This is a genomic window from Konateibacter massiliensis (assembly GCF_900184995.1).
In the GTDB taxonomy this organism is placed as follows: Bacteria; Bacillota; Clostridia; order Lachnospirales; family Lachnospiraceae; genus Lachnotalea; species Lachnotalea massiliensis.
In genome coordinates, this window is sequence record NZ_LT860099.1 from 1093543 (window position 1) to 1151213 (window position 57671).

The window sequence follows — 57671 nt, forward strand, 5'->3', positions numbered from 1 at the left end:
ACTTCTGTTGTCGGCGTAAAAAACCTGACTTCTACATCATGGTCGTCTGAATTTGGAGAAAATATAAATGCTGTTTCTGAATTATTAAGTTCCCTTGCTATTCTTTGCATTTGATCTTCAGTCAAACCATCTGCATTGGATACAACACCAGCGGGATTCCCATGAAATCTTTGACGAGTAAAAGAATCTACCTGATAAACCCTATATTTTTTCATTCTCATTTTCCTTCCAATCATAACATTCTTCGTTCTTTTCATAAAGAATAACACTTTTGGTTTGTAGCGTCTAGATAAATCGTGCTGTCTCCTATGCCTTTGTACGACAAATAGTATGTTACGGCACTGTTGTTTATGATATAATAGAATAAAGTTCAAACAACCTCGGAGGTGTAAATTTATGCAGTATACATATAAATATCAATCGCCATTAGGCGTCATTACATTGGGCAGCGACGGAGATGCTTTAATTGGAATTTGGTTTGAGGGCGCAAAATATTTTGGCGCTATGCTCTCGGAGGAAAGTGAAGAAAAGAATTTGCCTATCTTTGAACAGACAAAGGATTGGCTTGATTTGTATTTTCGGAGGGAAGTTCCTGATTTTACCCCGTCACTGTCTCTGCAAGGCTCTCCGTTTCGACTTGCGGTATGGGAAGTATTGAAAGACATTCCACATGGAAAAACGATAACTTACGGCGAGATTGCCGCTATCATTGCCAAACAAAAAGGCTTAGAAAAAATGTCCGCACAGGCGATTGGCGGTGCAGTCGGACACAACCCTATTTCCATCATCATACCATGCCATCGGGTAGTCGGCGGCAACGGAAGCTTGACCGGTTATGCGGGCGGTATTGATAGAAAAATTGAATTGCTCACTCTGGAAAAAGTGAATATTGAGCATTTATTTACTCCGAAAAAAGGAACAGCATTATAGTTAAAAATTGAATTTCCATGATATAAAAAAGGTGCAAATCTCAAAGAAGAGTTTGCACCTTTTAGCTTCTATTTCTATATTAATTCCTAAATAATTCTACTTCAATTCCTGCAAATTACGCGTAACCGCAATCGCCAGCGAGCCTGCTCCGATGTGACACGAAACGCTCAAGGACAAATCATCCACAAAAACAGGCATTCCAGGATATTCCTGCTCAAGCTCCTCTTTCAGCTTACTTGCCGCCTCCTCATTGCTTGAGTGGACAACAAAAAGAGTTACGTCCATTGCCTCTACACCCCCAAAACGGTTTTCAATATCGTCATGGATGGCATTCATCATAATAGACTTTGCCTGCTTTACGGTCTTTGCCTTGGCAAAGGCTTCCAGCTTCTCACCTTGTATCTGTAATACAGGCTTTAATCTCAATACCGTCCCGAGTGCTGCCGCTGCCGGTGTGATTCTTCCGCCCTTTTTCAAATATTTAAGCGTATCCACCATAATGTAAATACTGGATTCAAACTTATTCTTCTCCAATATCTCCTTAATCTCTACTGCAGATTTACCTCTCTTTGTCAGCTCCAGCGCGTCCAAGACAGACTGCCTCTGTGTAACGGATATTCTTTGATTATTTACAACCTCGACCTTATTCTCATAATCCTGTGCCAGCACGGTCGCCGTGCTGCAGGAACCGCTTAATCCGCTTGACATTGGAATATGCACGATCTCGTCGTACTCCTCTAACAGCTTGTCCCATAAGTCAGTTATGGATTCTATGGAAGGCTGGGAAGTTGATATATCAGCGTCTGCTTCCAGCTTTTCATAAAACTCTCCCACTGTTAAATTAATATCCTCAAAATACTCTGCACCATCAATCGTAAATGGCATTGGGAGTACAAATATCCCTAATTCCTTTGCTTCAGCCTGCGTGATACCACTATTGCTGTCTGTTATAACTGCTACTCTATTCAAAATAATTAATCCTCCGTCTTGCTACATTCATATGCTATAGTAAGTATTTTATCATTTATTTAATTTAAAAACAAGACTAGGCATGAATTATTAGCCTTTAGGCTATTTATCCAAAGTTACACTATTTATCTTCAAGAGTCTCGCCGCTTTCTCGAAAAGTGCTGCATTTTGCCCTACACTCATTGCAAAATGATGCGTAGGTGCCTCGGCAAACCACTCATCCATATAAGAATCCGGATCTTTCTTGAATCGTACCGGGGTCTGGGTATTTCCGATTGTCATCGTCTGCCCGTTTACTGCCTCTGCCTCTGTGATAATAAACTTAAGCTTTCCGTCTATCATCTGAGTACAGCCAAGGTTTGTGATGTTTCCTGCTTTCACCTTTGCCTCGACTGAAACACCGCTGCCTTGCTTACCGTGGTAGAGACCCATTCCCCTAAGAATCGGTTTTCCTTCTGCAATTTCCAGATGGAACGGTCCGTCATGCCCAAGAAGGATTGTGCCCTCCTCATAATCTGTCACCACAATTTCACAGAAGCTTCCGCCCTTCTCGGCTATATCACACACCTTCATCGCCAGACAGGTTTTTAAATCACCCTCACCCGCACACGGAATTCCCTTTGCCGTCAAAAGAGAATTACCTACGATAAAGCCTGACTGTATTTTCTCATATTCGCCTCCCGGTGCCCCGTGATAATAGTAAGTAAATGCATCTAAATCATATTCTAAGATAAGCTTTTCAAGTGCTGCTGCAACCTTTGCAGACCAATCCAGCTCCTCCTCGGTCGGTTTCTTTGCCAATGGATCGGCAGCGTCGTCCTCGCTTATTCGGAAAAACTCCTGTATCTCTTCTCGTTTTTTCCTTATCTCCTCGTTTGTCACCTGTTGAAGCATTCGGTTTACATCACACATTTCCAGTACTTCAATATGAATGCCTGTCTGTCCTTGCAGCATTGTAAAATCACTGTACATATCAAGCATACCTCCATACGTATTTCCGAGAAAACCAAACCTTGCATTTTTTAGCCCGCTCTTGATGGCCGCTGCGCGAACCCACTCTTCAATCTGCTTCCATGCCCGCTGTGCTTCCTTTCTGTTTGCCGTATTTTCCTCCGCCATCGAAAGCTTGGGTGTGTAATCCAACCCTAACAGTCCGTTTACAATACTATGCTCAATTCCGGCACGATTGAAAGCATTTGCAAGCTCCGGAACAGGGCATGCACCGCAGTTGGCTAACCATTCTCCGGTTGTGGTTCTTGTATAGTCAATCTGGGCTGTCGGCTGTAAGTTGAGAATAACCGTGGATGCTTTACAGATTTGATGCACCGGCAAAACAGAGGCGCTTGTCACATAAGTTCCCGCATGTGCAAAAATCAAATCTACATGATTTGCCTCAAAGTACTCTCCTGCTTTTACCCCCTCCTGCTCAGAATCTACCAATCCGTAAAAGTATACCTCTGCATTCATTTCTCTTACCTTTTTGGTGATAAACTCCCCATATTCCAACATTCTCTCCCGAAGTCCTTCAAACTGTCCCCAGTAGTGCTTTAAACCCATTGTATAAATTCCGATACGTGCCTTTTTTACTTCCTTTAATTTCATATTGCTACCTCCTTTTATGTTATCTTGCCTTCTCTTTCTATTTACAATTTCATTTTATACCTTTAAAATAGTAATTACATTACCGCTTATTGTGGAAAAATAACAGTATCTTGCAGGAGGTCCTATGAAAAATAAAAACCAATATTTAGAGCGTGCTTCCTATAGCTGGTCGGAGGATTCCGTACGCTTGATGGCAACTCCGAGCAGCACTGCCAGAGCTATCTTTTTTTATATTCAAGAGGCAGGATATTTTAAAACAAAATCACCTTATTTTACGGAGAGGGCAAATCTTGATTCCTTTTTAATTGTCTACACCATTTCAGGAAAAGGACTTCTTCGCTATGAAAATCAGGAATATGTGCTGCATGCCGGGCAGTGCTTTTTTATCAATTGTATAAACCATCATTACTATGAGGCATATTCAAACAGTACATGGGAGTTTTTATGGATTCATTTTAATGGGGGCAATGCTCTTGGATATTATGAGGAATTTGTCAAAAACGGGTTTCGCATTGTAACCCTTTCAGAACCAGACTGCATGGAAGGCAATTTGAGAAAAATTATATCCATCCATTCAAAGTTTACTATCACGACGGAAATCAGCACCTCAAACCACATCTCTGCCATTTTAAGCGAGCTGTTAATCCAGACTGCCACCAAGGAAGCCTCCCTGCTGTTTGTCCCAGATTCGGTGAAGCTTGTCAAGAAATATATCGATCGGAATTTTCACACGAAAATTGTGTTAGAAGATTTGGAAAAAGAATTAGGTATGAGCAAATTTCATATTTCAAAGGAATTTAAAAAATATACGGGAACAACCGTCGGTGAATACATCCTGTCAAACCGGCTTTCCAGTGCCAAGGAGCTTTTGAAATATTCGGATTTACCGATATCCGAGATTTCTTTTCGCATCGGCATCAACAACGTCAGCCACTTTATCAACCTGTTTAAGAGCCGTGAAAAGGTTACTCCGCTTGCCTTTCGAAAGGAATGGCGAACCTTATAGTATAACTTTTTTCGGTTTTCCCTCATCCTCCTTTAGTTTTACAAGGATAATGTCCGGTCCTACCTGACAAATATTTTCCCAAGGGATAATAAACTCTGTATCCCTCCCGAATATTCCACATAGTCTTGCAGGACCGGGAACAATAATATCCGTTATTTTACCGGTGCATTCATTAAAAATAATATCTGACACACAGCCAAGCACCCGGCAATCGCATAAATTTATGACCTGTTTGTTTTTAAACTCACATAATCTCATATGGTCACCAATAATTTCTTTACTACTATTATATTAATTTTATTTTGTTTTGCCATTCTTTCCGGTGCCATGCAAAAATATTTTATCTGTATATCCAGAGCATCGTTTCAACAGATGCCATCGTCATAGAAAAAAAGCATATCAATATCATTAGAATAATTGCCCCCTTATCATACACAAATTTTTCATAACTGCTCTTTCTGTTCGCAGCCAAAACCTCACTGCCGAGCATAATTAAAATGATTGGCCACAGTTTATAAATGATTTCATATTTGAGTGCGGGCACCATCATATGGATTAAAAACAATATACCGAAAAGAATCAATACTAATCCGAATGTGATACTTCCTATTCTATGCGTCCTCATGGTCCTCCAACTCCTTTTTCTTCCCTCTTATCATTGCAGCTCCGATCGCAATAATTGCAACTCCCAGTACAAACTGCGGTAATCTGCGCGCAAAGCTATACACAAAATCCATCAGGTAGCTCGGAATAATATAGTAAAGCAAATCTATCGTATTGTTCCACAACACGGTGAGTCCAATAAAAATAAGAACAAGTGCAATGATGTTTCGGTATCTTTTGATAAAGCCGCTCTTATCTAAAACAAATGCATCCATATGGAAGGCATAATTATCCTGAACTGAATAAAATTCCTCCTCCGACAGTGACTTTAAATTGTGTACATTAAAAAAGCTGTAAAACCATAAAATCGGCAGGCAGAATAAAAACACTCCCGTTCCTAACATGGCAGAAACTCCGACTGTCAGCCAAAATACTGTCATGATACTTACTCCCTGCTTTTTAAATCCCATATACATCTCCCCCGCGCCGGGTATCAGGGAAAATATAAACGTCCAAAAACCTCTTTTTTGTTTTGTCATCTCGTGCTACCTCCGTTTATAATTCGATTTGAAAAATCATTGATTAAGTTTGCCGCTTCATTGCTCTTATCAAATAGCTGCGTTCCAACGCTGGCAGATGGAGCAACATTTCTGTTATAGTCCAAAATTCCTGCGGCATTGATATGGCTGACCGAGGCGAGCAGTAACAATGCCATCACAACTGCTGCCGTTGTCTTTAGGCTGTAGAAAAACAGCTCTGTCTTTTTCGACGTAATTTTGATTTGCTCTTTTATTTTAATATCCGGCATTTTAATCCGCTCCATCAGATTGTCTTTTAAGTAAGCGGGTGCCTCTATCTGCTCTTCTTCCTCTGCGCTCATCAGCTTATCTGCGCAAAAACTGCATGTGTCTGTGTGCTCCAAGACATTCATAATTTCCTCTGCATTAAGTTCACCGCGGTGAAACTTTCTTATTTTATCATCTTCAATATGCATTTAGCCACTCCTCTCAATTATTTTCTTTATCATTGCCTTTGCCCGGTACAGCTGTGTCTGCACCGTCTTAATATTTTTTCCTGTCTGGCTTGCAATCTCTTGAACAGATAATTCATTGTAATAGTGCTTAATCGCTACCTCCTGATAAGGTGTCGCCAGTTGGTTACAAATAACATATACCTTCTTCTTTGCTTCCTGTCCCAAATAATTTTCCTCGGGAGTCTCGTCATTCGACGGGATTTCCAGAAAATAGGTATCCGCCGTCGGTATGGTTCGTCTTCCTGCCTGTTTCAGAAAATCCAGACATTTATTTGCTGCAATTTTGCCTAACCATGCCTTTTCATATGTTCTGTCAAATTCAGAAAGCTTCTTATAGGCGGATAAAAAGACTTCCTGTGTTAAATCCTCTGCATCGAAGCTGTTTCCCACTGATTTATAGCAAATGGAATAAACTAAATTTTTATACTGCTCGATGAGATACTCGAAATATTCTTCCTGATTAATTTTATCCGCCTCCTTTCTTATCTGTTCACTTATTATAACGAATGTAAATTCAAAATGTCTTCAAGTTTTGAAAAAAACTTTTATTGTTGTAAAACAACAGCAAGCATCGTAATTATTTTAACATGTATGGTAAGGGAAGGGGCATCGATTATGCAAAAAATATGCCTTGCTGCATCAAATTCAAATGCAGCAAGGCATATTTTTATTCATGACAAGTGAAGTGACTTGTCACTTCATCTTATTTAATATAGTTTGTCTTAAAACGTTCAGCCGGAATATCGCGTTCCTCATATTTCTCGGTCGTCTCACCAAGTGTGATGCCGCAGCATGGAACAAATCCCTCCGGAAGATTTAATTTCTTCACCAAATCAGGGTTTTGATTGACGGCAGCGAAGGCTCCCCATATATAACAGCTTCCCAGATTTAAATCTGTTGCCGCAAGAGCCATATTATGCGCCATAATTGCAGCATTGGAATAGAGTGCGTTTTCCTTCGGCGGCTTCGGCGCTACGGACGAGAGCACAATAAGTGTCGGTGCGTTGTAAAGAGGTTTCATGCCCGGCTTTTGAAACGTATTTGCGGCACATTCCTCTATCTCCTGTAATAATTCCTCATTCTGAATCACGGTGATGTGCATATTTTCATACTGTGCCATTGCGACAGGGGACGCATTTGCAGCCTTTAAGACTTTGTCAAGCTCCTCCTGTGACACCTGTTTGCCTGTATAGCTTCTGACTGATTTTCTGCTAAAAATAGTATCAAATGTCTCCATTGTGTATCCTCCATAAAAACATATTTACGCAAAATTGCGATATGAAGATTATACTATATAATTGTACAAAATCAAGTAGTCAAAAGGAGCATACCTAGTAAGAAAAAGCTTACCGCTACTGTCTAATCTTCAGATAGTTTCTCATGTTTTTCAGCGCACTTTTTTCAAGCCTCGATACCTGCGCCTGCGAGATATTGATTTCGCTCGCTACCTCCATCTGTGTCTTTCCCTCAAAAAATCGAAGACGGATAATATAGCTCTCACGCTCATTCAGCTTTTTCATCGCCTCACTTAAAGATATTTCTTCAACCCAGTTATCCTCCTTCTCCTTTTTGTCACTAATCTGATCCATGACATAGAGGGTATCCCCGCCCTCTGTATAGACCGGCTCATACAAACTAACCGGATTTTGAATTGCATCCAGTGCAAATGCGATATCCTCCTTGCTGATACCAATCTCGGAAGCGATTTCATTTATCGTCGGCTCCTTTGCATTTATTTTCGTCAGGTTTTCCTTCGCGTAGATTGCCTTATAGGCGGTATCCCGTAAAGAGCGGCTTACACGAATGGAGTTATTATCTCTTAAGTACCTTCTAATCTCACCGATAATCATTGGAACTGCATAGGTTGAAAACTTCACGTCCAGCGTGGAGTCAAAATTATCAATCGCCTTTATCAGCCCAATACACCCGATTTGAAATAAATCATCTACATTTTCATTGCTGTTGGAAAACCGTTTGATTACACTGAGAACTAATCTTAAGTTTCCCTTAATGTACGTTTCTCTTGCCGCCTCGTCGCCCTGCTTTATTTTTTCAAAAAGAACTACTTTTTCTTCATTTTTCAGAAGTGGCAGCTTTGATGTGTTTACTCCGCAAATTTCAACCTTATTAATCCCCATAGCAAGATTCCTCCTAGATTTTTTTCTAGTAAAAGTCTTCTCACTATGATGCTTTGCTATACTGCACCAAAGTAAATTTAATAAAATTTTACTCCTTGACAAAATTTGAAAGCACTTAATAGTTAATTATTATCAAAAGCGTAGTCTTGACAAAGAACACTATCTTTGATAACATAAGGAAAAACGAAGTGATAAGGAGAAATCGTATGGCAAAGTTAAATGAAAACTATTTGAATTTGAAAGAAAGTTATTTATTCTCAGAAATTGCTCATCGTGTAGAAAAATATTCTGCCGCTAATCCTGATAAAAAAATAATTCGCCTTGGTATCGGTGATGTTACCCTTCCAATCGGCAGTACAATGATAAATGCTCTTCACGAGGGCGTAGATGCAATGGCTTCCTCTGACACCTTTAAGGGTTATGGACCGGAAAGAGGCTATGACTTTGTCCGAAACGCTATTGTAGACTATTATAATAGAAACGGTGTTTCTGTTGAGGCTGATGAAATTTTCATCTCCGACGGAGCCAAGAGTGATACCGGAAATATAACAGACCTGTTTGATAAAGACAATGTGGTTATGGTACCGGACCCTGTATATCCGGTTTATGTGGATACAAACACAATGGACGGAAGAAAAATCATCTACATCAATGCAAATGCAGAGAACAATTTCCTCCCGATGCCGGATAAAAATGTTCATGCAGATCTTATTTACATCTGCTCCCCGAACAATCCGACCGGTGCAACCTACAACAAGGAGCAGTTGAAGGAATGGGTTGATTACGCACTTGAAAATAACGCCATTATTCTTTTTGACTCTGCTTATGAAGCATTTATTACAGACGAGACACTTCCAAGAAGTATTTTTGCGATTGAGGGTGCAAAAAAATGTGCGATTGAGTTCTGCTCTCTCTCAAAGACTGCCGGCTTTACCGGTACACGCTGCGGCTACACCATCGTTCCGAAGGCTCTTACCATGACTGCTTCCACCGGTGCAGAAATGTCCTTAAATGCTATGTGGAACAGAAGACAGTCAACAAAGTTTAACGGTGTTTCCTATATCGTACAAAATGGTGCTGCTGCTGCTTTCTCCGAAGAGGGAATGGCACAGTCCAGAGAAAACATTAAGTTTTATCAGGAAAATGCCAAAATTATTGCAGATTGCCTGGCAAAGAAAAATGTACGTTATTTTGGCGGTGTAAACTCCCCTTATATCTGGTTTGAATGCCCGAAAGGAATGGATTCTTGGACGTTCTTTGATTATCTGTTAGAAAATGTTCAGGTAGTCGGAACACCGGGTGCAGGCTTTGGTGAAAACGGACAGAACTTTTTCCGCTTGACCTCATTTGGAAACAGAGAAAATACAATTGAGGCAATGAAGAGAATAGAAGGACTTTTATAGTCGTCATTTCTAAGAAATCATATGCCCTGATATAAAAATTCCGAGGAAGTCTCATATTTTGAGAACTCCTCGGAATTTTCTTATCTGCTGCCCCATTCAATACGGATACAGCCCTCTTCAATTTGAAATGTCTGAAAATATATATTTTCCTTCGGTATCCATTCCTCTATAAACCGTTTTAATTTCTCCTCACCGTTTCTCTCTCTTATGTTTGCGATTTGCTCCTCATCATCGATATTCAAGAAAATATTTATATCATATGGATTTTTAAAATATGGATGCATACTGTAAGAGCCCTCCATGATGTTCAACCTGCTTTTAAAAATCAATGTCTCCTGCTTGAATTGTTTCGTCATGCAGTCATATGGCTTATAGCTCACAGTCTCACCGCTTAAAACGGGTTCAACAACCTCCGCGCGAAACCTCTCATAGTCCACATTTCCGCCTATTTCAAGAAACCGCTCCTTTGTCCTCTGGTGCTCCTGCAAAAAGAAATCGTCCAGATGAAATAAATTGCAGCCATAAAGCTCCTGTAAATAGTAACCCAATGTCGTCTTCCCGCTTGCGCATTTTCCATCAATCGCAATGAGTAAGATATCCTTGCTCGAATTTGATAAAAGCTTGTCAATTGCTTCCCTTGCAGGTGCAAATCTCTTCGCACAGGCCTCTTTCATGATATTCTTCTGCTCTTTTACCATTTTATCTCTCCACTTGCACTTTTCTCATTTGATACATAATCGCCGGAATGATAATCAGTTGAATTATGATGCCCGGAATTGCATTAGCAAAGCCCTGCACCAAAAATATTTGCCAGGTAAACGCATTTCCCAGCGCAGCAAACAATCCGTAGGAAACAACTCCCCACACCATTCTGCCAAGTATCATCGCGATAATTAAGGAAATATAAATACTCAAACGTTTCCCTTTTATTCTGTTATACATCACACCGGTAACAAGTCCATATGTAGCAAGCTCTGCTGCCATGGAAATTGCAGTCGGCATCATTGCCGGCATTCCAAACAACACGCTTCGAAGCAGCGGTGTGATAAGTCCCACAAGAAAACCATAAGGTCCGCCACATATAAATCCGCACAATAGAATCGGAATATGCATCGGAAGCAGCATATTTCCTATACTTGGAATCTGCATCGTGACAAAAGGCAGTATAATACCCAGTGCAATAAAAAATGCGGATAAAACCAGTTTCGTTGTCTTATTTTTCAGTGTCATTTTAAGCCTCCGTTAAGTCGTTTTTCCTATCAATTTTATTATAACTGATAGCGGATGAGTTTCCCATCAAGAATCTATTATAAGCCTTAAAGCACTCTCTAGGTCAAGATTTTTTTATAAAATACTTTATAAAATGTATAGTTAAATCCTCTGAAAAATTGGCTTTCTATTCTCAAAAACAGTAATATACTGAAAACCTACTTCCCTCAAAATATCCTGCCCTTGCCTGATTGTAACGCCCAGATGCTCCGTTTTATGAGCGTCTGTCCCTACCGTAACAATCTCTCCGCCGCAATCATGATAGAGCTTTAGCACCGAAAGAGGCGGCATCGTTTCATTCATCTCCTGCAGCAGCCCTGATGTATTTACCTCAATTCCCTTCCCTCTTTCCGTCACAATGCCAAAAAGCCTTCGAAAGCCCTCCTCATAGCGGGTCAAATCAAGCCGAATTCCTTCTCTTTGATACATGTACCTAAGCGGATAGGTGAGATGTCCCAAAACATCATAGTCATAGTTAGCCGCCAGTTCAATTAAGCTGTCCAAATACTCCTCATATACCTGATAGCAATCCAGCTTCTTAAAATCATACTCATATACGTCGATATCATCCTTTATATTATGGACGGAGCCTATGACAAAATCCAGAGGATTTTCCTCCAAAAACCTCTTGCTCTCCTTTGGATTTGCCTGTGGCTGTCCAAGCTCTGCCCCTTTTCGGATAATCAGTCTGCCCGCAAACTTCTCCTTTACTCTCTCGATTTCCTGATATAAGGGCTTACAGTCCAAAATATGCTCATATTCCCTGTTGCTGAAAATATCCATATGATCCGTCAGGGCAATTTCATTTAGCCCAATCTCTATCGCCTTATTGCAAATATCCTCTATCTCTTCTGTTCCATCAAAGGAATACTTTGTATGAACATGATAATCCGCTAAATACATACCGTACCTCATACCTTTCTTATACCGTGAAATCAAAGCTCTTCTGATTTTGTTTTAATTTGATTATATACCAACTTACAAGACTCTGCAATCTGCTCGGGTGTAAAGTAACAACTTCTACTCCACGAGATACGCATAATATCTTGTGCCAGAATAAGTGCAAAGCACCTTTTGACACTCTAATCATCATAGGAAATTACAAAGCAATTTCCTATGATATAAAAAACCGCCGTGAACTTCAAAACGTCACGACGGTTTATATTTTACACGCTATGTAATTTTATTCAAACATTTCACCATCAATAATTCGCACGATACGCTTGGCATTTTCGGCTACGGACAAATCATGGGTAATCATAATAATTGTATTTCCCATCTCATTCAGCTTCCTAAATAAGCCCAAAACCTCCTGGCCTGTATTTCTGTCCAAGGCTCCTGTCGGCTCATCTGCAAGCAAAATAGCCGGATTTCCAACCAATGCCCTCGCAATCGCCACACGCTGCTGCTGTCCGCCTGACAGTTCACTTGGCTTATGCTTTAATCGCTTATCCAGACCGAGCATCTCAATCGTCTCTCTGCACTCCTCCTCCGCCTGCGTATGACTCTTTCCGCGGACCAGAAGAGGCATAATAATATTTTGCATTACCGTGTAGGTTGGTATCAGATGATACTTCTGAAAAATAAATCCTATTTCATGATTTCTTATCTTCGTCAGATTTTTTTCCTTTGTTTCATGTATCGGCAATGAGTTTAGAAAATATTCTCCTGTATCCGCTACATCCATGCAGCCGATAATATTCATAAGTGTTGATTTTCCCGAGCCGGAGGGTCCAAGTATTGCCAGATAGTCTCCTTTTTCCACCTCAAGGTTAATGTTTTTCAACACTTCCAGTCTTTCATTTCCAACGTCATACCCTTTGCATACGTCCTTTATCTTAATCATTACTTCCATGCGATTACCCCACAATATATATGGCAACAATAACATCTTCGCCATCTTCATTTTTTTCTGTCACAATTTTCAGTGTATTATCAACTGCAATTCTGGAAAATGTTGTAACCGTTCCTAGAAGCGTTGTGACCGGTGTTCCGACCGGTATGGTGGTTGTCATCTCTTCACCTGTCAAGGTGTACATCGTTATCTGTTGTTGAGACTCCTTCTCTGAAGTCTCTCCATCCTCCGAAGTATCTCCGGACCAATCACCTCTTGACGGCATATCTCCTGATGGCATGTCACCAGACGGCATGTCGCCTGATGGCGTACCACCTGACGGCATGGAAGCTTGTTCCGTACTTCCTGCTGTTGCTGTACTTGCAGTCTGGTCACTGCTTCCTGCTGTTGCTGTGCTTGCGGCCTGGTCACTGCTTCCTGCTTCTCCTGTGCTTGCGGTCTGGTCACTGCTTCCTGTTTCTCCTGTGCTTGCAGATTGGCTATCACTTGAGGTTGTGCTGCCTGACTGCTTCCTTACTCCTGACTTCTGACTATTCTCCGTTGCAGTACTGTCCGATTGGCTTTCGTCTGTTTGCGCCGTACCTGCAGATTGGTCGCTGCTTACCGCCACATCTGCGTCTGTAGGCTGTTCACCGCCTTCCACGACTGCTTCACTGTCACCTGTTGCAGCTTCCGTATCCTGCTCTGTGCCACTTCCCTGCCCTCGCATCTGCTGCTTCATTTCCGTTTCATCCACTTCTTCCGCCAGAGCAAGCGTAATTTCATTTCCATAGATGGCTGTCACCTGAGCAATAACAAGATTTTGATTGCTTTCCAATTCAAGTTCTCCGTCCAGAGCCTTATTGCCCGTACTGTTGCTGTCACCACAGCCTGTTATAACAAGAATACATATACATAAAATGGCTGTTAATCTCTTCATCTCCATATCTCCTATTCTTCGCTTAATGCCTCTACTGGCACTAAGTTAGATGCCTTGAGAGCCGGATAAAAGCCAAATAATGTTCCTGTTAATATTGCAAACAGCACCGCAATGATATCTCCCGCAAGAGATGCCTCCACGCGGACTCCGAACATTTCCACAAGCGGAATTACAAGAAAGCTTACAACTACGCCGAGAACACCTCCGAGTGTACTGATAAATGCGGCCTCCAGCAAAAACTCCACCAGAATATCCTTCTTCGAGCAGCCAATCGCTTTCAGAATACCGATTTCCTTTGTTCTCTCCTTGACGGAAACAAATAATACATTCATAATTCCGATGCCGCCAACGATAAATACAATACTTGCCATCGCAGCAAGGAGCATGGTCAGTGTATTGGAAGAGGATTTTGCTGCCTCCATCTTACTTCCCGCATCCGTAATTGTAAATTCTGCATTCGGATAGGTTTCCGCCAGTACGCTCTCAATATTTTCCACAACTGTGTCAACGTTGTTGACATCCTCCGCAATTACAGTAATTGTAGGGCTTACATCGGTTCCTGTGATATACTTGGTCGCTGTATTGTATGGAACAAAAATTGCCTCATCCGGACTGATACCCGAGGATACTGTTCCCATTTGTGCCAGAACACCGTTTACCACATACGGTCTTTCATCTATGTATATCGTGCTGTCATAGGCATCCATTGCGCTTCCGAATATTTCCGTTGCCAGCGTATATCCGATGATACAAATCTTTTCTTTATTTTCATTATTGCCGTCTGTTATAAAATCTCCGATTTCCATAGACAGGTTGCTCATGCTTGCATAATTGCTCTGAACACCGGCAACTGTATAAGAGGTTTCCTCTTCCAGTTCACCGCCTGTCACAGTGCTTTTTGTTGTAAGTGATATTGTTACATCTTCTATCCCCGGCACAAAAACCTGTAAATCATCTACATCATCTTCGCTGAGCGTTATTTTTTCCTGATTTAGCATGGAATCTTCAAAACTTCCCATTCCACCGCCTATCATAAATCCACTGTCGCCGCCCATGGAAGGCATTCCCCCTCCAAAAGAGCTGCTGCCACCGGAGGAACTGCTGCCTCCTGACGGCATTCCTCCTCCGCCTGAGGGCATCCCGCCTCCTGACGGCATTCCTCCGCCGCCGCCAAATCCGCTCTCCATACTGCCTCCGGAAGAGCTTTCATCATCCACCGCATAAGAAATGTCAATTGCTCCGGCATTTAAATTCTTAAACTGGTCCGCCACTTCCATCTGCCCGCCACGTCCTACGGCAATTACCATAACGATGGTTGCAGCCCCTACTATAATACCTACAGAGGTAAGCAGTACCTTGAATTTATTTTGTACGATATTAAGCCAGACAATTCTGATTAGTTCGCTTAATGTCACTCTGATTTCACCTGACTTTCGATTAGTGCTGTTTCACCTTCTGTTAATCCGCTTACAATTTCCACGTTGCTGCCATCTGAAAATCCTGTTGTTACCTCACGTTTTTCAATGTTACCTGCGCTGTCTTTTACCTTTACATAAGTTTTGGTATCCTCTGTGATAATCGCCTTATTCGAAACATAGAGCACATTATCCATCTCTTTCGTTATAAAGGTGACATTTGCAGTCATTCCGGAATACAGTGCAGAGACATCCCCGTTCACCTGAACCGTTACAGCGTAACTTACCGTAGAAGAACGCTCAGAGGTTGGGCTTGTCGCAATTTCCGCAACCGTTCCTTCATATGTAGTTCCTGTGTATGCGGTAAAATCAATATTAACTGAGTCTCCTACTGCAATAGCTGCCACATCCTCCTGATCGACAGATACACTGATTGTCACATCTTCTGGGTTTCCATATGTTACAATGGCAGTGGCAGAAGAAATTTCATCACCTACTGCATATCCAACTGACACAATGGTTCCCGCAAAGTCAGCTTTCACGATACCGTCCACTACCAATGCATTAAAGTGATCCAGTGCTTCCTGTGCCTCTTCGAGTGTTTCCTCTGCATCGGTCACATCATCATCAATTCCGTTTGTTTCAATATCATACAAGGTACTTGCATTATTACTTGTAATCTGGTCTTCCTTCAAGGCTTCCTCTGCATCAATAAGACCCGTCGTCTGATCCGCCACTGCCTTATCATAAGATGCCTTTAATGAATCATATTCTTGTTCCTTTTCTGCCAATGCAGTCTCGCCTTGCGCTACCATCTCATTGTAAGATGCTAAGCCTGCCTCATAGCTGTCATAGGCAGAGGAATAACTGGATTTTGCAGCTGACAGATTGCTCTTTGCTGTCGCGTAGCTTTCCTTTGCTGTTTTATAGCTTGCATTTGCCGTCTCATAATCGGCACTGACCTTCTCATATTCTGCCTTTAATTCGTCTAATGTCTTTTCGTTTGTCTGCGTTGCATCATAGCTGCTAATCTGAGTTTTTAAGACTTCTGCCTGTGCCTTTAAATCTGCTGCCTGTGTCTTTAGATCTGCCACCTGTGTTTTTAGGGTTGCCGCTTCCTCTTTGTACTGGCTGATTAACGCTTCATATTTATCTACATTCGCAATTAATTCATCGATTTTATATTCTTCGTAATATTTTTCATTCCAATCCTCGGTAAAGGTCGAAACCTCATCCTCCCAATCTGCAATGGCATCCGATGCATCATCTACTGCATCCTCCAAATCCTGTGCTGTCTTATTGTAGCCAGCCGATGAAGTAGATCCGATTGCTGTGTTGGATTTATAAGTATAGTCTGCTGAATTCTGCGCTAGCGCTCTCTCAATGTTTTCGTTTTCCACGTTGAGCTGTGCTGTTTTAACAGCGGCTTCCAGGTATTTTAATACCTTTTGATAGCTCTTGTCGGTAACCTTTAAAATCTGGTCCCCCTCACTCACCGACTGGCTGGATGCCACATAGATTTCCTCTACCTCCAATGCAGGAGCCGAAGAGCTTGACGAGCTTGATGTACTTCCTGAACTGCTTCCCGTCGTACTGCTGGAGGTTCCCGTTGTACCGGAACTGCTTGTGGAAGAGCTGCCTGATGTGCTGCTGGTAGATTGGGTTACCGATACCGCATCCACATCATAATCAAGTGTCTCGGTTCCGATGGAAGTATTTCCACTCTCCGTGATACCGACTGTCAAATTTCCATATTGCACCTGTGTTTCCTTGTAAACTACATTTTCTTCATCTGACGATGAGGCAGAAGCATTTGCTGCCACAATTCCGCTTACCGCCAAAACAGCCGCGATACCTAAACTGATATATACCTTTTTATCTTTCTTTCCCAGCTTTTCCTTTACCGTGACTAATTTTTCTTTCATTTTTTCTGCTAGTTGCTTGACCTTAGTTTGTCCTGACATAGTGACCTCCCTGTGTTATCATAATTAAATTAAGGTTAGCATTGCAATGTGATTGTTAGGTGATAAAAATGTGCAATCATTGTTAATTCTTGGCTATATAAGCTGTCTTACGCAATACTCCTCCTCTATTCCAGGTGGCAAAAGTGCACCGTAACCTCCCAAGAATCAAAAGAAGCTCCGCCTAAGCGAAACTTCTTTTTTATATCTATCTTTTATTCTGCTAAATCCTTCATGCTCAAGTTAATTCTTCCCATCTTGTCCACTTCGATTACTTTTACAGTGACAACGTCTCCGATGTTTACCACATCCTCTACCTTGTTCACACGCTCCTTGGACAGCTTGGAAATATGAATTAAACCGTCTTTGTTCGGCGCAAGCTCAACGAACGCACCAAACTGCATAATTCTTACAACCTTACCAGTCATTATCTGACCTGCTTCAATATCGGTTACAATAGCCAAGATTATCTCTTTTGCTCTTGCAATTCCTTCTTCCTCAATACCACAGATTGAAACTCTTCCGTCATCCGTAATATCAATCTTAACTCCGGTTTCCTCAATAATCTTATTGATGGTCTTTCCCTTCTGTCCGATTATTTCACTAATCTTGGAAGGATCAACCTGAAGCTGAATAATCTTCGGAGCATACTTTCCTACTTCCGCTCTTGGTTCTGCGATGGCAGGAATCAGAACCTCATTTAAGATAAAGGTTCTTGCTTCTTTTGTTTTCCTGATTGCTTCTTCAATAATCGGTCTGGTCAGTCCATGAATCTTGATATCCATCTGGATTGCGGTAATACCGTCATGTGTACCTGCTACCTTAAAGTCCATGTCGCCGAAGAAATCTTCAAGTCCCTGAATATCAGTCAAAACAAGATAATCATCGTCGGTATCTCCTGTCACAAGACCTGTTGAAATACCTGCAACCGGCTTTTTAATCGGAACACCCGCTGCCATCAAGGACAATGTAGACGCACATACACTTGCCTGTGAGGTTGAGCCGTTTGACTCAAAAGTCTCGGATACCGTTCTGATTGCATATGGAAATTCCTCTTCGCTTGGAAGTACAGGAAGTAACGCTTTCTCTGCTAACGCACCATGTCCGATTTCACGACGTCCCGGTCCTCTGGAAGGCTTTGTCTCACCTACGGAGTAGGATGGGAAGTTATAGTGGTGCATATATCTCTTTGTTTTTTCTGCCTCATCTAAACCATCAATTCTCTGTGCATCCGATAATGGTGCCAAAGTTGTGATGGTACAAATCTGAGTCTGTCCGCGTGTAAACATACCGGAACCATGTACTCTTGGTATAATATCAATTTCAGCAGAAAGCTTTCTGATTTCATCGATTGCTCTTCCGTCCGGTCTCTTCTGATCCTTTAAAATCATTTTACGAACAGTCTTCTTCTGATACTGGTACAATGCCTCATCCACAAGCGGAAGCCATTCTTCCTTCTCTGCAAATGCTTCATTGAATTTATCTCTGATCTTTCTGATATTTTCTTCTCTAACCTGCTTTACATCTGTAAACACCGCTGTTTCCATTTCTTCCGGTGTCACAATTTCCTTCATTGCTGCAAATAATTCCTCCGGAATTGCACAGCTTTCATAGGAATGCTTCTCTTTTCCGCACTCTGCCACGATTTGATTGATAAACTCAATTACCTTCTGGTTCACTTCGTGTGCTGCGAAAATAGCTTCTATCATTTTATCCTCCGGCACTTCATTTGCACCGGCTTCAATCATAATTACCTTCTCACTTGTAGAAGCAACCGTAAGCTGTAAATCAGAGGTTGCCTTCTGCGCTGCGTTTGGATTAAATACAAACTCTCCCTCAACTAAGCCCACCTGTGTCGTTGCACAAGGACCGTCAAACGGAATATCTGAAATTGCGGTCGCAATTGCAGAACCAAGCATTGCAGTCAATTCAGGGCTGCAATCCGGATCAACAGATAACACAAGGTTATTTAACGTAACATCATTTCTGTAATCCTTTGGGAACAACGGACGCATCGGTCTATCGATTACTCTGGAGGTAAGAACTGCATTTTCAGATGCCTTTCCTTCTCTCTTATTAAATCCTCCCGGGATTTTTCCTACTGAATATAATTTCTCTTCATATTCCACGCTTAGAGGAAAGAAATCAATTCCTTCTCTTGGCTTCTCAGAAGCTGTAGCGGTTGACAATACAACGGTGTCTCCATAGTGCATAAATGCTGCACCGTTTGCCTGTGCTGCCACACGATTCACATCAACTGTCAGTGTTCTGCCAGCTAATTCCATTGAAAAACTCTTAAACATACTGTATCTCCTTTTCATTTTAGTGGCAAAAGATACCGAAACTACTGAAAAACATACTTTTCCTTAAAAATATCCTTTTCAGTGGTCTCGGGGACACTCCTTTGCCCATTCATTTTAATATAAAATATAGGGCGGATTTCTCCGCCCTAAGTTTACCATTTGGCAAAGATTACTTTCTGAGTCCTAAACGCTCAATTAAAGTACGATATCTTTCGATATCTGTCTTCTTTAAATATGCAAGTAATCCTCTTCTTTGACCAACCATTTTGAAGAGACCTCTTCTGGAATGATGATCTTTGTTGTTAATCTTTAAATGCCCTGTGAGCTCATTGATTCTCTCAGACAAAATTGCAATCTGAACCTCAGGTGATCCTGTGTCTCCCTCTGTTCTTGCATAATTCTTGATAATTTCTGCTTTCTTTTCCTTTGAAATCATGTTGATTTCCTCCTTCTTTTTAGACCGCCATATACTAAGAATTAGGTCGGAGTTGTCCAAATTCCGAATATTGGCTAAATTCTCATACTGAGATAGTATAACATAGATAAAAATTTATGTAAATACTATTTTTTAGCTATGAGCACTTAGTGACCGTGTTTCGATCACTTACTATTTTTCCCTTTTTAGACGTCCAAGATGCAGTCACGAAGTAAGGTCAATGCCTTCACAACAGACTGTTCTCTCACCTTCTGGCGGTTGCCTGTAAAATGGAATTCCTTAACGGTCACCTTGTGGTCCACACAGCAGGCAATATATACAAGTCCTACCGGCTTTTCATCGGTTCCGCCCTCCGGTCCCGCAATTCCGGTGATAGCAACACAAATATCAGAATCTGCCGCAATAACACCGCCTCTTGCCATCTCCTTCGCAGTCTTCGCACTCACAGCTCCGTGCTCCCTAAGTGTACTCTTCTGCACGCTTAACAGCTTTCTCTTCGCTTTGTTTGAATAGGTGATAAAGCCCTGACGAAATACATCGGACACTCCTGATACATTGACCAAACGTGCCGCCAGCATACCGCCGGTGCAAGACTCTGCCGTTGAGACGGTCAGCTTCTTTTTAATAAGCAGTTTTACGATCGACTCTTCTAATGTTTCCTCCTCATCGGTGGAATATACATTGCTTCCGAAGCGTGCCTTTAATTCCTTTACAACCGGCTTGATAAGCTTCTTCGCTTCCTCTTCATCCTTCGCCTTTGCCGTTACACGAAGGTGCACCTCGCCTACTTTTGCATAAGGTGCAATGGTCGGATTGGTCTGCTCGGCTATCATATCCTTTATCATCGTCTCCGCTGCACTCTCACCGATGCCGCATAGCTTAATCATCCTCGAATAAATAGTCTCTGGCTGAAGCTTATTTAAATAAGGCGCGATATCCTTCGTAAACATCGGAATTAACTCATTCGGAGGTCCCGGAAGAAGAATAACAGTTTTTCCGCCGTCCTCGATAATGATGCCGGGCGCTGTTCCGTTGTCATTGTCCACAACGATAGCTCCATCCGGCACAAGTGCCTGCTTCCAGTTGTTCTCCGTAATTATTGTCTGGTTTTTGCTGAAATACTGGGTAATTCTCTGTCTTGTGTGTGGATCCTCCACAAGCTCCTTTCCCATAACCTCGGAAGCTGCCTCCTTCGTCAAATCATCCTGAGTCGGTCCTAAGCCTCCTGTCATAATAACTACATCTGAGCGTCCAAGCGCTGTCTGCAGCGTCTCCTCAACTCGTTTTTGGTTGTCTCCGACAGAAGTCTGGTAATACAAAGATAATCCCAACGTTGCACACTTTTCTGCCAGAAAGCTGGCATTCGTGTTCACAATATTTCCGAGTAAAATTTCAGTTCCGACCGATATTAATTCCACTACCATTTATTTATTGCTCCCTTCACTTAACACATTCTTATTTTTTATCAAATAATCAATAAGTGACACAACTGTTAAAATCAATGCTAAGTAGATAAAAATATTTTCCAGTATGATATAAGCCGCTGCCTGGATATCGATGATGAGCAAAATAATCATAATCATCTGTGACACAGTCTTAAACTTGCCCCAGTAGCTTGCCGCAATGACAACCCCACTATCAGAGGCAACAAGACGAAATCCGCTTATGATAAACTCACGGCTTATAATTGTGATAACAATCCATGCAGGTAACTGCCCAAGCTCCACAAAGGAAATTAAAGCAGCACTTACAAGCAGCTTATCCGCCAATGGGTCCATAAACTTTCCAAAATTCGTTACAAGCTTATATTTTCTTGCCAGATATCCGTCCAGAAAGTCAGTGAAACTGGCTCCCGCAAACAATACAAGCGCAACATATTTTCCGTTTTCTCCCATAATATCCGTCAACATAAAAATCAAGAAGAACGGTATCATGATTACTCTTAATATGGTCAGTTTATTTGGTAAATTCATCTGCAATCTCTCCTATCAAATCATATTCCACAGCTCCGGTTACTTTGACCTTAACGAAATTTCCTGACACAAGCTCCTCGTCCGTGTTGATGAAAATATATCCGTCCACATTCGGGGCGTCCTTGTAGGTTCTCCCCACATAAGCATTTTCATCCACTACTTTTCCTTCAATGAGCACGGTAAGCACTCTTCCAAGCATATTATCCTCTCTGTCAAACACAATTTCCTGCTGAAGCTCCATAAGCTCCGCGCGTCTGTCCTGCTTGACTTCCTCGTCAATCTGCTCTGCCATAAGCGCTGCCGGGGTATCTTCCTCCGGTGAGTAGGTAAACACGCCAAGACGGTCAAATTCCATGTCATCAATAAAGCCCATAAGCTCCTCGTGCTGCTCCTGCGTCTCTCCCGGAAATCCGGTTATTAATGTTGTTCTGATTGCGATATCAGGTATCTCTTTTCGAAGTTTCTCTACAATGCTGATTAACTGCTCCTTGTCCGTTCTTCTTCCCATACGCTTGAGCACTTGATCATTTGCATGCTGTATCGGCAAATCCAGATAATGGCAAATTTTAGGCTCCGATTTTATCGTCTCAATCAACTCATCGGTAATTTCCTCCGGATAACAATATTGAATTCTGATCCAGTCAATTCCTCTGATTTTACAAAGCTCTTTCAAAAGTGTCGGGAGACTTTTCTTTCCGTATAAGTCTACGCCATAAAGTGTTGTCTCTTGCGCAACCAAAATCAGTTCTTTCACGCCCTGCTCAGCAAGTGCTGTGGCTTCCCCAATCAACTCTTCCATCGGCACACTTCTATAATTCCCTCTAATCTTTGGAATAATGCAGTAGGTACAGTGCTTATCGCATCCTTCTGCAATTTTTAAATGTGCATAGTAACCTCCCGTCGTCACAACACGGTTTACCTTGTGCTCCGGCAAGCGGTCCACATTTTCTAAAAACTGTGTCTTTTCGCCCTTTAAGCTGGCATTTACTGCCTCTAATATACTGTCAATGGAGGTTGTTCCCAAAATGGCATCTACCTCCTGAATTTCCTCCTGAATCTCCTGCTTATATCGTTGTGCCAAACAGCCTGCCGCAATCAACGCCTTACAATTTCCTGTTTTCTTATACTCTGCCATTTCCAAAAGCGTATTAATGCTCTCCTCCTTGGCATCGTTAATAAAACAACAGGTGTTTACGACAATTACGTCTGCCTGCGTCTCATCGTCTGTAAATTCAAAGCCCTCCTTGGACAATATTCCAAGCATAACCTCGGTATCGACTAAGTTTTTATCACAGCCGAGAGAAATAAAAAGTATTTTCATAATAATCTCCTAATTTTAATCCTAATTTCTTATCCTGACTCTAGTATTTATTCTAAACGCTCACCAAGAAAAGGTCAACTATAAACTACGCAAAGAGACTTTTATAAAATGATAATCTTCCCATTTTATAAAAGTCTCCTTGTAAATATCCTTATGCGTTCTTCTTACTATTTGCTTTTGCAAATAAGCTTTGCAATATGATAAAGAAGGCTAGAAGTGCCGCAATCGTAATTTTCGTCCACCATGAGGACAGTGTTCCCTGAAAGGTGATAAATGTCTCGATTGTTCCTTTAATCAATACACCAAACAAACTTCCGATTACGTTTCCGACTCCTCCGGTCAAAAGCGTTCCACCGATAACCGCCGAGGCAATCGCCTCCATCTCAAAGCCCTTTGCCTGCTCCACAAAACCGGCACTTGTGTTGAGGCAGAACAAAAATCCTCCCACCGCACACAAGAATCCGTTTAATATATATGCCTTTAATTTGATTCTTCTTACATTTAATCCCATCAGAAGTGCCGACTGCTCATTTCCGCCCACCGCATAGATGGAGCGTCCGAATTTTGTATACTTTAACATGATAAATACCGCAGCCAGAATGAGGATGGCAATGATAACGCTCGGATAGACGTATGGATAAAGCATCATGCCCTTTTTGTTCACCGTTCCGCCAAAGGGCAGATAAATCTTTGCATTTGCCCAGCTTAGAAACATTTCATTTTTAATACTAATCATGTCCTGGCTGATAATTGCCGTCATACCTCTCGCAAAAAACATGCCTGCCAAGGTTACGATAAACGGCTGAATTTTTAAGTAGGCGACCAAAAAACCCTGTGCCACTCCGAATATTAATCCTATCACAAGCACGATGAGCAGTGCCGGTATCGCTCCCATGCCTTTGTTTTCCATCATCCATGCAAGAAGCATACACACGAGGGCGACCACAGAGCCAACCGAAATATCAATTCCCCCGGTAATCATGATGATTGTCATACCTGCTGCAACAACAATAAGTCCTGCGTTTGAGATAAACAGATTTAAAAATACCTGAATTCTTCCAAATCCCTTGTCGTGGAAGACTACCACTCCTGCGGCATACATTACGATGAACAGAATAATCGTAATGAGTAAAAGATATGTATTTGAATCAAGCTTTAATTTCTTTTTCCCCATTATGCCACCTTCTCTCTTTCCTTACCGTCCTTTAGCTTTGCCTTTAATCCGCGCACCATCTTATTGAATTCCTTAGACTGTAAGGATACGATGATGACTACGACAATTGCCTTGTAAACCGGTAGCTGGTCTGCCGATACACTCATGGCATAAAGTGTTGTGGTCAATGCCTGAATGGTATATGCCCCGATTACACTGCCGAGTATGGAAAATTTACCTCCTGAGAGACTGTTTCCTCCGAGCGCCACCGCTAAAATTGCATCCAGTTCCATGTTCAGTCCGATATTATTTGCATCTGCCGAATAAATACGGGAGGACGCCATCAAGCCCGCAATTCCTGCACACAGTCCGCAAAAGGCGTAGGTTAGGAAAATAATCCGTGAAGATTTGAGCCCTACCACTCTGGATGCCTTGGAATTGATGCCGACAGACTGAATGTATAAGCCGAGTGCTGTCTTTTTTAATATCAGGTTGGCAAGAACCACCACAATCACGACAACAAAAATTGTGGTCGGAAGCGGTATCCCCGGTATATTTCCCCCAAGTAATTTATAATTTTCTACTCTGATATAAGTAATCTGTCCTTTGGTAATAAGCTGTGCAATTCCTCTTCCTGCCGTAAACAGGATGAGCGTGGCGACCATAGGCTGTATCTTCATCTTCGCCACCAAAAAGCCGTTCCAGCAGCCGCATACAACCCCGATTACCAACGCTATGATAATTCCCAGAATGTAAGGATTCTGGTATGCATTGATGGTTTGCTCTCCTGCTGCCAGCACAAAACAGCAGATGGCTGCCGCCACTGACATGACCGCACCAACCGAAATATCGGTACCGCCGGAGGATGCCACCACAAGCGTCATGCCGACCGCCAGTATGACAAGCTCGCTTGCGCGGTTGATTACGTCAATGATATAGCCATATAACACACCGTTTTTTATACTGACTTCAAAAAATGTCGGTGTCTTGATTACGTTAATCAGCAATACAAGTATGAGACAAAGTATAGGAAGAAAAAGTCCATAGCTCGTTATTTTTTTTATTTTAGTCATTTTTAGCACCTCCTGCAATTGCCTTCATAATGGAGTTTTGTGACAGCTCACTCTCCTTTAATTCTCCAACCTTTAAGCCGTCTCTCAGAACCGCCATTTTGCTGCAGGTTCTTATCATCTCTTCGATTTCAGAGGATATAAACATGACTGCCATTCCCTTTTTTGCAAGCTCCAGCACAAGCTTTTGGATTTCCGTTTTTGTTCCCACGTCAATACCTCTTGTCGGCTCATCCAATATGAGAAAATCAGGATTTGTCAAAAGCCATCTTCCCAAAATAACTTTTTGCTGGTTTCCTCCGCTAAGCTGCTTAATCGGTGTCTCACGGTTTGCCGTCTTAATCTGTAAAAGCTCGATGTATTGATCTGTGAACTCTTCTTGCTCTTTTCTGCTCAGCGGCTTTAACATTCCCCTTTTTGCCTGAAGGGCAATGATAATATTTTCACGAACTGACAAGTCAGCAATAATTCCCTCTTCTTTTCGGTTCTCCGGCAGATATGCCATTCCCTGCTGCATCGCATCAATCGGTGCACCTACCAACAGCTTTTGTCCTTTCACAAACAGCTCTCCGCTGTCAGGTTTGTCTGCTCCGTAAATGCATCTTGCAAGCTCCGATCTTCCCGATCCTAACAGTCCGGTCAGACCGATTACCTCTCCTCTATGTATCTGAAGATCAAAAGGCTTGATACTTCCCGTGTGTCCCAGTCCTTTCGCTTCAATGATGACCTCCTCTGAAATCTTTCCCTGCTCTTCATCCTTTTTGATAGCAGCCAAATCATCAAAGTCTTTTCCCATCATTTTCGCCACAAGCTGTACACGCGGCAGGTTTTCTACCTCATATTCCCCCACGAGCGTTCCGTTTCGTAAAACAGTAATACGGTCACACACCTCATATACCTGCTCCAGAAAATGTGTTACAAATATAATGCCGACTCCGTCACCCTTTAACTTTTTCATCAGGCGGAATAGTTTTTCCACCTCACTGTCATCGAGGGAGGAGGTTGGCTCATCTAATATTAAAACCTTTGCCGACATATCCACCGCTCTTGCGATGGCAATCATTTGCTGAATGGCAATGGAATAATTTTCTAATGCTTTTGTCACATCAATATCAATATCCAGGCTTGCAAGCAGCTCCTTTGACTTTTTGTTCATCTGCTTCCAGTCTATCATACCTCTCTTTTGGGGTTCTCTTCCGATAAAAAGATTTTCCGCAACGGATAAGTTGGGGCAGAGGTTTACCTCCTGATAAACGGTACTGATTCCGTTTTTCTGTGCTTCCTGCGGAGATTTATTTATGATTGCTCCGTCTATTTGATCCATTTTAATTTCTCCGGTCTCAAACTCTTCCACACCGGTTAATACCTTGATTAAGGTTGATTTTCCTGCACCGTTTTCTCCCATAAGTGCATGAATCTCTCCCTTTCGCAATGTAAAATCTACATTTTCCAAGGCAATTACTCCCGGAAAAGTTTTGCCTATTTGCCTCATTGTAAGTACAACGCCTTGTTCCATGTAATTCCATCCTCTCTTTTCTATATAAAAGCCTTTATGTTAGTATGGAGAACTGATTTCCAGTTCTCCATACGTTTCGGGACAAGCCCGTCTTCATTTTAATATTCGCGAGTCGGTTTTTTTGCCTCCGCTGTCTCAGCCGGATATACGCCTTCTTCTACATATGCGATTTTTTCAACTGTTTCGCCATTCTGAAGCTTCTGGATTAATTCAGCTACACGTGGTCCGTGCAATGGATTACACTCAACAGATACGTTCATATCACCTGCAATCATGGAATCAAATGCTGCTGAAACTGCATCAAAGGATACGATAATAATATCGCCGTCTGGTCCGCATGTCTTTCCTGCTGCCTTAATTGCATCGATTGCGCCGAATGCCATGTTATCGTTCTCAGCAATTACAACATCGATATCATCATAAGATTTCAAGAAGGATTCCATAACTTCCTGACCCTTTGCCTGTGTAAATTCACCTGTCTGTCTCTCTAACATCTTCCAGTTGGAATGCTCTGCCATTTTTTCTTCAATACCGTTTGTACGTCCAATCTGTGCTGATGCGCCGATTGTTCCCTGTAAGGTTACGATATTGATTTCTTCAGAACTTCTGCCCTGTTTATCAAGATATTCTGCCAGCCAGTCTGCTGCGTCATAGCCTTCCTGCAAGAAGTTGGAGCCTACCCATGCCTCATATAAGGAGTCATCAGAAACATCTACCATACGGTCTACGATGATAACCGGAATTCCTGCGTCCTGTGCTTCCTTGAGTACGGTATCCCATCCGGTCTCTGTAACCGGTGCGATTACGATGTAATCAACATCTTGCTGAATAAAGTTACGAACTGCCTTAATCTGATTTTCCTGTTTCTGCTGTGCATCGTCAAACAATAAGGTGTATCCGTTTTCTTCTGTAAACGTTGCCTTCATGGAAGCAGTATTTGCTGTTCTCCAGTCAGACTCCGCTCCTACCTGTGAAAAGCCGACTACAATATTCTCACCGCCTGCTGCTGCATCATCTTGTGCTGTCTCCGTTGTAGCTGCCGGCGCTGTTGTTTCCGTCGTAGCCGCCGTATCTGCCGTTGATGTTTCTGTTGTGGCTGTCGTTCCCCCACCGCCACAGCCTGCCAGCATTACCGCTGTCATTGCTACACTGATCATCGTACATAAAAATTTCTTTTTCATACCTTTAATCCTCCTGCTATTCATGCTTACTCCCGGTTACATGCTATATTTTACCTCGGGTTCGCCTATAAAAATACGGAATAACTTATTGCCTTTGTTCACAATTTTATTATTTTTTAATAAAAAAAACGAACGGATTTGATTATATTTCAAAAAAAGTTCGTTTTTTTATAATTTTGGTAGAATTTTTTACGTTTTGCTAAGCGGAAGGATGACACTGACCTTCGTTCCCTCTCCTAAAACACTTTCAAACCGTAATCCGTATTCAATACCATAGTTTAATCTGATTCGCTCATCAACATTGGCGAGTCCGAAGCCCCTTTGACTTAGCGTCTCGGCATCCCCCTTTACCCGCTTGCGAATAAAAATGAGTTCTTCCTCTGACATGCCCTTTCCGTTGTCCTCCACCTCCAAATAGATACCGTCCTGTTCCCTTCTTCCCCTTACCCAAATTTTTCCTCTGCCTCTCTTATTTTTTATCCCGTGATATAAAGCATTTTCAACCAGCGGCTGCAGGGTAAGCTTCAGTATATTGTATCCGTGGATATCAGAGTCGATTGCAATTTCATATTCTAATATATCGCGATAACGAAACTGTTGGATTTCCAAATAGCTTCTGATGTAGGACTCCTCCTCTGCAATTGTGATATAATCCCGCCCTTCACTGAGTACGGTACGGAAAAAATCAGACAGAGAGGTTACCATATTGACCACTTGTTCAGTCTGCTTGCCTTCTGCAAGCCAGATGATCGTATCCAGCGTGTTATAGAGAAAATGTGGATTAATCTGTGCCTGCAATAGCTTTAGCTCCGTGACACGCAGGTTCTTCTGCTCTTTTTTGATATCCTCTACTAAATCTCCGATTTTTTGTATCATATCATTGAAGCTGTTTGTCAACACCGCTATTTCGTCGTCAGATTCCACCACTGCCCTTGTCGTGAAATCGCCTCGTGCAACAAGCTCTGTCGTGTCACACAGCTCCTTGATCGGCTTTGTTACACTTTTCACAATAACCATAGAAACCAGAACGGATGATGTTAAAATAATGGCGAAAGCACACAAGCTAATCCGGACCGCATTGTCCTGCTGCATGGACAGCTCATTTCGAATCGTCTCAAAATTGGACGCTTCATAATAAATATAAAGCTGAATATGCTCCTGTATAATCTCACTTAGGATATAAATGCTCTTGTCCAGCAGGTAAATATTTTCATCGTACTTTCCCTTTTGGCTTAGATTGTGCTTGATATCGTCAACCCGGTCCTCCAGCGTATCCAGATTTTTCAAAAGCTTTTTCAGCCTCGTTTTATTTCCCGGTGTTTTGGTTATCCCGTATAGGTTTTCAAAAACATCCCGTGCTTCCTGAATGATTTCGTAGGGGTCTCTTATCTCCGTTGAGTCCTTTGCTGTCTCAAAATCCGCCGAACCAATTACAATCCGGTACATGCTATAATCAATCTCTTCCTTGAAATTGATGTTGTATGTGTTTGCTGCCGTGATATTTCTTACAATCTTATCATAGTCATTTCCGAAATTAATGAGTGCCAGTATCAAATACATAATCAAAATTACCATCGGAACAATGATGATAAGGGCAAACAGGACAAGCTTTTTGTTTAAATTCAAGGACATCCATTTTCCTTTTTTCTTTTGCATTCTGCTATGCCCTCCCCCTCATCCGGTACTCCTTCGGGGTACACTGCTGTGTTTTCTTGAAAATATAACTGAAATAATGAGAGTCCTTATAGCCCACCTCAAATCCAATTTCCGTTGTCTTCTTATTCGAGCACATCAAAAGCTCTTTCGCCTTGTCCATTCTTGTCTCCGTCAAGAATTCAATAAAGGTCTGCCCCATTTCCTGACTAAATATCGCACTGAAATAGGTCGGACTGATATTTACAATGGATGCCACCGTATTCAGCGAAATATCCTCCTTATGATAATTTTCCTCAATGTATTCCTTTGCCGTCTTTAGCACATCCCCGTATCTTTGCCGTGCCGCGGCATCTCTTAGACAGAATGCCTGATAAAACAGCTTCTCCATATAGGTCTTGCTCGTCTCCACTGAGGCTATGATTTCATCTAAATCCTGAAACCCCTCCATCTCCTTGACAACCTTTTCCTTGGAATATCCGATAGATTCCAAAAATGAGACAACACAAAAATAGATATTCAGGATGGCGTATTGCCGGAACAGGATGGACTTCATATTTTTATGTCCCGAACTGACAAAATACTCCTCCACAAAGTTTGCAATCTCTTCCTTCGAACCGTTTTTCATAAAGCGCTCCAAAAAAGCCTTGTTCATCTTCTCTGCGTCAATCGCCTGCATATCGATGCTGTCATGGCTGTAGGTATTCCATTTTATCAGCTTGTCTCCCTTTAATATCTGGTTTGTCTTCGTAAAATATCTTGCCGAGAACGCCTTGTTCGCTATGTAATAAGAATCCTGAAGCTCGCTGATTCGCAAAACAATACTTCCTATGCCTCCAAAATATTCAAGCTCAGGCTTTTCCTCCAGTATTTCAAGTATTTTATCATGATACTTGGAGCGAAGTGTTTCCAACGCCTCCTCGTTCTTTGCCTTTAATATAACCGCAATAATCTCATTTTCACATTCAAACTCAATGACCTCGCTGTTATTTTGAAGCAGTATATTTAGCTCCTCCCGCGCCTTAATTAAGTTTGCCGAGTATTCAAACGAGCTTCCTCTGACACTGATCTTCAAAAGCAAAATGCTGTATGCCCCCGCTGCCAAATCAATTCCAAGCCTATCCCCCTTCTCAATCATCTGTGGGAGGCTTAGTTTATTCTGGATAATCTCAAAAAAGAAATTCTTCTTCTCGTGAACAACCTTCTCCTCCATCTCCTTCTTGTACAGCTCTAAAAGTTTTTTCTCCTCTGCCTCCTTCGCAATCATATCCCTCACTTTACCGATTGCCTCCATCAGTTTTACCGAGGAGATGGGCTTTAGCAGATAGTCTGTCACGCCAATCTGGATTGCCTGCTTTGCATACTCAAACTCGTTATAGCCGCTTAAAATAATAATCTTAATACTTGGATATTCCTTCTTCACCATCTTGCTCAGCTCCAAGCCGTCCATAAACGGCATTTTGATGTCAGTAATAAGAATATCCGGCTTTAAATTTCGTATCATCGGATAAGCCAGTTCGCCATCGCTTGCTTCTCCTACAAACTCAAATCCCTCTCTTTCCCAGTCAATGTTATTTTTAATACCTTCCCGCACTACAATTTCATCCTCTACCAAGAAAACCTTCTGCATATTCCACCCGCGCCCTTTCACCCTTATACTTATTACTAGATTATCGGAAATAGGAATAAAATGCAATATAAAAAAGGTCAGGTGCCAGATTTTAAATATCCGGCACCCCGACCTTTTATTATTCAAAACGGACAATCTCCTTCTTCAGCCGTCTGATTATTTTTTTCTCTAACCTTGATATGTAGGACTGCGATATTCCAAGCAAATCGGCAACCTCCTTTTGGGTCAGCTCCTCGCCGTCTCTCGCATTCAATCCGAACCGGAGGCGAACAATCGTCTTTTCCCGCTCTGAGAGCTTATCAATTGCTTTGTTTAGAAGCTTTCTCTCCACCTCATTTTCAATATCCTTATAAATGATATCCTCCTCCGTGCCCAATATATCGGAGAGCAATAATTCATTGCCATCCCAGTCTACATTTAAAGGCTCATCAATGGATACCTCCATCTTTGTCTTGTTGTTTCTTCTAAGATGCATGAGTATCTCATTCTCAATACACCTTGAGGCATAGGTGGCAAGCTTGATGTTCTTATTCGGGTTAAAGGTATTAATCGCTTTTATCAACCCTATCGTTCCGATTGAAATTAAATCCTCCACACCGACTCCCGTATTGTCAAATTTCTTTGCAATATATACGACCAGTCTCAGGTTGTGCTCAATCAGAACCGATTTTGCATCTTTGTCATAGTCCGTTCCTAAGTCACTGATAACCTCTGCCTCTTTTTCCGCCTCCAGAGGCGCCGGCAGTACATCGGCACCTCCTATATAATGAATGTCTCCCCCCTTTGAAAACATCATACTCTGAAATGACGGCATTGCCCTAAACTGAAAGTGATTCGATACTGATACTTTAATAAACATATATAAGCCTCCTATTAATCAACTAATTTGGGATTTAAAATAATTTGATATCTTTTGTCCGATACAAATTCATTCTGGCAGATTCCTATCATCGGTCTTGCAACCTCGATTACGCTTCCCCCATATACAATGCATAATTCCTCCACCTTAATTGCCGGCAGCAGCCCATTTTTTCTCCCCACTGAGCTATATGGTATGTAATATAATTCTCCTAACTCTTCCATCTCGATATCTTCTGCTTTGTACTCAAGAAAATTTTCTATACAGATTGCTTCCTTGTCCGTAAGCAGCTCTTTTATCACTTCAAAAGGTACAATATTGACCGGCTGTCTGCTCACAGGGTCAACGAGACTGTTTCCCGTGTCCATCAAACCCTTTAATCTTAAGCGCCTGTCATTTAAACTGATTGTGACTTCACAAACTTTACCCGAGGTTCTTTTGTAAAACCTATCTATTTTTATTGCACCCCTTGCCAGTATAAATAAAAGAAGTCCTGCAAGAAGCACCTGCTCTGCATTTATCTTTTTTGCGTAGGTCAGAAAATTAAGTATTCCTCCAAATAGGAAAGTCATTATATAAAGTAAAATGACCGCCTTTAAAATACTAATTCCATCCTTTAGCTTTAATGCTGTTTTCGTACTAATTACATTTACCCCGAAAATCAGAGTATATTTAATCAGAACACCTTGTAGCGGCAGCATGATTATAACTATGGTCAACATTGAACTTATCGCACATATAAGAATGATTCTAAGATACGTGGCAGTGCATCTTAATATCTTCCCAACAATGCTCAATATAAAAAAGTTCATACACATGTTAATCAGAAAAAGTACATCTACATACAACTCATAATACAATGTTCACTCCCCTCGCTTTGTAGTATGTGTCTAAGCTGTAATCATTATAAAACGAGGCTTTTATATTTTTTGTCAAACCGTATACCCTGTTCCACTATTTTCATCTTACTTTTTCTACATTTTGAATCAAAAAAGAGCCTGACACTGTCAGACTCTTTAAAAACTTTATTATTTACGATTCTTCTGTAAAAACTCCGGAATCTTAATAGACTTCTCTTCCACGCTGCTCTCCGGTGTACGTGGTCTTTGTATTCCTGCCAAAGGTCTTGGAGCGACTCCAGGTGTTGCTGTCAGCTTTACTTCGCTTGTTACAGGTCGTGCTGCACTCTGTGCTGCTGTCACACCTGACGGGTAAGTAAAGTTTGACATGATTTTGCCCGGCGCTGCATTTCCAGCATTGGCATCAAGCCCTGTCGCAATTACGGTAATGCTCGCTTCATCTGTGTATGTATCATCATACATAGCACCAAAGATAATATTTGCACTGTCTCCTGCCAAATCCTGCACATAACTTGCCGCATCATTCGCATCCATAAGTGTAATATCACCTGAAATATTAATAATAACGTGTGAAGCACCTGTAATGGTTGTCTCAAGAAGAGGACTTGCCACTGCCTGTTTTACCGCCTCAATCGCTTTATCATCACCCTTTGCCCTGCCGATACCGATATGCGCAATACCCTTGTCCGTCATAACAGTCTGAACGTCGGCAAAGTCTAAGTTGATTAATGCAGGAAGATTAATCAAGTCTGTAATTCCCTGTACTGCCTGCTGCAATACCTCGTCCGCTTTCTTAAGTGCATCAGGCATGGTTGTCCTTCTGTCGACAATCTCAAGAAGCTTGTCATTCGGAATGACAATCAAAGTGTCTACACTGTTTTTTAATCTTTCAATTCCACTGAGCGCGTTGCTCATTCTGGCTCTCGCTTCAAATTTAAAAGGTTTTGTCACTACACCTACGGTTAAAATTCCCATGTCCTTGGCAATTTTAGCAACCACCGGTGCAGCACCTGTTCCGGTTCCGCCGCCCATTCCGCAGGTTACAAATACCATATCTGCTCCCTGAATCGCCTTCTGGATATCGTCAGCGCTTTCCTCTGCAGCCTTTTCTCCAACCTCCGGCTGAGCACCTGCGCCAAGTCCCTTTGTTAATTTTTCTCCAATCTGTAACGGTGTAGAAGCCTTACATAGCTGTAACGCCTGTTTATCCGTATTGATACCGATAAACTCTACGCCTCCGATTTTCTCGTCCACCATTCTATTTACAGCATTATTTCCTGCCCCGCCAACTCCTACGACGATAATTTTTGCAGAAGATTCTGCTTCGTTTGTCTTTATTTCCAGCAAGGTTCTTCCTCCTTCACATTCCTTTTCCACATAAAAAAACTTACTTCTTATATAATATATTTTTTTTTGAAATTTATCAACATAAATTTAATATTTTCTACTATTTTCTTTATTTATCTTTCTCAAAAGTTATATTTGATGTCCCTTCTACATAATTTTCCATATGAAGGATACCTGATAATCCTTCTAAATCAGGTAATATACTTTTGAGTGTGATTATTTTTTCCTCCGTATCATTATCCGCCCCCATATAGACTCTGGCATTCTCAAAATAAAGGGTCATTTCATCATTACTGTTAAAGTAAATCTTATCCGGTGATATTCCGTATTTGTCAAGTAACTGCGTCACACTGACAATCGTGTTAAAAATTGCTTTATCCTCTACCGGTAATTCCTCATGCAGTAAAATATGATTAAACTTAAGACCCGTTATCAATGGTACTCCTTCCACTGCCTCACTCGAGCTTTCCACTATAATTCCGTCCTTATCAAAGTACATATAAGAGCCGAGGTATTCGATGTAGCCTGCCAGACTTTTTTCATAGACATCTACCTTTACCTCATTTCCCGATATTAACTCCACGTCAACCGTGTCGACAAAGGGAATGGAATAATCCTTTTTATAGTTATATTTCCAATATAAATACAAAGAATTGTAGCAGTATTGGTTGTTGAATATCAGCTCTTTTATTTCTTCCTCTGTATAGTGTTCATTTCCTGTTATCTTTATTTTCTTGACGGAAAATATGCTTAAAACAGTAATTATTATACCCACAAGCAGTATCAGAAACACCAGAACAAAAATCAGCCCTCTTTTGTTTTTCTTAGTCATAATAAATATCAGCTCCCAGCATTGCTAAATCTTTACATATATCCTCATAGCCCCGCTGTATATAGTGGGCATTTGATATATTGGTACTGCCCTTTGCCATAAGTCCGGCAATAATCAGTGCTGCACCTCCCCGCAGTTCCTGCGCTTCCACATCTTCGCCATGCAAAAAAGCTACCCCGGTAATTCTCGCATGGTTATTGTTCAGAATAATATCAGCACCCATTTTTTGAAGCCATTCTACCGTTTTGAATCTTGCTTCAAAAATACTTTCACTGACAAGGCTTACTCCCTCTGCCATTGTAAGAACAGATAAAAGCTGAGATTGTAAGTCAGTAGGAAATCCCGGATATACTTCGGTTTTGATATGGGCTACAAAGTTATTTGCATTCGTGCCGTCTATCCATAGACAGTCTTCACGAACCATATAGCTTGCTCCCATTTCCTCCACCACCGAAAGTAACGCTTCCAACTGGTTTATCGGAGCATTTTTTAACATAATGCTTCCTCTCGTACCAACTGCCGCCAATATGTAGGTTCCGGCTGCTATCCTATCTGGCGTAATATCGACCTGCGTGCCGTGTAATGCTTCGACACCGCTTATCGTAATCTTGTTTGTGCCTGCTCCCTTTATATCTCCTCCCATTTTATTTAGAAATCTGCCCAGTTCTTCCACCTCGGGCTCTCGTGCCGCATTCTTGATAATCGTGGTTCCTTTTGCCCGGACACCGGCAAGCATAATGTTTTCAGTGGCACCAACGCTGGCAATCGGCAGTTCAATGGTATTGCCCACTATCTGCTCTGTATATGCCGTCAGCCCGTCCTCTTCCTCAAATATGCCAATATTCATCTGCTTAAAAGCCTCCAGATGGAGGTCAATCGGCCGCTTACCAATTACACAGCCTCCTGGATATGGAATCCTTGCATGGTTAAGCCTTCCAAGCAAAGCACCCGACACAAGAATGGAGGACCTCATTTTATCCGCCAATTCAGTCGGTATCTCATACGAATTTACATATGTTGCATCTATAATAAGGGAGTGTCCCTCCCATACTACCTTACATCCAATTGTTTTTAAAATTTCTGCCATATAATTTACATCAATAATCTGAGGGCAATTATGTAAAACGGTAACACCATCGCATAACACTGCCGCCGCAATCATCGGCAATGCTGCATTTTTAGAACCCTGTACTACTACTTCGCCACAAAGTGGTTTGCCGCCTGAAATTTTGATAGAGTTCAAAGCCAACCTCCATATAATACACTTTTCTTCTCTATCTTATGTAAATCACCTCATAAATGAAGCTTATCTATTTATAAAATTTTACGAAACTGCTACTGCTCCAATTTTACCTGCCGTGAGACACTTAGGGCAAGCCCCATCTCGGATAGTAAAAATAATGCCGAGGTTCCTCCGTAGCTGATAAACGGCAAGGTGATACCTGTGTTTGGTATGGAGTTTGTTACAACGGCGATGTTCAAAATAACCTGTATCGCAATGTGACCCATGATGCCGACCACAATCAGAGAACCGTATAAATCCGGAGCATTGTTCGCAATAATCATAAAACGCCAGATCATAAGCATAAACAGCAAAATCAGTGACACGGCTCCAAACAGCCCTAATTCCTCACAGATAATGGAAAATATCATATCATTTTGTGCCTCGGGCACAAAACCAAGCTTTTGCATACTCTGACCAAGACCTTTTCCAAGTATCCCGCCCGAGCCTATTGCATATAAACCTTGCAGTGTCTGATAACCTTTGTCGTAAGCTTCCGGATGCAGCCATATTTTAAGACGTTCCGCCCTGTACTGCTCCAAATAAATAAATATACCCATAAATGCAATGCCGCCCAGTCCGATTATAATAAACTGGAGATATTTGGGACTCGCCACAAAAATGAGCACAACTGCAATTCCCAAAATAATAATTGCGGTACTTAAGTTGTTGACCCCGACAAGTGCTACGATCGGAAGACAAAGAATAATAACAAGTATCATCGTCCGAAATTTTTTAATATTTTTTGATACCTTGCTGATGACAAGTGCCAAAAAGAGAATAACCGCAAGCTTTGCAAATTCGGAAGGCTGAAAGGACAGCGGTCCGATATACAGCCATCTTTTTGAACCGTTGTAATCTGTACCGACAAACAAAACAGCCGCCGATAAAACATGTGCTAAGAGAAATGCAAGCAGCGTAAAACGTTCCCAGAAATGGTAGTCAATTCTTGATATAATCAGCATGGCAACAATACCAAGGCTCGTTGCCATGAGCTGCTTCTTTAAGTAAAAAGCTGAATCCCCTGCTTTTATCTGTCCGTTATAGGAGCTCGTACTATATATCATAACCAATCCAAAGCACACTAAAAAAATAATGATAAATAACAGGCTATAATCAAAGTAATGCTCTTTTTTTCGTCTGCGTGGTTTTTCATTTTCCCTTGGACTCATGCCATCTCTCCTCTATTTCTACTTAAAGATTACGAACATAGTCTTTAAACATTCTTCCGCGCTCTTCATAATTTTTAAACATCCCCCAACTCGCACAGGCAGGTGATAATAAAACGGCATCTCCGGCGCCTGCCTTCTGGGCGCTAATCTTCACCGCTTCCTCCAATGTCTCTGCAAAAATAATATCATGAAAGCCGCATCGTTTTGCCGCATCGGCAATTTTTTCCCGCGTCTGACCGATTAATACAAGATATCTTACCTTCCCATCAAAAGCTTGAATCCATTCTTCATACTCCGAGTTTTTATCGTAGCCGCCACCGATTAATATGGTAGGCCTATTCATCGCCTGAATTCCTTTAATCGCTGCATCCGGGTTAGTTCCCTTTGAATCGTTGTAGTAGGCAACTCCGTTTTTCTCTTGCACAAACTCAATTCTATGCTCCACTGCCACAAAATTCATCACGGTTTCCCTTATGACAGAAAGCGGTACCTCCATGCTGATTGCAAGCGCAATCGCCGCCATGACATTTTCATGGTTATGCCTTCCCAGCAGATTTAATTCGTCTGTCTTACAGACTACAACTGCATTCTTACCATCATGGTACACAATACTGTCCTGGTCAAGATAAACACCCTCAGGCAACGTCCTCATACTGCTAAAGAAAATCACTTTCGGCTCTATCGTCTTTGCAAATCTTCTTAACTCTTCATCCTCGTAATTCAAAACGCAGGTCTGCTCTGCCGTCTGATTCTTTACGATACTTTCTTTCACCGCTATGTAGTTTTCCATCGTCTTATGTCTGTCTAAATGATCCGGTGTAATATTTAAAATTGCACTTGCCATCGGCTGAAATGCCTCGATTGTCTCAAGCTGAAAGCTGCTTATCTCAGCAACAGTCACAGAATTCTCTGTCATGTCATCCACGACACTTGTGTAAGGCGTCCCGATGTTTCCAACCACAAAGGCACTCTCAAAATAGTTCTTCATAATCTCAAAAGTCAAGGCTGTTGTTGTTGTTTTTCCGTTTGTTCCGGTAATTGCTACAACCTTTCCCTTCCCGCATTGATAAGCTAACTCGACCTCTCCCCATATTTTCACGCCGGCAGCTCTCATTTCCACAATAAGAGGCAACTCAACCGGCACACCAGGACTGATTACCGTCAAATCAAGGGTAGAAATTACCTCTTTCGGAAATTCCCCTATCACAATCTGAACCTTGGGAAATTCTGCCAAGCGTCCCTCAATCTGCGCCCTGTCTGCCTTCTCATTTCCGTCATATAATAAAACGTCTGCGCCCCTCTTTGACAAAAGAGCTGCCGCTCCGATACCGCTTATTCCACTTCCGATGACGCAAACCTTTTTACCTGTATACTGCATGTTATTTCCTCCTGCTACATTGCCGCCAAGCCAATTAGGCAAAGTATTGCTGTAATAATTGTAAATATCGTAACTACCTTTGTCTCTGCCCAGCCGCACAGTTCAAAGTGGTGATGGATAGGCGCCATCTTAAAGATACGCTTTCCGTGTGTCAGCTTAAAATAGCTTACCTGCAGTATAACTGACATTACCTCCACCAAGTAGATTAAACCGACAATCAAAATAAACAACGGCATTTTAAGCATATAGGCGGTTGCCGCCACAAATCCGCCAAGGGCAAGGGAACCTGTATCTCCCATAAACACTCTTGCCGGGTGTGCATTAAATAGCAAAAATCCAAGAAGGCTTCCCACTACGGCACAGGTAATCGGCTCAACTCCGCTTCCCTTCATGATAGCCGCCAAGGAAAAAAATGCTGCTACCAAAACCGTTACGCTTGATGCCAAGCCGTCCAAACCATCCGTAAAATTGACGCCGTTTACCGTTCCGATAATTGCGATAAACATAAGCGGAATTGCCAAAACACCAATATCAATATAAGCTCCGTTTGTAAACGGGACAAGCATTTCAAGTCCCACATCGGTAAAATTGATAAGGTAATAGGCAAAAATAACCGTGACCATAATCTCTCCTGCCATCTTCTGCACCGCTGTAAGTCCCAGCGAACGCTTTAAAACAACCTTGATATAATCATCCAAAAACCCGATAATACCAAATCCTAAGGTCACGAATAAAATAGGAATAATCTTAGGATACCTTTGTATATAAAATAAAGAAACGATAACAATGCTAAGCAGGATCAATACGCCGCCCATTGTCGGAGTTCCCGTTTTCTTCAAATGTGTCTGAGGCCCGTCATCTCTTACTGTCTGCCCCGCTTTCAATTTTGTTAAATATTTAATTACCCCCGGTCCTGTTATGGCACTGATGACAAATGCAGCGACAACAGGTATTGCTATTCTGTAATCCATGATTCACACCTCAAATTTCTTTTGTCTTTGTATCAACATGAACTAGTATAATTCTTTTTTGGCATTTTATCAACTTATTTTACTCCAAATAGAGAAGAATATTGCTTGTTTTGCTGATGGTCTCTCCCGCCAGTGGAAATTGATCTGTCACTGTTTCCCCTTCACTTAAATACTCTGCATTCAATTCATATTCCGAAAGCAGAGAGGCAGCTTCCTTCTTCGTCAATCCCACAAGACTTGGCATTGTAATTTCGCCGATATTATATTCTGCTATCTCAGAAGCCTCATATACCTGTTCAATTCCTAAATACGGAAGAATATTGCCAAAAATCTCCTGTACGACAGGAGCGGCAATCGTACCGCCGTAATAGATACCCTTCGGGTCGTAAATTACTGCCAGTGCAAGCACCTGAGGGTTTTCCGCCGGTGCAAAGCCTATAAAAGAAGAAATATACTTGTTGGCACTTCTTGGCAGTGTCTGGGACGTCGCCGTTTTTCCTCCGATTCGAAAGCCGGGAATATAAGCCTTTTTTCCCGTTCCCTCTGAGACTACCTTCTCCAACGCATATCGAAGAGTCTCTGTTGTCTCTTTGGAAATAATGTTTTCCTTGGTCGGATAAGAAAATTCCTTAATCAGTTCGCCGTCATAGGTTCTGACAGCCACACCCAAATGTGGGGTAATTCTTGTTCCGCCGTTTATGATAGAGCTTACTGTTGTGGCAAGCTGTATCGGTGTAATTTGAAAGGACTGTCCAAAGGACATTGTAGCAAGCTCCACGAGACCTACATTTTCCTGCTTATGCATAATCGTTCCCGCTTCTCCCGGCAAATCTACTCCGGTCTTTGTCATAAGCCCCAGTTGGTTAAAGTATTTGAATATATTTTCTACGCCAAGGCGCAAGCCCACTTCGATAAATACAGGGTTACAGGAGTTCATAACGCCCTCCAGAAAGGTTTCCCCTCCGTGTCCTGCAATTTTATGACATCGAATACGTCTGTCCTCCACAATCTTAAAGCCCGGACAGCTAAATGTATCCTCCAAGGTTACAACGCCCTCTTCCAAGCCCGCCGCTGCGGTAATTATCTTAAAGGTGGAACCCGGCTCATATGTATCGTTGATACACCGGTTTCTCCACATCTGATTTAATAAGGTCTGTTTTGTCTTTTCATCCAAATCTCCAGATTGCTCTGTGTTCAGCGTAAACGGATCATTTAAATCAAATTCAGGCAGATTTACCATCGCCATAATTTCCCCGCTTTGAGGGTTCATAATAATGATACTTACACCTTCCGCCGATTTTGCCTCCATCACCTTCGCCGCTGACTGCTCGGCGAATTTTTGTATATTGGTGTCAAGACTGATATATAAATCGTTTCCTGCAACCGGCTCCATTCTCTCCTCTGCCGCATCCTCAATCTCTACTCCTCTTGCGTCAGTTTTCGTCAGAATATAGCCGTTTTGACCTTTTAAGTATTCCTCATATTTGACCTCAAGACCAATGATGCCTTGATTGTCACTTCCGGTAAATCCCAAAACCTTGGATGCCAGACTTCCATATGGGTAATAGCGCTTGAAATCCTCATCTACCTTGACTCCTGCCAGCTCATAGGAGCGTATCTTATCGCCAATCTCCTTGTCTACATTTGTCTTAATTCTCTCAATAGAGCTGTATTTTTCAACTCTTTTTCTGACTGTCTCTTCCGAAAGTCCTAACTCCTCACAGAGCACGTCTATGACTCGCTCCGGGTCTTTAATCTGGTTGTGAATAACCGATATCGTACATACCGTTTTGTTTGTCGCAACAATTTCACCTGTTGCATCAACAATTTTTCCTCTTGCAGCTTTAATCTCTCTCTCCCTCTCGTGGAGCTGATCTGCCTTTTCCTGATAATATTCCGATTTGGCTATCATCAAATAGAACAGCCTGCCTGTCAGGGCCAGAAGAATGATAGATACTACCACAAAAACAATCACAATCTTTTTTCTATTAAAAGTTTTACTCTTAATCATAGGAAGCCTCATAAAAGTCATTATTATATTTTATTTCAATAACTATGAGGTTATGAACGTCTCGCTTAATTTTCTGTTTTGCCTTTCACGGTTAAAAGGCTAAAGATTAATTATATTTTTTTAATTTGTTGGGCTGTTTTCAGAAATGTTGTCCTCCGCTGCCTCTCCCATTTCATATGGCAGGGTATATTCATCACCGGTGACCTCCGTTTCTGTATCGCCTGTATTTGTCTGCTGGCCTTGGCCATTTTCTGTCGTTTCGCCTGCTGTGCCTTCCTGCGTGGTCTCTTCTGTATTGTTCGTGCCTGCCTCGTTTTCATCAGCCGGCACATCCTGCGTCGGGAATATATTCAAATAAGGAAGGATTTCCTCCAAGATTCCCTTTGCCACTTCCTGCGCCATCTGACTGTGTGCCTGATCCTCCACGTTTGGCTCATCAATTGTTACATAAATAACAACTTGGGGATTATCCTGCGGTACATACCCTATAAAGGAGATCAAATAATTTTCCTTGTCACGGTTTGCCTTTTCCGCAGTACCGGTCTTACCACCCATCTCATATCCGGCTACTTTTGCATATCTACCGGTACCGGCTTCCGTCGATACTGTAGAAAACAGAAACTGCTTTGACTTATCCGAGGTAGCCTTTGAAATGGTCTGCTTTAACAGCACAGGCTCCACTGTAGATAGAACCGCCCCGTTCGAATCCAATATTTTACTCACAACATGCGGCTTATAGTAATATCCTCCGTTTATGACAGAAGAAAATGCCGAAACCATCTGTATCATCGTCACGTTAAAGTTCTGCCCGAAGGAGTTTGTCGCTAAATCGGTCACTCCCATATCTTCATACGAATAAAGAATACCGCTGCCCTCACCCGGCAAATCAATTCCGGTCTTCTTTCCCAGATTAAAGATGCCTTGGTATCTGGTAAAAATCTCTGTTCCTTCCGCTTTTGCAATCTGCATAAGGGCAACGTTACAAGATTTCATGATTGCCTGCTCCACGGTTATATTTCCGTGAACTCCGGTACATTTAATCTTCCATCCTCCCACTTCCAGATATCCGTTACACTGATACACTTCATTTCCTGTAATTTTCCCGCTCTCTATCGCAGACGCCACCGTCAAGGGCTTTGCCGTAGATCCCGGCTCATAGGTATCTGAAATGGTATAATTTCTCCATATCTTATTTAGATTTTCAAGCTTGGTGTCATCATCCATCGCCTCAATCTCTTCTTCCGTATAATAACCCGATAAATCTCTTGGATTATTTAAATCATACTGATTGGCGCTGCTTGCCATCGCAATAATGCTTCCATCATTAGGATTGGCTATTATAACAGAAGTATTCGTACTTCCATCATCATCCACCCTGTATTTTCCCTTATATTGTTCATTAAAATCTGCGATATGCTGCTCCACGATTCCTTGCACGGTTGCGTCAATTGTCGATACAATCGTATGCCCGTCAGTTGCCGCTTTAATCGTTCTCTCAAGCTCTGAATCATCATTTAAATAACCGTATTCTCTTCCGTCCGTTCCGTTTAGATCCTCATTATAATACTGCTCAATTCCCCAATTACCCACGTTTCCCGATACGGTGAAACCGATTACACTGCTTGCCAGCGAGCCATAAGGATAGGTTCTCAAATATTCATCTTCAAACCATACACCCTTGATATAGGGATTTACCTTATTATCTTTCTCATCCACTTCATTTTGCAGCTGCACAAATGGTTGAATCTCTTCATAGCTCAATTGCTTTAACAATACCACATAACTGCTCTTTGGCTTTTCAGTCAAAATCGTGCGTAAGTCCGTTTCACTTAAACCAAAGCTGTTTACCAGTGCCGCTATGGTCGGTTCCAGATATTTTTCGTTGGAATTGATCACTGCCGGATCCAAAATAACATTATATACTTTTTCACTTGTGGCAAGAACGGTTCCCTTTGCGTCGACGATGTCTCCTCTTCGAAAAGGAATTGTCTGACTGTCATATCGCTGTTGGGATAAAACCTGCTTTGTATATTTGTCCCCGCTTTTTACATTAATATAAGTAAGCCTGGCACATAATCCAACTAAAGCCAGCATTATTACAATAAATAATACTGCCAGCTTTGTCTGCATTTTTCTATTGAATTTTCTTGGTTCTTTTTTCTCTCTTGCTGAACGTTTCATTTATGTCACCTACTTTGCCTTCGGTATATCACTGTATTGTCTCACATAATCGCTCTCTTCATTCTCATACAGTACAACCTGACCCTCTGAAGCGTAAACCATTCCAATTTCCTCTAAAGCTACCTGTTTGATATGCTTTAAATCAATGGAGTTGTTGATTCTATTGTAAGTTTCATCATTATCGGAACGCAAATCTGCCACCTCTTGTTCCAAGGAAGAGATGTTTTTTACCCTTTGTGTCATTTCAGCCTGAAGTGTCAGATAAGAAACACAAACTAGCACAGTAGCTACTACTGCCATCGCTAGAAATAATACATAGCCAAAATTCATGCTCAATGCTTTTTCTCTGTTTCTTCTTGTTCGATTACTTAATCTTGGCTTGTCTATCTCTGGTATGACAGGATTCGGCATCACCTGAAACTGTCTTACCGTATTGCCGTGCTGATATGTCGTCGTGCTGTTCATCGCTGTTCTTGAATACGTTTTCTTTCTACTGGTCTGACTTGACATTTTCATATTCCCCCTTTTATCAGTCTATTCTCTCAAACACCCGCAGTTTGGAGCTTTTGGAACGTTTATTCTCTTCTATTTCTTCGTCGCTTGGTATGATTGGCTTTCTTGTTATTACCTTTCCCTTTGACTTATTCCCGCATACACACACAGGAAAGTCACTCGGACAGGTACAAGGATTTTCATTTTTCCTGAAACTGTTCTTGACCAGCCTGTCCTCCAACGAATGGAATGTAATAATACAAAGTCTGCCCCCATCATTTAAGCTTTCTATCATTTCATCTAAAGAATTCTTCAGTACCTCTAATTCCTTATTCAATTCAATTCGAATTGCCTGAAAGGTCTTTTTTGCAGGATGTCCGCCTACCACTCGCAGTTTCATCGGAATGGCTGCTTTGATAATCTCGGAAAGCTCCCCTGTCGTTTCGATCTCCTTCTCGGCTCTTGCCCTTACAATATGCTTTGCTATATTCTTGGCGAATTTATCCTCGCCAAAATCTTTGATGATATAATACAGCTGCATTTCACCGTAATGGTTCACAATGTCCTTTGCTGTCAGCTCCTGTCTCTGATCCATTCTCATATCAAGCGGAGCGTCCGCCATATAGGAAAATCCTCTGTCTGCTGTATCCAATTGATAGGAAGACACTCCTAAATCAAGTACAATCCCATCCACTTTCTCTATTCCTAAGCTGTGAAGCACCTGCTTCATATTGCTATAATTATCCCGTACAATCGTAACCTTCTCTTTAAACTCTGAAAGTCTCTCTCCTGCCGCACGAATGGCAGCCTCATCCTGGTCAATTCCTATGAATCTCCCTTTTTCACTTAAATGTCTGCACACTTCATAAGCATGTCCGCCACCGCCTAAGGTGCCGTCCACATAGATTCCGTCTGGATTTATATTTAAATTTCCTATTGTCTCTTCTAATAATACTGACTTATGTTTAAAATCCATAGTTCCTCCATCCGTGGAAATGTTACTCTTTGGTCTTCGTCTTTAAATACTCAGACCAAGTTCCTCCATGTGCTCCGCAATTTCTTCCATATCATCGTATACATTGCTCTCAAGCCACTTTTCTTTGCTCCAAATTTCAATTCTGCTTAGTACACCTACTAATACTACATCTTTTTCCAGCCCGGCAAATTCCCTTAATACACCCGGTAATAAGATTCGTCCCTGCTTGTCCACCTCACAGCTTGCTGCTCCGGCAAGAAAGAAACGGGAGAACTGTCTGGCATTCTTATTTGTAAGTGGGAGTGTTCTTAGCTTTTCTTCGAAGGTTTTCCACTCTTCATTAGGGTACACAAAAAGACACCCATCTAAACCTTTTGTCACAACAAATTCGTCGCCCAAAGTTTCTCTGAATTTAGATGGCACAATCAACCTTCCCTTTGCATCAATTGTATGGTTGTATTCTCCCATAAACATAAGTTGCACCTTCTTCACAAAATGGTCTGCCACTTTCCCTCCATTTTGTTCCACTCTCTACCACTTTTCACCACTTATAGGATAATTTTATATTAGTTTTAGGAAAATAGCAAGTATAATATTGAGAAAGTCATAGTAAAAAAGTCCCATAAAATGCTGTTACACATTTTATGGGACTCCAATAACCACCGTATTAACTTTAACTTTCTAACTTATCTTCTCATCTGGCTCCATCATATTAATATACTCTTCAATCAGCACGTCCAACTCTACACTTTTCTCGTAGGTGCTTTTTTCATCCATATTCTCAGCTACAAATGAATTCAATTGATTCCTTACCTCTTCGATTTTGTTTTTCAAAGCTGTAATGTTCTCCATCATCCAATCACCCTTTCTTATGAATTGATTTCTTTTCTGTAACTGTTCAGCACCTTCACAGTTACATGCTTCGCAATACACACAAAATACAGCCGAACTGCATTTTGGCGCCGAAACACCCGGGTCTTATTTTGCAAAACCTCGAATCCCATGAATACCGAACCGTTACGCTTTTCTACGTTTTGTAAAAATGAAAAAAATGGAAACTAACACTACTATTAATGATAATAGTTGCGATACAGGTATGGCAGAGCCTCCAAGCAACAGTTGATCTGTTCTCAGCGCTTCAATCCAGGAACGTCCTAGCCCATATCCAGCAACATATACCAAAAATACCTCACCGTCAAACTTCTTATACCTCTTATAAATCATAATAAGTACTAAAACTCCACAGTTCCAAAGTGACTCATATAGAAATGTAGGATGCACCTGTATATAGTTTATTCCGTCAGATACATGGCGCATAAGTTCTTCTGAAATATCATTTTCTCTAACATCAGAAATCGGAATTCTCATTGCCAGCAAACCATTCGAATATCCTCCAAACGCTTCGCGGTTAAAGAAGTTCCCCCACCTTCCTATTATTTGTCCTGATACTAAACCTATACATGCAGTATCTGCCATTTTCCAAAACGATAGATGTCTTTTCTTAGAAAAAACAGACAAAGTAATAACTGCACCAATTATCCCTCCATAAATAGCCAGTCCACCTTGCCTTATGTTAACTATCTTTAGTAGATCTCCCCTATACATGTCCCAAGAAAAAACCACATAGTAAATTCTTGCTCCAATAATCGAAAACAAAATTGCATACAGCGCAAAGTCCGTATAATCTTCAACGCGTTGATTGGTTTTTTTCGCTTCACGCTCTGCCATTATAATCCCCACAATAATGCCTATTCCAATAATAATCCCATAATAAGCGATGTCATAGCCAAATACCGTTATACTCTTCCCCACATTATTTAACTCGATTCCCAGGTTGGGAAAGGCGATACTGTTTTGTACCATAACTGTTCTCCTCATTACGAATGTTTTCGACCATATATTTATTTTAAATCGAAAGTATCAAAAAATCAAACTTAAGCGATTGCTAAGTTTCTGCATTTTTCGACGTATTTTCACGAAATAAATCAGCAATATACATAATCACAAAAATTCCTACATTTTTCTTTACACATTAAATCTAAATAATATTACGTCTCCGTCTTTTACTACGTACTCTTTTCCTTCCAAGCCTACAAGTCCTTTGTCCTTTGCCGCCGAATAGGAACCACAATTTAGTAAATCTTCATAATTTACCACCTCTGCGCGAATAAATCCTCTCTCGAAATCAGAATGAATTTTTCCTGCCGCTCCCGGTGCCTTCGTTCCTTTTTTAATCGTCCACGCTCTTGTCTCGTCCTCACCTGCGGTCAGGTAGCTGATTAGTCCTAGAAGGCTGTAGCTTGCCTTAATCAACTTTTCAAGTCCGGATTCGGTCAGCCCTAAATCTTCAAGGAACATTTTTTTCTCTTCTTCCTCTAACTCAGAAATTTCCTGCTCAATCTTTGCACAGATAACAAACACCTCGCAGCCCTCTTCCTTCGCGTAATCTCTGACTGCTTTCACATATTCGTTATTTGCCGCATCATCCGCCAAATCATCTTCCATTACATTTGCCGCAAAGATAACCGGCTTATTGGTCAAGAGGTTATAAGAAGCCATCAATGCCTTCTCCTCATCGTCATCCGTCTCAAAACTCTTTGCAAGCTTTCCATCCTCCAAATGTGCTTTGACGCGGTTTAACAGCTCAAGCTCCTTTGCAAGCGTCTTATCATTCCTTGCTCCCTTGGCGGTTTTTGCAATTCTTCTCTCCAATATTTCGACGTCAGAAAAAATAAGCTCAAAGTTGATTGTCTCAATATCTCTGAGCGGATTGATATTTCCGTCCACGTGAACCACATTCGTATCCTCAAAGCATCTTACCACATGTACAATCGCATCCACTTCACGAATATTGGAAAGAAACTGATTTCCTAAGCCCTCTCCCTTTGATGCACCCTTTACAAGTCCCGCAATATCTACGAATTCGATTACTGCCGGGGTCACCTTTTTGGAAGAATAAAAATTGCCAAGCAAAGTAAGTCTTTCGTCTGGCACCATAACAATTCCTATGTTCGGGTCAATTGTACAAAACGGGTAGTTTGCAGACTCTGCCCCCGCCTTTGTTAAAGAATTAAATAATGTACTCTTTCCTACATTTGGTAAACCAACTATTCCTAATTTCATAATTTTATCTATCTCCTTCTATCACAGGTCGTTGTAATAATCCTTTTCCTAATTCCTTGCCTTTTCTATCTTACATAAAAAAGAGCCTAATACAGCTATATATTTTACCATGAAAGTCCATATAACTCAACAAAAACCGAATGAAAAGTAAAAAACACAAAAAGCACCCCAAGGATGCTTTCTTAAAAAATATATTTTTATATTAGCTTATACTAACTTTATGATATCAAAATTAGAATTTATAATGGTCCACAACTGCGCATTATAAATCATAATATTCCAAACTCCGTTTCCATATATGTCGTACTCATCAATAAGTTTCATTAAGGCATCTAAGCTTCTTGCATCGACAAACCAAATAATATGCTGTTCTTCCGTATTATAATAATATTCATAATAATAAAAATAAGGTGTCTGTGATATCTCATCAAATTGTATTACTGAATTAGTCTCATATGCTATTCCCAAAACTGAACTGATAGATAGTGAATAAGCATTTTGTCGGTTAGATGAAATATTCCAGTCATACCCAATTACCGGATTGCCAATATTAATTTTATCTGCCGGAACATTCTGTAAAATATACTCAGTTAATGCCTGAATGTAATTAATATTACTTACCGGAGCAGGAGGAGCATAATTAGTTCCCCATACAAACCTCATAAAAACAAACCCGTTTATATAATCACTAAATTTCGAATAATCAATCTTTGCAATAGATGTCTGGCCGTTGTTTATCGTAACGTCGTAGTTAATTGTTATGAAGAACAAGAAATTTTCTTGCTGTAAACGATTTGATATTCTTTTTACAAGGTTAATATAAAGATCCTGATTCTCTTCATTTAGGTAGTAGAATACCATATTAATCCCCTGATAACCTTTATCTCTTATTATCTGTAAAAATTGATCCGTGTTTTTTTCTTGCAAATCTTCATTTAACAATATCTGATAATCTAGCTCCATATTCTGCTGTCCGTGAGGTGTTAATGTCGTCAAAAGCATTAATGGTATTACATTATACTCTTTCGCAGTTTTTATTACATAGGAATCATCTTGATAAGAAATGATGTTACCTTCTTTTGTTATCGTGTAATTGAAAACAGATAAATATGTTAAATTTGGCAATGTACGAATCAGTGTATTTTTGCTTATATAGGAGTAACAAAAGCCATTTGTAGCAATCTCTCCCCTGGTTTCATAGCTGATTACTATTACTTCATCCGCAATCACTTCTCTTGTCGTTAAAAACGGATTATTACGAAGCAGCTGCATTGTAGTTACATTATATAAATCTGCTATGCTTTCTAGTGTCTCATTTGATTGAACTGTATGAACTAATTTGGGATATGTTATGACCAAAGCTTGGCCTTCCACCAAATTACTAACCACTGATAATCCGTTTTCTAAAACTAATCTTTCTACCGTTATTCCATATTTTTGTGCAATTGTTTCAATTGTATCTCCCTTTTTTACCACATATATTTCCATATATAGCTCACAATAACTACTATTTTAACAAATATATGTTTATAAAATTGAAAAAGTACTATATCAGTCATTTGATTGTATCATAATTAAAATTCCTGATTGGAACTGAATATTCGCTGTTTCTTCCACAATCTCATTGCTCACGCCAAAGCCTCCTGACCGATTCGTCAGGAGATGTTCCTTCAGCGGATATTTAAAGCCTGTCAAAGTGAGGCCTCTCACCTCGTTTGTCAACGCAAGCAGAGAAACATAGTTTCCGTACTGCTCTGCTTTTTTAATCTCTCTCCCTTTGTTTAACAACATGATTTTATTATGCTCATCCACGATGTAACAATCAATCTCTTTTTCCAAAGGCAGTGTCAGACATTGTATATTCCCCAAAAGATGATCCACCCTGCTGCCTGTGGCACCGACAATCGCAATTTCCGTACTGCCTTGCTCTACCGCCCAGCTTATTGCCATCTGGGTATCCGTATCATCTTTTTCCGGTTGAAAACGTTTGATTACAATATCGGTGTTTTCCTCATAATAATCTATTATACTGCTCTTGGCAGAATCAAAATCGCCCATCAAAACAGAAGGGATAATTTCACATTCATAGCATGCCTCTATCCCTTTGTCGACTCCGATAATTGTATCAAACTCATTTTTACTTATAAAATTTTCTAAAAATGCTCTGGTGATTTCTCCACCTGAAATAATAAGCGTTTTCATTCTTCTTCATACTCTTTAAATACGTTTATAAAAGCTGCCGTATTCGCCTCTATATCACCATTGAACACGGATGAACCTGCTACGATAACATTAGCTCCTGCATCGATAATCGTTCTCACGTTATCCAAGGTAATGCCACCGTCCACCTGAATATCGGTATTCAATCCCTTTTTGTTTAACAATTCCCGAGTTTCCTTTACCTTGTCAAGCATGCCGCTGATAAATTTCTGTCCGCCAAAGCCAGGATTTACAGTCATAATCAGTATCATATCTACCAAATCAAGCACATAATCAAGCGAAGTCAGCGAGGTGGCAGGATTTAGTGCCACACCTGCTTTCACACCCTTTTGTTTGATGTAGTTGAGCGTTCTGTCCAGATGTCTGCATGCCTCTGCATGTATCGTAATGATATCCGCTCCCGCTTCAACAAAATCGTCGATATACCTCTCCGGATTGTTCACCATCAAATGGACATCAAACACCTTATCTGTTACACTTCTTACCGATTTTATGACCGGCATGCCAAAAGAAATACTCGGGACATAATCCCCGTCCATAACATCAATATGAATGTATTGGGCACCTGCCTGATCTGCCTTTTGAATTTCCTCACCCAGCTTTTTAAAATCTGCCGCAAGAATTGACGGTGAAAGTTTTAACATAACTAATATCTCCTTTTATCCTTTAGTTCATTGAACATTTCCACATAATTATGATAGCGTATCTGGCTTATCTTTCCCTCAGAAAGAGCCTCCTTCACCATACATTTCGGCTCATTGATGTGCATACAGCCCTGAAACTTACATGCCGGCTGATACTCCATAAACTCGGGAAAGTACTCCTTTAACTCTTCCTTTTCCATGTCATCGATGTGCAGAGAGCTAAACCCCGGAGTATCCATAATATACGTATCCTCTTCTATATAAATAAGTTCGGAATGTCTGGTCGTATGGCGTCCTCTCTCAATCTTCTCGCTTATGCTTCCTGTTTCCATAAGCGCCTCGGGCTGAAGAACATTGATAAGGGAAGACTTTCCGACTCCTGATGGCCCTGCCACTGCTGTCGTCTTTCCTCTCATCAGCTCTCTGACCTGTTCCATTCCCTCCTCAAGCTTTGCACTCGTAAAAAGAATGTGATAGCCGCAGCGGACATAAGCATCCTTCAAATCTTCCAGCTCCTTCTCCGTCACCATATCCTTTTTGTTAAAACAGATAACGGTCGGGACTCCCTGCCTCTCCATCATAATGAGAAATCGGTCAAGCAGATTAAAGTTGGGTGCCGGCTTTGCAGCGGCAAAAATAACCAATGCCTGATTGATGTTTGCCACCGCAGGGCGTATCAGTTCATTTTCCCGCTCCAGAACCGTGATGATATTTCCCTTCTTTTCTCTCTCATCCAAAATATCAATGACCACATTATCGCCCACCAAGGGTTTTATTTTGTTTTTACGAAAAATACCTTTTGCCTTGCATTCATAAACCACATTTCCCTCAACGTGAACGTAATAAAATCCTGCAATTCCTTTTATAATCTTTCCCTGCATACTGTTTATTCCGAAAATGTAATTGTAAAAGTTCCGTCTACCGCAACTCCGTCAATATACATTTTTACCGTCCCTGTTGTAACTCCGCTCTCTCCGACAATTTGGCGGCTATAGGGAAATTCCGATGATGATACATCTTCCTCGACTACCGTCTTCGTTTTACCGTTTTGTGTCAAATCAAGCCGCATTGTGCCATCTGTGAATCCGGAAGGTAAATCCGATTTTTCAATCCGGACGGTTCCGGTGTACTGACCTGAGCTTGTAGCGGTTTCCGCTCCCATGCTCACCACAAAATCCACTGCCGTTCCTTCCTCTACCGTCTTTCCTGCTGTATAGCTTTGACTGATGACATAGCCATCCTCAATCGTTGCACTGTAGGAAGAATTAATTGTTCCTACTGTGAGCCCCGCTGATTTTAAAGCGGACTTTGCTGCGGCCTCCGACATTTCTGTAATGTCCGGAACCGTAACCTCAGTCGTCTTTTTTCCATTGCTTACTACAATCTCAACACTGCTTCCCTTTTTGACAGATGTCCCTGCGCTCGGGGAGGTCGAAATCACATTTCCCTTTGAGACACTTGTGCTGTAATCATAGCTTCTTGTCACTACAAGTCCGTACTTGGTTTCAAGTGTGCTGACTGCATCGTCTTCACTATTCCCTGCCACATCCGGTATCTCAAAAGTTGTTTCTCCCGTACTCACTGTCACGTTGATTGTTGTATTTTTATCTACCTTTTTTCCTTTTTCAACATCCTGTGCGATTACATAGCCTGCCTCATAAATATCTGAATTTTCATAGGAGGCATCCTTGATGCCAAGTCCGAGAGCATTTAGCTCTGTCTTAGCCTCCTCCAATGTCTTTCCTACAACATCGACCATTTCTACCTGATCTGCCGTTTCCTCTGTGGTTGTCTCTGTGCCGTTCTCAGTAGTCGAGCTGCTTCCGAAGCCGCTGAATACCCCCATCGCTTTCGCTCCGATATAAAGGGCAATACAGGCAATGATGACTGCCGCTACAATTCCAAGCACATTCATCACCTTTTCCAAAGTCGGATTCATATCTTCGGTGGAATCCTCCTCCTCGTCCTCCTCTTCTTCCTCTTCGTCATACAGAGAAATATTTTTCTTAACAGGAGTCTCCGCTTTCAAATCATAGCTCACTCTTCCTGATTCATTCTTTATCTTACCCTGCTCGTCATCACTGATCATAATTGTCTTGGCATAATTGTCCTCCGGAACAAGTTTAACAAAGTTCTCATCCGGACTGATTAAGGATTTCTTTAAATCTGAGATAACCTCTGACATATCCAAATAACGTCTGTCAGCTCTCTTCTGGGTACATTTAAATACAATCTGCTCCAGACTGACCGGTACCTCCGGCGAAATAATGCGCGGAGAAGGTATTTCATCCTGAATGTGCTTAATTGCGACGGTTACTGTATTTTCTCCGTCAAACGGCACTCTGCCTGTCAGCATCTCATATATCGTAATACCAAGCGAATAGATATCGCTTTTCTCATCACTATATCCCCCTCTTGCTTGTTCAGGAGAGGTATAATGAACAGACCCCATCACATTAGAAGAGATTGTATTTGAGGATGCCGCCCTTGCAATACCAAAGTCTGTCACCTTCACTTTACCGTCTCTTGATATAATAATGTTTTGAGGTTTAATATCTCTATGAATAATATGATTATTATGTGCCGCTTCAATTCCCATCGACATCTGAATGGCAATGCTGATTGCTTCTTTTACGGATAATCGGCCTTTTTTCTGGATATAATTCTTAAGAGTGATGCCTTCCACAAGCTCCATAACAATGTAGTAAATTCCTTCTTCATCCCCAACATCGTATACGTTTACAATATTTGGATGCGCCAGTCCCGCCGCAGATTGTGCCTCAATCCGAAACTTTGAAACAAAATTTTTATCGTTGCTGAATTCCTTCTTCAACACTTTTATCGCAATATAACGATTTAATTTATGATCTTTACCCCTATATACATCAGACATTCCGCCGGACCCAACCGGCTCCAATATTTCATATCGGTCTCCAAGAAACATTCCTAGTTCTAACATATTCTCACCTCACTCACACATGGTTCAATTATTATTACTGCTATATTGTCCTTGCCGCCATTATTATTCGCTGCTTCCACCAGTTTTTTCCCCTTTTCTTCCGGTGTTTTCTGTTTCTTTATAATCTGCCATATCTCTTCATCATCAATCATATTGGTAAGACCGTCTGAACACATAAGTACCGTATCGCCCTTTTCAAGTTTCATCTCAAAAAAGTCTGCGGAAATATCTTCCCCTGCTCCGATTGCCCTTGTGATAATATTTTTGTCGGGATGATGCTTTGCTTCTTCTCTGTCAATTTCACCCAGACGAATCATTTCCTCCACAAGTGAATGATCCTTTGTAATCTGTTTGATACCTTGATTAATAATATACAGCCTGCTGTCTCCGATGTTTGCAATATAAATATAATCCTCAACAACACAAGCCGCTACAAGAGTGGTTCCCATTCCTGTCAATTCACTATTTTCATATGCCATATGGATCAGCTTTTTATTTGCTGTTTCAATGGATTGCCGCATTATTTTTACGGGATTTATTTCTGAATTCGATTCTATAGATTTGACTAACTGTTCTACCGTATACTTCGACGCAAAGTCTCCTGCTTTGTGACCGCCCATTCCGTCAGCTACAATAAACAGATTCGGAAGATTCCCCACTGGATTCTCAGATGTATATACGAAGTCCTGATTCATATTTCTCTTTTGTCCCACATCTGTGATGGAAAATGTCTTCATAATGCTATAACTTCCTTTCTGCTGTTCTATCTTGATAGCTTTTTCTCAACTGACCACAGGCACCATCAATATCTCTGCCCATTTCTCTTCTTATAGTAACATTTATTCTGCATTTTTCAAGTTTATTTTTAAAATTGTCAATAACTTTTTTGTTTGATTGCACAAAATCTCTTTCTTTAATCGGATTTACCGGTATCAGGTTGATGTGACAATTAAGCCCTTTGACAAGACTGATTAATTCACTTGCATCCTCATCCGTATCGTTTACGCCGCCCACCAAGCTATATTCAAATGTGACTCTTCTTCCTGTCTGCTCAAAATAATAATCACAAGCGTCAATCACTTCCTTTAAGCTGTATTGGTAAGCAATCGGCATCAGTACCTTTCTCTTTTCATCCGTTGTAGCATGTAAAGAAAGTGCAAGCGTAATTTGAAATTTTTCATCCGCTAATTGTCTCATTCTCGGCACAATGCCGCAGGTAGACACCGTGACATTTCTTTGGCTGATATGAAGTCCGTTCTGATCCGTCAGTATTTTTACAAATTTTACAAAGTTGTCATAATTGTCCATCGGCTCGCCGGTTCCCATGATTACCACGTTTGACACCCGCTCACCGGTTTCTTTTTGAATGGCATAAATTTGTGACAGCATCTCCGAGGTTGTAAGCCCCCTCTCCAAGCCGCCTATCGTGGAAGCACAAAAACGACACCCCATTTTACAGCCTACCTGCGAGGAAATACAGACCGAATTTCCATGCTTATATCTCATCAGCACGCTTTCAATTACATTTCCGTCGTATAACTGAAACAGATATTTTTGTGTTTTGTCAATCGCGGATGTCTGCACCTCTACCGGCTTCACACCTATGATTTCATAGGAATTTTTAAGCGTTTCCCGCAAAGCTGCCGATAGATTGCTCATCTCATCAAAGCTATCTGCAAGCTTCACATGAAGCCAGTCATAAATCTGCTTTGCCCGAAACGGCTTCTCGCCGATTGTGAGCATCTCTGCATTTAGTTCTTCCAAATTTAGGGATTTAATATCCGTTTTCTCCATATTTATTTCTCTTTCTTTAATCTGGCAATAAAAAATCCGTCTGTCTCACCGTTGTCCGGTAATAGCTGGATATATCCGTCTTCTGCCGTATCGCACTTTAGTGCAGGACTTATATATTTTTCAATACTCTCTGCAAAAAAAGAATGATTTTCTATAAACCAATTTACATTATCAATATTTTCTTCTTTGTTTATCGTGCAAGTGCTGTAAATCAGGACACCGCCCGGCTTCACGTATTCTGCCGCCGTATGCAGTATTTCTCTTTGAAGCTTTACCAGCTCTTTTTGCTTATCCGGCGTCATCTTATATTTGATATCTGTCTTCTTGCCGATTACGCCAAGACCGGAGCAAGGCAAATCTGCGATGACAACATCTGCTTTTTCCTTTGTTGTCTCATCATATATTCTGGCATCAAACTGCTTTGCCGTAATATTGGCAAAACCGCTTCTGTCTATATTCTCTTTGATAAGGGCAATCTTGTTTTCCGTCAAATCTCTCGCTTCCACATGCCCGCTTCCATTCAATCTGTCAGCTGCATGAAGGCTCTTTCCGCCCGGAGCGGCGCAGATATCCAAAACATAATTGCCTTCTCTGATACCTGCCGCCTCAACTACAAGCATGGAGCTGATATCCTGAACCTGAAACAATCCCTTCTCAAATGCAGCTATCTTATTTATTCTATTATAATCGGATATTTCAAATGCATAGTTTAGTATTTTGGAAGAAGCTACCGTTATATTTTCCTTTTCAAGTGCAGCCTTTAATTCCTCTGGGCTTATTTTACTCATATTGCACCGGATTGTTGTTCCGTTTTTCTCAAAAAAACCCTCTAACATACTCTTAACCTGCGTATAATCGTATTCTTCCAGCCATTTGTCGACAATCCACCTTGGCATGGAATACAGGACAGACAAATATTCTTCTCGATTTTTTTCCTCACTTGGGTATTCTATCTCATCAAGACCTCTGCTGATGTTTCGAAGCACCCCGTTCACAAATCCCTTTAAGCTGTGAAAGCCCTTCTTTACCGCCAGCTTCACCGCTTCATTGCATACCGCTGAATCCGGTACGCTGTCCATAAATTTCAACTGATAGACGCTCATTCTTAAAATATTGCGGATAACAGGCTTCATCTTGTTCGTCTTCACCTTGGAAAACGAGTTGATGATATAGTCAAGCAAGATCATATTCTCAATCGTTCCCTCTGAAACGCGCGTAATAAAAGCCCTCT

At 41.3% G+C, this 57671-nt stretch carries 55 protein-coding genes (2 of these 55 only partly in view); 3 read left to right on the plus strand and 52 right to left on the minus strand.

Annotated features, from left to right (window positions below; translation table 11 throughout):
- Positions 1 to 215 carry the 5' portion of a PhzF family phenazine biosynthesis isomerase gene (locus CTY48_RS10820; RefSeq protein ID WP_331463166.1) on the minus strand. 46 nt of this gene lie to the left of the window's left edge, so only the first 215 of its 261 coding nucleotides appear in the window; the start codon lies at positions 213 to 215; its stop codon lies off the left edge, out of view.
- A 181-nt stretch (positions 216 to 396) separates the two neighbouring features.
- Between CTY48_RS10820 and CTY48_RS10825 the strand changes: the two genes are divergently transcribed.
- The gene (locus CTY48_RS10825) at positions 397 to 930 is read left to right on the plus strand and encodes a methylated-DNA--[protein]-cysteine S-methyltransferase (RefSeq protein ID WP_099468506.1); all 534 of its coding nucleotides are present in this window, start codon (positions 397 to 399) and stop codon (positions 928 to 930) included.
- 96 nt (positions 931 to 1026) lie between these two features.
- Here the strand turns inward: CTY48_RS10825 and CTY48_RS10830 are convergent, their stop codons facing one another.
- Positions 1027 to 1899 (minus strand): DegV family protein, encoded by an 873-nt coding sequence (locus CTY48_RS10830; protein ID WP_099468507.1) that lies wholly within the window; start codon positions 1897 to 1899, stop codon positions 1027 to 1029.
- Positions 1900 to 2001: 102 nt separating this feature from the next.
- Positions 2002 to 3501 (minus strand): L-fucose/L-arabinose isomerase family protein, encoded by a 1500-nt coding sequence (locus CTY48_RS10835; RefSeq protein ID WP_099468508.1) that lies wholly within the window; start codon positions 3499 to 3501, stop codon positions 2002 to 2004.
- A 124-nt stretch (positions 3502 to 3625) separates the two neighbouring features.
- Between CTY48_RS10835 and CTY48_RS10840 the strand changes: the two genes are divergently transcribed.
- Positions 3626 to 4507 carry a helix-turn-helix domain-containing protein gene (locus CTY48_RS10840; RefSeq protein ID WP_099468509.1) on the plus strand — a complete coding sequence of 294 codons (882 nt, stop codon included), beginning with the start codon at positions 3626 to 3628 and terminating at the stop codon, positions 4505 to 4507.
- Here the strand turns inward: CTY48_RS10840 and CTY48_RS10845 are convergent.
- From CTY48_RS10845 to sigG, 7 genes are all read right to left on the minus strand, one after another.
- The gene (locus tag CTY48_RS10845) at positions 4502 to 4765 is read right to left on the minus strand and encodes a PRC-barrel domain-containing protein (RefSeq protein WP_099468510.1); all 264 of its coding nucleotides are present in this window, start codon (positions 4763 to 4765) and stop codon (positions 4502 to 4504) included. The two genes, CTY48_RS10840 and CTY48_RS10845, sit on opposite strands and share 6 nt — an antisense overlap.
- 82 nt (positions 4766 to 4847) lie before the next feature.
- A complete protein-coding gene (locus tag CTY48_RS10850) occupies positions 4848 to 5132 on the minus strand; it encodes a LiaI-LiaF-like domain-containing protein (RefSeq protein WP_099468511.1) in 285 nt (94 codons plus the stop codon).
- The gene (locus tag CTY48_RS10855) at positions 5119 to 5649 is read right to left on the minus strand and encodes a hypothetical protein (protein ID WP_099468512.1); all 531 of its coding nucleotides are present in this window, start codon (positions 5647 to 5649) and stop codon (positions 5119 to 5121) included. Before CTY48_RS10855 ends, CTY48_RS10850 begins: the two co-directional genes overlap by 14 nt.
- On the minus strand, positions 5646 to 6104 hold the full coding sequence (locus CTY48_RS10860; RefSeq protein WP_099468513.1) for an anti-sigma factor: 459 nt from the start codon (positions 6102 to 6104) through the stop codon (positions 5646 to 5648). The genes CTY48_RS10855 and CTY48_RS10860 overlap by 4 nt, the downstream gene beginning before the upstream one ends.
- A complete protein-coding gene (locus CTY48_RS10865) occupies positions 6105 to 6533 on the minus strand; it encodes an RNA polymerase sigma factor (RefSeq protein ID WP_236354886.1) in 429 nt (142 codons plus the stop codon).
- Positions 6534 to 6846: 313 nt separating this feature from the next.
- Complete coding sequence (locus CTY48_RS10870) at positions 6847 to 7380, minus strand: nitroreductase family protein (protein WP_099468515.1); 534 nt, start codon at positions 7378 to 7380, stop codon at positions 6847 to 6849.
- A 115-nt stretch (positions 7381 to 7495) separates the two neighbouring features.
- A complete protein-coding gene (gene sigG, locus CTY48_RS10875) occupies positions 7496 to 8281 on the minus strand; it encodes an RNA polymerase sporulation sigma factor SigG (protein ID WP_099468516.1) in 786 nt (261 codons plus the stop codon).
- Between the two features lie 206 nt (positions 8282 to 8487).
- Here sigG and CTY48_RS10880 point away from each other — a divergent pair, with 206 nt between their 5' ends.
- Positions 8488 to 9684, plus strand: coding sequence for an LL-diaminopimelate aminotransferase (locus tag CTY48_RS10880; protein WP_099468517.1), 1197 nt, complete (start codon positions 8488 to 8490; stop codon positions 9682 to 9684).
- Positions 9685 to 9764: 80 nt separating this feature from the next.
- Here CTY48_RS10880 and CTY48_RS10885 read toward each other — a convergent pair whose 3' ends face one another.
- The 42 genes from CTY48_RS10885 to rsmB all read right to left on the minus strand — a co-directional run.
- Positions 9765 to 10382 (minus strand): uridine kinase family protein, encoded by a 618-nt coding sequence (locus tag CTY48_RS10885; protein ID WP_099468518.1) that lies wholly within the window; start codon positions 10380 to 10382, stop codon positions 9765 to 9767.
- A 1-nt stretch (position 10383) separates the two neighbouring features.
- The gene (locus CTY48_RS10890) at positions 10384 to 10914 is read right to left on the minus strand and encodes an ECF transporter S component (protein ID WP_099468519.1); all 531 of its coding nucleotides are present in this window, start codon (positions 10912 to 10914) and stop codon (positions 10384 to 10386) included.
- Between the two features lie 141 nt (positions 10915 to 11055).
- Positions 11056 to 11856: a histidinol-phosphatase HisJ family protein gene (locus CTY48_RS10895; protein ID WP_180272711.1), complete on the minus strand. Its 801-nt coding sequence runs from the start codon at positions 11854 to 11856 to the stop codon at positions 11056 to 11058.
- Positions 11857 to 12136: 280 nt separating this feature from the next.
- The gene (locus CTY48_RS10900; protein WP_099468521.1) at positions 12137 to 12808 is read right to left on the minus strand and encodes an ABC transporter ATP-binding protein; all 672 of its coding nucleotides are present in this window, start codon (positions 12806 to 12808) and stop codon (positions 12137 to 12139) included.
- A 4-nt stretch (positions 12809 to 12812) separates the two neighbouring features.
- Positions 12813 to 13727 carry a hypothetical protein gene (locus CTY48_RS10905; protein WP_099468522.1) on the minus strand — a complete coding sequence of 305 codons (915 nt, stop codon included), beginning with the start codon at positions 13725 to 13727 and terminating at the stop codon, positions 12813 to 12815.
- A gap of 11 nt (positions 13728 to 13738) precedes the next feature.
- On the minus strand, positions 13739 to 15142 hold the full coding sequence (locus CTY48_RS10910; RefSeq protein ID WP_099468523.1) for an ABC transporter permease: 1404 nt from the start codon (positions 15140 to 15142) through the stop codon (positions 13739 to 13741).
- Positions 15139 to 17106 carry an efflux RND transporter periplasmic adaptor subunit gene (locus CTY48_RS10915; RefSeq protein ID WP_099468524.1) on the minus strand — a complete coding sequence of 656 codons (1968 nt, stop codon included), beginning with the start codon at positions 17104 to 17106 and terminating at the stop codon, positions 15139 to 15141. The genes CTY48_RS10910 and CTY48_RS10915 overlap by 4 nt, the downstream gene beginning before the upstream one ends.
- Before the next feature lie 212 nt (positions 17107 to 17318).
- Complete coding sequence (locus CTY48_RS10920; RefSeq protein ID WP_099468525.1) at positions 17319 to 19406, minus strand: polyribonucleotide nucleotidyltransferase; 2088 nt, start codon at positions 19404 to 19406, stop codon at positions 17319 to 17321.
- Between the two features lie 169 nt (positions 19407 to 19575).
- Positions 19576 to 19842: a 30S ribosomal protein S15 gene (gene rpsO / locus CTY48_RS10925; protein WP_099468526.1), complete on the minus strand. Its 267-nt coding sequence runs from the start codon at positions 19840 to 19842 to the stop codon at positions 19576 to 19578.
- A gap of 185 nt (positions 19843 to 20027) precedes the next feature.
- Entirely contained in the window at positions 20028 to 21266 is a 1239-nt protein-coding gene (locus CTY48_RS10930; RefSeq protein WP_099468527.1) for a competence/damage-inducible protein A, read from the minus strand.
- Positions 21267 to 21815, minus strand: a complete 549-nt coding sequence (pgsA, locus tag CTY48_RS10935; protein ID WP_099468528.1) for a CDP-diacylglycerol--glycerol-3-phosphate 3-phosphatidyltransferase — start codon at positions 21813 to 21815, stop codon at positions 21267 to 21269.
- Positions 21799 to 23136, minus strand: coding sequence for a 30S ribosomal protein S12 methylthiotransferase RimO (gene rimO / locus CTY48_RS10940; RefSeq protein WP_099468529.1), 1338 nt, complete (start codon positions 23134 to 23136; stop codon positions 21799 to 21801). Before rimO ends, pgsA begins: the two co-directional genes overlap by 17 nt.
- A 151-nt stretch (positions 23137 to 23287) precedes the next feature.
- Positions 23288 to 24310: an ABC transporter permease subunit gene (locus tag CTY48_RS10945; RefSeq protein ID WP_099468530.1), complete on the minus strand. Its 1023-nt coding sequence runs from the start codon at positions 24308 to 24310 to the stop codon at positions 23288 to 23290.
- A complete protein-coding gene (locus tag CTY48_RS10950) occupies positions 24310 to 25362 on the minus strand; it encodes an ABC transporter permease (RefSeq protein ID WP_099468531.1) in 1053 nt (350 codons plus the stop codon). Before CTY48_RS10950 ends, CTY48_RS10945 begins: the two co-directional genes overlap by 1 nt.
- A complete protein-coding gene (locus tag CTY48_RS10955; RefSeq protein ID WP_099468532.1) occupies positions 25355 to 26875 on the minus strand; it encodes a sugar ABC transporter ATP-binding protein in 1521 nt (506 codons plus the stop codon). The genes CTY48_RS10950 and CTY48_RS10955 overlap by 8 nt, the downstream gene beginning before the upstream one ends.
- A gap of 98 nt (positions 26876 to 26973) precedes the next feature.
- A complete protein-coding gene (locus tag CTY48_RS10960; protein WP_099468533.1) occupies positions 26974 to 28056 on the minus strand; it encodes an ABC transporter substrate-binding protein in 1083 nt (360 codons plus the stop codon).
- A gap of 189 nt (positions 28057 to 28245) precedes the next feature.
- The gene (locus CTY48_RS10965; RefSeq protein ID WP_236354889.1) at positions 28246 to 29712 is read right to left on the minus strand and encodes a sensor histidine kinase; all 1467 of its coding nucleotides are present in this window, start codon (positions 29710 to 29712) and stop codon (positions 28246 to 28248) included.
- A gap of 4 nt (positions 29713 to 29716) precedes the next feature.
- Positions 29717 to 31324, minus strand: a complete 1608-nt coding sequence (locus CTY48_RS10970; protein ID WP_236354892.1) for a response regulator — start codon at positions 31322 to 31324, stop codon at positions 29717 to 29719.
- Positions 31325 to 31457: 133 nt separating this feature from the next.
- The gene (gene sigE, locus CTY48_RS10975; protein ID WP_099468534.1) at positions 31458 to 32198 is read right to left on the minus strand and encodes an RNA polymerase sporulation sigma factor SigE; all 741 of its coding nucleotides are present in this window, start codon (positions 32196 to 32198) and stop codon (positions 31458 to 31460) included.
- Between the two features lie 14 nt (positions 32199 to 32212).
- Positions 32213 to 33058 carry a sigma-E processing peptidase SpoIIGA gene (locus CTY48_RS10980; protein ID WP_099468535.1) on the minus strand — a complete coding sequence of 282 codons (846 nt, stop codon included), beginning with the start codon at positions 33056 to 33058 and terminating at the stop codon, positions 32213 to 32215.
- A 168-nt stretch (positions 33059 to 33226) separates the two neighbouring features.
- Positions 33227 to 34405: a cell division protein FtsZ gene (gene ftsZ / locus CTY48_RS10985; RefSeq protein WP_099468536.1), complete on the minus strand. Its 1179-nt coding sequence runs from the start codon at positions 34403 to 34405 to the stop codon at positions 33227 to 33229.
- A gap of 109 nt (positions 34406 to 34514) precedes the next feature.
- The gene (locus tag CTY48_RS10990) at positions 34515 to 35237 is read right to left on the minus strand and encodes a cell division protein FtsQ/DivIB (protein WP_099468537.1); all 723 of its coding nucleotides are present in this window, start codon (positions 35235 to 35237) and stop codon (positions 34515 to 34517) included.
- On the minus strand, positions 35230 to 36480 hold the full coding sequence (gene murA, locus CTY48_RS10995; RefSeq protein ID WP_099468538.1) for a UDP-N-acetylglucosamine 1-carboxyvinyltransferase: 1251 nt from the start codon (positions 36478 to 36480) through the stop codon (positions 35230 to 35232). The genes CTY48_RS10990 and murA overlap by 8 nt, the downstream gene beginning before the upstream one ends.
- Positions 36481 to 36572: 92 nt before the next feature.
- Positions 36573 to 37691, minus strand: a complete 1119-nt coding sequence (locus CTY48_RS11000) for an FtsW/RodA/SpoVE family cell cycle protein (RefSeq protein ID WP_099468539.1) — start codon at positions 37689 to 37691, stop codon at positions 36573 to 36575.
- A 22-nt stretch (positions 37692 to 37713) separates the two neighbouring features.
- Positions 37714 to 39069: a UDP-N-acetylmuramoyl-L-alanine--D-glutamate ligase gene (gene murD / locus CTY48_RS11005; RefSeq protein ID WP_099468540.1), complete on the minus strand. Its 1356-nt coding sequence runs from the start codon at positions 39067 to 39069 to the stop codon at positions 37714 to 37716.
- A gap of 14 nt (positions 39070 to 39083) precedes the next feature.
- Positions 39084 to 40040: a phospho-N-acetylmuramoyl-pentapeptide-transferase gene (mraY, locus tag CTY48_RS11010; RefSeq protein ID WP_099468541.1), complete on the minus strand. Its 957-nt coding sequence runs from the start codon at positions 40038 to 40040 to the stop codon at positions 39084 to 39086.
- A 79-nt stretch (positions 40041 to 40119) separates the two neighbouring features.
- A complete protein-coding gene (locus tag CTY48_RS11015; RefSeq protein WP_236354894.1) occupies positions 40120 to 42051 on the minus strand; it encodes a penicillin-binding transpeptidase domain-containing protein in 1932 nt (643 codons plus the stop codon).
- A 120-nt stretch (positions 42052 to 42171) separates the two neighbouring features.
- Positions 42172 to 44232 (minus strand): peptidoglycan D,D-transpeptidase FtsI family protein, encoded by a 2061-nt coding sequence (locus tag CTY48_RS11020; RefSeq protein ID WP_099468542.1) that lies wholly within the window; start codon positions 44230 to 44232, stop codon positions 42172 to 42174.
- A 9-nt stretch (positions 44233 to 44241) separates the two neighbouring features.
- On the minus strand, positions 44242 to 44742 hold the full coding sequence (locus CTY48_RS11025) for a hypothetical protein (RefSeq protein WP_099468543.1): 501 nt from the start codon (positions 44740 to 44742) through the stop codon (positions 44242 to 44244).
- A gap of 19 nt (positions 44743 to 44761) precedes the next feature.
- Entirely contained in the window at positions 44762 to 45700 is a 939-nt protein-coding gene (gene rsmH / locus CTY48_RS11030; protein ID WP_099468544.1) for a 16S rRNA (cytosine(1402)-N(4))-methyltransferase RsmH, read from the minus strand.
- Positions 45701 to 45742: 42 nt separating this feature from the next.
- A complete protein-coding gene (gene mraZ / locus CTY48_RS11035) occupies positions 45743 to 46174 on the minus strand; it encodes a division/cell wall cluster transcriptional repressor MraZ (protein ID WP_099470137.1) in 432 nt (143 codons plus the stop codon).
- Between the two features lie 207 nt (positions 46175 to 46381).
- On the minus strand, positions 46382 to 46555 hold the full coding sequence (locus CTY48_RS11040) for an aspartyl-phosphate phosphatase Spo0E family protein (RefSeq protein WP_236354895.1): 174 nt from the start codon (positions 46553 to 46555) through the stop codon (positions 46382 to 46384).
- 162 nt (positions 46556 to 46717) lie between these two features.
- Positions 46718 to 47563 carry a prolipoprotein diacylglyceryl transferase gene (gene lgt, locus CTY48_RS11045; RefSeq protein ID WP_099468546.1) on the minus strand — a complete coding sequence of 282 codons (846 nt, stop codon included), beginning with the start codon at positions 47561 to 47563 and terminating at the stop codon, positions 46718 to 46720.
- A gap of 162 nt (positions 47564 to 47725) precedes the next feature.
- On the minus strand, positions 47726 to 48823 hold the full coding sequence (gene ychF / locus CTY48_RS11050) for a redox-regulated ATPase YchF (RefSeq protein WP_099468547.1): 1098 nt from the start codon (positions 48821 to 48823) through the stop codon (positions 47726 to 47728).
- A 207-nt stretch (positions 48824 to 49030) separates the two neighbouring features.
- A complete protein-coding gene (locus CTY48_RS11055; RefSeq protein WP_099468548.1) occupies positions 49031 to 50311 on the minus strand; it encodes a LysM peptidoglycan-binding domain-containing protein in 1281 nt (426 codons plus the stop codon).
- A gap of 63 nt (positions 50312 to 50374) precedes the next feature.
- The gene (locus CTY48_RS11060) at positions 50375 to 51025 is read right to left on the minus strand and encodes a thiamine diphosphokinase (protein ID WP_099468549.1); all 651 of its coding nucleotides are present in this window, start codon (positions 51023 to 51025) and stop codon (positions 50375 to 50377) included.
- Entirely contained in the window at positions 51022 to 51687 is a 666-nt protein-coding gene (gene rpe / locus CTY48_RS11065) for a ribulose-phosphate 3-epimerase (RefSeq protein ID WP_099468550.1), read from the minus strand. The genes CTY48_RS11060 and rpe overlap by 4 nt, the downstream gene beginning before the upstream one ends.
- Before the next feature lie 2 nt (positions 51688 to 51689).
- Positions 51690 to 52568 (minus strand): ribosome small subunit-dependent GTPase A, encoded by an 879-nt coding sequence (rsgA, locus tag CTY48_RS11070; protein WP_099468551.1) that lies wholly within the window; start codon positions 52566 to 52568, stop codon positions 51690 to 51692.
- A 5-nt stretch (positions 52569 to 52573) separates the two neighbouring features.
- Positions 52574 to 54646 (minus strand): Stk1 family PASTA domain-containing Ser/Thr kinase, encoded by a 2073-nt coding sequence (gene pknB, locus CTY48_RS11075; RefSeq protein ID WP_099468552.1) that lies wholly within the window; start codon positions 54644 to 54646, stop codon positions 52574 to 52576.
- Positions 54640 to 55383: a Stp1/IreP family PP2C-type Ser/Thr phosphatase gene (locus tag CTY48_RS11080; protein WP_099468553.1), complete on the minus strand. Its 744-nt coding sequence runs from the start codon at positions 55381 to 55383 to the stop codon at positions 54640 to 54642. Before CTY48_RS11080 ends, pknB begins: the two co-directional genes overlap by 7 nt.
- A gap of 4 nt (positions 55384 to 55387) precedes the next feature.
- On the minus strand, positions 55388 to 56440 hold the full coding sequence (gene rlmN / locus CTY48_RS11085) for a 23S rRNA (adenine(2503)-C(2))-methyltransferase RlmN (RefSeq protein ID WP_099468554.1): 1053 nt from the start codon (positions 56438 to 56440) through the stop codon (positions 55388 to 55390).
- A 2-nt stretch (positions 56441 to 56442) separates the two neighbouring features.
- Positions 56443 to 57671 carry the 3' portion of a 16S rRNA (cytosine(967)-C(5))-methyltransferase RsmB gene (gene rsmB, locus CTY48_RS11090; protein ID WP_099468555.1) on the minus strand. 127 nt of this gene lie beyond the right edge of the window, so the window shows 1229 of its 1356 coding nt (coding positions 128-1356); the start codon falls outside the window, past its right edge; its stop codon occupies positions 56443 to 56445.

Bases quoted from the DNA above. Each gene is read 5' to 3' on its own strand.
- CTY48_RS10825 (WP_099468506.1), top strand. From the start codon at position 397: ATGCAGTATACATATAAATATCAATCGCCATTAGGCGTCATTACATTG.
- CTY48_RS10835 (WP_099468508.1), bottom strand. From the start codon at position 3,501: ATGAAATTAAAGGAAGTAAAAAAGGCACGTATCGGAATTTATACAATG.
- CTY48_RS10840 (WP_099468509.1), top strand. From the start codon at position 3,626: ATGAAAAATAAAAACCAATATTTAGAGCGTGCTTCCTATAGCTGGTCG.
- CTY48_RS10845 (WP_099468510.1), bottom strand. From the start codon at position 4,765: ATGAGATTATGTGAGTTTAAAAACAAACAGGTCATAAATTTATGCGAT.
- CTY48_RS10850 (WP_099468511.1), bottom strand. From the start codon at position 5,132: ATGAGGACGCATAGAATAGGAAGTATCACATTCGGATTAGTATTGATT.
- CTY48_RS10855 (WP_099468512.1), bottom strand. From the start codon at position 5,649: ATGACAAAACAAAAAAGAGGTTTTTGGACGTTTATATTTTCCCTGATA.
- CTY48_RS10860 (WP_099468513.1), bottom strand. From the start codon at position 6,104: ATGCATATTGAAGATGATAAAATAAGAAAGTTTCACCGCGGTGAACTT.
- CTY48_RS10870 (WP_099468515.1), bottom strand. From the start codon at position 7,380: ATGGAGACATTTGATACTATTTTTAGCAGAAAATCAGTCAGAAGCTAT.
- sigG (WP_099468516.1), bottom strand. From the start codon at position 8,281: ATGGGGATTAATAAGGTTGAAATTTGCGGAGTAAACACATCAAAGCTG.
- CTY48_RS10880 (WP_099468517.1), top strand. From the start codon at position 8,488: ATGGCAAAGTTAAATGAAAACTATTTGAATTTGAAAGAAAGTTATTTA.
- CTY48_RS10885 (WP_099468518.1), bottom strand. From the start codon at position 10,382: ATGGTAAAAGAGCAGAAGAATATCATGAAAGAGGCCTGTGCGAAGAGA.
- CTY48_RS10890 (WP_099468519.1), bottom strand. From the start codon at position 10,914: ATGACACTGAAAAATAAGACAACGAAACTGGTTTTATCCGCATTTTTT.
- CTY48_RS10895 (WP_180272711.1), bottom strand. From the start codon at position 11,856: ATGTATTTAGCGGATTATCATGTTCATACAAAGTATTCCTTTGATGGA.
- CTY48_RS10900 (WP_099468521.1), bottom strand. From the start codon at position 12,808: ATGGAAGTAATGATTAAGATAAAGGACGTATGCAAAGGGTATGACGTT.
- CTY48_RS10905 (WP_099468522.1), bottom strand. From the start codon at position 13,727: ATGAAGAGATTAACAGCCATTTTATGTATATGTATTCTTGTTATAACA.
- CTY48_RS10915 (WP_099468524.1), bottom strand. From the start codon at position 17,106: ATGTCAGGACAAACTAAGGTCAAGCAACTAGCAGAAAAAATGAAAGAA.
- CTY48_RS10920 (WP_099468525.1), bottom strand. From the start codon at position 19,406: ATGTTTAAGAGTTTTTCAATGGAATTAGCTGGCAGAACACTGACAGTT.
- rpsO (WP_099468526.1), bottom strand. From the start codon at position 19,842: ATGATTTCAAAGGAAAAGAAAGCAGAAATTATCAAGAATTATGCAAGA.
- CTY48_RS10930 (WP_099468527.1), bottom strand. From the start codon at position 21,266: ATGGTAGTGGAATTAATATCGGTCGGAACTGAAATTTTACTCGGAAAT.
- pgsA (WP_099468528.1), bottom strand. From the start codon at position 21,815: ATGAATTTACCAAATAAACTGACCATATTAAGAGTAATCATGATACCG.
- rimO (WP_099468529.1), bottom strand. From the start codon at position 23,136: ATGAAAATACTTTTTATTTCTCTCGGCTGTGATAAAAACTTAGTCGAT.
- CTY48_RS10945 (WP_099468530.1), bottom strand. From the start codon at position 24,310: ATGGGGAAAAAGAAATTAAAGCTTGATTCAAATACATATCTTTTACTC.
- CTY48_RS10950 (WP_099468531.1), bottom strand. From the start codon at position 25,362: ATGACTAAAATAAAAAAAATAACGAGCTATGGACTTTTTCTTCCTATA.
- CTY48_RS10955 (WP_099468532.1), bottom strand. From the start codon at position 26,875: ATGGAACAAGGCGTTGTACTTACAATGAGGCAAATAGGCAAAACTTTT.
- CTY48_RS10960 (WP_099468533.1), bottom strand. From the start codon at position 28,056: ATGAAAAAGAAATTTTTATGTACGATGATCAGTGTAGCAATGACAGCG.
- CTY48_RS10965 (WP_236354889.1), bottom strand. From the start codon at position 29,712: ATGCAAAAGAAAAAAGGAAAATGGATGTCCTTGAATTTAAACAAAAAG.
- sigE (WP_099468534.1), bottom strand. From the start codon at position 32,198: ATGTTTATTAAAGTATCAGTATCGAATCACTTTCAGTTTAGGGCAATG.
- CTY48_RS10990 (WP_099468537.1), bottom strand. From the start codon at position 35,237: ATGACTAAGAAAAACAAAAGAGGGCTGATTTTTGTTCTGGTGTTTCTG.
- CTY48_RS11000 (WP_099468539.1), bottom strand. From the start codon at position 37,691: ATGAGTCCAAGGGAAAATGAAAAACCACGCAGACGAAAAAAAGAGCAT.
- murD (WP_099468540.1), bottom strand. From the start codon at position 39,069: ATGCAGTATACAGGTAAAAAGGTTTGCGTCATCGGAAGTGGAATAAGC.
- mraY (WP_099468541.1), bottom strand. From the start codon at position 40,040: ATGGATTACAGAATAGCAATACCTGTTGTCGCTGCATTTGTCATCAGT.
- CTY48_RS11015 (WP_236354894.1), bottom strand. From the start codon at position 42,051: ATGATTAAGAGTAAAACTTTTAATAGAAAAAAGATTGTGATTGTTTTT.
- CTY48_RS11020 (WP_099468542.1), bottom strand. From the start codon at position 44,232: ATGAAACGTTCAGCAAGAGAGAAAAAAGAACCAAGAAAATTCAATAGA.
- CTY48_RS11025 (WP_099468543.1), bottom strand. From the start codon at position 44,742: ATGTCAAGTCAGACCAGTAGAAAGAAAACGTATTCAAGAACAGCGATG.
- rsmH (WP_099468544.1), bottom strand. From the start codon at position 45,700: ATGGATTTTAAACATAAGTCAGTATTATTAGAAGAGACAATAGGAAAT.
- mraZ (WP_099470137.1), bottom strand. From the start codon at position 46,174: ATGTTTATGGGAGAATACAACCATACAATTGATGCAAAGGGAAGGTTG.
- CTY48_RS11040 (WP_236354895.1), bottom strand. From the start codon at position 46,555: ATGATGGAGAACATTACAGCTTTGAAAAACAAAATCGAAGAGGTAAGG.
- lgt (WP_099468546.1), bottom strand. From the start codon at position 47,563: ATGGTACAAAACAGTATCGCCTTTCCCAACCTGGGAATCGAGTTAAAT.
- ychF (WP_099468547.1), bottom strand. From the start codon at position 48,823: ATGAAATTAGGAATAGTTGGTTTACCAAATGTAGGAAAGAGTACATTA.
- CTY48_RS11055 (WP_099468548.1), bottom strand. From the start codon at position 50,311: ATGGAAATATATGTGGTAAAAAAGGGAGATACAATTGAAACAATTGCA.
- CTY48_RS11060 (WP_099468549.1), bottom strand. From the start codon at position 51,025: ATGAAAACGCTTATTATTTCAGGTGGAGAAATCACCAGAGCATTTTTA.
- rpe (WP_099468550.1), bottom strand. From the start codon at position 51,687: ATGTTAAAACTTTCACCGTCAATTCTTGCGGCAGATTTTAAAAAGCTG.
- rsgA (WP_099468551.1), bottom strand. From the start codon at position 52,568: ATGCAGGGAAAGATTATAAAAGGAATTGCAGGATTTTATTACGTTCAC.
- pknB (WP_099468552.1), bottom strand. From the start codon at position 54,646: ATGTTAGAACTAGGAATGTTTCTTGGAGACCGATATGAAATATTGGAG.
- CTY48_RS11080 (WP_099468553.1), bottom strand. From the start codon at position 55,383: ATGAAGACATTTTCCATCACAGATGTGGGACAAAAGAGAAATATGAAT.
- rlmN (WP_099468554.1), bottom strand. From the start codon at position 56,440: ATGGAGAAAACGGATATTAAATCCCTAAATTTGGAAGAACTAAATGCA.